Source organism: Streptomyces sp. NPDC059832 (assembly GCF_042731715.1).
Lineage (GTDB): Bacteria > Actinomycetota > Actinomycetes > Streptomycetales > Streptomycetaceae > Streptomyces.
The window spans coordinates 1-56687 of sequence record NZ_JBHWIY010000020.1 but is presented as its reverse complement, the minus strand read 5'-3'; the positions used below and the strand labels follow the sequence as shown (position 1 = coordinate 56687).

Below are 56687 nucleotides of genomic sequence, written 5' to 3'. Positions count from 1 at the left end.
GGTGGTCACCCTCAACGGCTTCCCGTACGAGGGATTCGGCGCCGACGAGGTCAAGTACCGCGTGTACAAGCCCGACTGGACGGATCCGGAGCGTCTCGCCCACACCACCGACCTCGCCCGGCTGCTGGCCGGCCTGCTCCCCGACGACGCCACCGAAGGAACCATCTCCACCCTCCCGATCGCCTGGCGCACCCCCTTCGACTCGGACCCGGAGGCGGCCCGAGCGGCACACACCGCGCTCACCACCCTCGGCGAACGCCTGGACGCACTCGCCGAACTCACCGGCAAGTCCATCCGTATCGGCCTCGAACCCGAGCCGGGCTGCACGGTCGAGACCACCGCCGACGCCATCTCACCCCTCACCGCCGTCGGACACCCACGCATCGGCATCTGCATCGACACCTGCCACCTGGCCACCTCCTTCGAGGACCCCGACACCGCCGTCGACGCGCTCGACGCGGCGGGCATCCCGATCGCCAAGGCACAGCTCTCCGCCGCCCTGCACGCCGAACACCCCCACCTCCCCGAGGTGCGCGCCGCACTCGCCGCCTTCGCCGAGCCCCGCTTCCTGCACCAGACCCGCACCGACACCGCCGCCGGGCTGCGCGGCACCGACGACCTCGGCGAGGCCGTCACCGGCCGGGCCCTGCCGGACGGAACCCCCTGGCGCTCCCACTTCCACGTCCCCCTGCACGCACCCCCCGCACCACCGCTCACCTCCACCCTTCCCGTGCTCAGTTCCGCACTGACCCGACTGGTGGGCGGCGCACGGCCCCTCACCAGGCACCTGGAGGTCGAGACGTACACCTGGCAGGCGCTCCCGGCCGCGCTGCGCCCCCGGACCCGCACCCAGCTCGCCGACGGCATCGCCGCCGAACTCACCCTCGCCCGCGACCTCCTGGTCGACCTCGGCCTCAAGGAGCTCCCGTGACCACAGCCGAGCAGCCCACCGGGCCCATGACTCCCCACCCCCTCCTCGTCATCGATGTCGTCGGCCTCACCCCACGGCTCCTCGACCACATGCCGCACCTGAAGGCCCTGGGGCAGTCCGGCACCCACGCGCCCCTCGGCACCGTCCTCCCCGCCGTCACGTGCGCGGCCCAGTCCACCTTCCTCACCGGCACCACCCCCGCCGAACACGGCATCGTCGCCAACGGCTGGTACTTCCGCGAACTCGGCGACGTCCTGCTCTGGCGCCAGCACAACGGACTGGTCGCGGGCGACAAACTCTGGGACGCCGCCCGCCGCGCCCACCCCGGCTTCACGGTCGCCAACATCTGCTGGTGGTACGCGATGGGCGCCGACACCGACATCACCGTCACCCCGCGCCCCGTCTACTACGCCGACGGACGCAAGGAACCCGACTGCTACACCCGGCCGCCCGCCCTGCACGACGAACTCACCGTGAAATTCGGCACATTCCCCCTCTTCCACTTCTGGGGCCCCGGCGCGGACCTCGTCTCCTCGCAGTGGATCATCGACGCGACCCGGCACATCCTCGACACCCGCCACCCCGACCTGGCCCTGTGCTACCTCCCGCATCTCGACTACGACCTCCAGCGCTACGGTCCCGACGACCCGCGCTCCTACCGGGCCGCGGCCGAACTCGACCGCGCCATGGCCCCCCTCCTGGACGACGCCCGCCGCGAGGGCCGCACCGTCGTCGCCCTCTCCGAATACGGCATCACCCGTGTCGACCGGCCCGTGGACATCAACCGGGCCCTGCGCCGCGCCGGCCTCCTGGAGGTCCACACCCAGGACGGCATGGAATACCTCGACCCGATGGCTTCCCGCGCCTTCGCCGTCGCCGACCACCAGCTCGCCCACATCTACGTACGCCGCCCCGAGGACCTCGAAGCGACCCGCGAAGCACTCCGGGACGTCCAGGGCATCGAGCAGCTCCTCGACGACGAGGGCAAGAAGGAACACGGCCTCGACCATCCGCGCTCCGGCGAGCTGGTCGCCGTCGCGGACCCGGATGCCTGGTTCACGTACTACTACTGGCTCGACGACGCCCGCGCACCCGACTTCGCGCAGCTCGTCGAGATCCATCGCAAACCCGGCTACGACCCCGTCGAACTCTTCCTGGACCCCCAGGACCCGTACGTCCGCGTCAAGGCGGCCACGGCCGTCGCCCGCAAGAAGCTCGGCATGCGCTACCGCATGGCGGTCGTACCCCTGGACCCGTCACCTATTCGCGGCAGCCACGGCCGCCTTCCGCAGAGCGACGAAGAAGGTCCGCTCATCCTGTGCTCCACCCCCCACGCGTTCACCGGCCCCGTCCGGGCCACCGAAGTGAAGTCCTTGCTCCTTGAGCTTGCCGGACTGCACTGACAACGTCCCGCCCCCAGAAGGAGTTCCCTCATGAGCCGCCGCACCCCCGTCGACGCCGAACTCGCCCGCAAGCTCAGCCGGCGCTCCATGCTCGGCGTGGCCGCCGGAGCCACCGCAGCAGCCCTCCTCGGCGCCGCGGCCCCCGCCGCCACCGCCCAGGGCAGGCCCCAGGGCGACCCGCTGCTGCCGCCCGGCCGTCTCGGAATCCAGCTCTACACCCTCCGCGACAAGGTCTCGACCCTCGGCTTCGACAAGGTCTTCGCCGAACTGGAGGCGTACGGCTACGACGAGGTCGAGTACGCCGGCTACACCCAGGGTTCGGCCGGTGCCATCACCCTCGCCCAGCTCAAGCGGCTCACCCGCGACCACGGGCTCAAGGGCATCGGCAGTCACGTCGGCTACTACGACGACAACAACCCGAACGCCTACACCTTCGCGCAGAACCTCACCAAGGTCCTCGACGACGCCCAGGCCCTCGGCCTCAAGCATGTCGGTACCGCCTCGGGACCGTTCCGCTACGGATCGACGGTCGACGCCTGGAAGCGCGCCGCCGCGGACTTCAACACCTATGGTGCCGCGGCCAGGGCACGCGGCATGAAGTTCTACCAGCACAACCACGCCGAGGAGTTCTCCTTCGCCACCGACCGGCCCGATGTCCGCCTCTACGACGTACTGCTCGCCGAGACCGACCCCGATCTGGTCTTCCTGGAGATGGACATCTACTGGGCCTATGTCGGCCAGTTCCGGTTCGGCAAGCGGGCCGACGGCACCCCCGACACCTTCGACCCGTTGCACTACGTACTGAAGCAGCCCGACCGCTACCCGCTCTTCCACGTCAAGGACGGCGAGCACGACATCGCGGCCCGCGACGGCTACCGCATGGTGGACGTCGGGGACGGCGACATCGACTACAAGAAGTTCCTCAGTGCCGTCACCAGGACCCACGGCGGCCGCCGTGACCACCACTGGCAGGTGGAGCACGACCAGCCGATCGTCGACTCCTTCACCACGGCCCGCCGCTCGGCCGCCTACCTGCACACACTGCGCCGCAAGGGCTGCTAGGGCCTCTCGTTCGGATCATGCCGGGCTCGCGTGGTCCGGCACGCACGATGACCCTCCTCGCAAAGGGCGGGGAGGGCCGTCGTCGTCGGTATCCGTGGAGAGGGCTCAGACGGCTTCCCGGCCGACCGGCACACCGGATCCGGGGCCGTGCCGCGCACCCGTGGATGTCCCGGCTGCTTCAGCAGCAGCGCGAAGCCGGCCGCCGCCATGGAGATCCCACCGGCGAGCGCGTAGGCACCGTCGTAGCCCCAGGCGTCGACCACCATCGAGCCGAGACCGCCGCCGAACAGACCACTGACCAGCTTCCCGCTGCATCGGGTGCGTACGCCCGCATGTTCTCGACGATCCGGCAGAACGCGGCCCGTACCTCCGAGGCGCCCTCCACGCCGATGACGACACCGCCGGCCTCCGTCTTGTGCAGCACCTCCGGGGAGACGACCTTCAGCACGACCGGCCGGCCGAGCCGGTCGGCGTACGACACGGCCTCGTCGACGTCCTGGGCCAGCTCCTCGCCCGGCACGGCGATTCCGTGGGCCTTGGTGATGATTTCCCCCCGGGGGCGGTGAGCGTGTCGCGCCCGGCGGCCCGGACGGAGTCGAACAGTTCCCGTACCCGTTCGCGATCCTGTGATCCGGTCATGGCTCAGATGACTCCGTCCGACTTCAGCAACCGCAGTTCCTCGTCGCCGAGGCCCGGTTCACCGACGTACACCTCTTCGTTGTGCTCACCCGGCAGGGGCGAAGTCACCACGTCCACGGGGGAGTCGGAGAGTTTCAGCGCGGGGATCCCACCGTGGTGAACGTGCCACGTTCCGGATGCTCGACCCGGACGGCCGTCTCGTTGGCGACGAGGGACTCGTCCTCGACGATCTCCTAGGCGGAGAGGATCGGGCCGCAGGGGATGTTGTGGGCGTTGAGCTGCTCCAGTACGTCCCGCTTGGGCAGTGCCGAGGACCACTCCTCGCTGAGCTGGAACATCTTGTCGAGCTTGGGTAAACGGGCCTCGGGCGCCGCCCACCCGGGGTCGTCCGCCGGTTCCGGGCGTCCGATGGGTGCGGAGAGCGGATGCCGGCCCACCGTGCACTAAGTGTGCGAGCGTGACTACGGGACGTGGTAGGGGTGGACGAAGCGGTACGGGATCGCGCCGGGCGTCTCCGCCGCACCGCACTGACCACGGGAAATGCGGGTGAGACCCACCCCGAACCCCTGGTATTGTTTTCCATGTCGCCGCGGGAAACCGGGGCCGACCACCTGGTCCGGGTGGCGGAATGGCAGACGCGCTAGCTTGAGGTGCTAGTGCCCTTTATCGGGCGTGGGGGTTCAAGTCCCCCCTCGGACACCAGCTGAGACCCCAGTTCACCTGGGGTCTTCTGCGTTTCCGGGCAGTGGTGCGATCGAGCGCGTGACCAACGGCCACGCGGAACGAGGCCGCCGCAGCCGGGGCGAGGCCACCGAACCCGAGGTCATTGGCTCAGGGGCGGCCTTCGGTGATTCGCTGCAGCACTCCCCCTCGGGACGGTGCGGTCGCTGCCGCCGCCGGGGTTGCCGCCCGGATGCCGAACATGACGCGGCGTCCCCGCTCGTGTGCCCGGAGTACTCCTCACCTCCGTTCCTTCTCACTCGTTACGATCCGGTCTCGGACAGCGGGTGGGGTCTTGTTTCCAGCCATGTAATCGTTTCCAATCATCCGTGTAATCGATTCCACGGCTGTGATCCGCTGGTTTCGAGGCGTACGGAAACCACAAGGAGGTGGTCCGGACATGACGAGCATCAAGGACGTCGCGGCCCAGGCGGGAGTCTCTGTCGCCACGGTCTCCCGTGTTCTCAACAGCCATCCGTCCGTCAGCCCGGACGCGCGGACCCGAGTGATCGCCGCCGTCGACGCCCTCGGCTACCGGCCCAACGCCGTCGCCCGCTCGCTGCGCACCGATCAGACGCGCACCCTCGGCCTGGTCATCAGCGATGTGCTGAACCCGTACTTCACCGAACTGGCCCGCTTCGTCGAGGAGGAGGCCCGCGCCCTCGGCTACAGCGTCATCATCGGCAACGCCGACGAGCGGCCGGAGCTGCAGGACCACCACGTCCGTACGCTCCTCGACCGAAGGATCGACGGGCTTCTCGTCTCTCCCGCGGACGGCGACTCCCCGCTGATGGCGGATGTGGCACACGACGGCACCCCGATGGTCTTCGTGGACCGCTGGATGCCCGGTGTCGACGTCCCCGTCGTGCGCGCCGACGGCCGCCGCGCGATCCGGGACCTGGTCGCCCATCTGCACGCGCTGGGCCGCCGCAGACTCGCCATCATCGCCGGCCCCGCGGCCACCACCACGGGCAACGAGCGCGTCGAGGCCTTCCGCGAGGCGCTGTGCGCCTACGAACTCACCCTGCCCGACGTCTACATCGGCCAGGGCGACTTCCAGGCGGACAGCGGCCGACGCGTCACCGAGCGCTTCCTGGCGCTCCCCGAACCGCCCGAGGTCGTGTTCGCCGCCGACAACCTGATGGCACTCGGCGCGCTGGACGCCATCCGCGCGGCCGGACTGCGCGTCCCGCAGGACATCGGACTCGCCGCCTTCGACGACATCCCGTGGTTCGTCCACACCGACCCGCCGATCACGGCGATCGCCCAGCCGACCGGCGACCTCGGCCGTGCCGCCGTTCGCGCCCTGGTCGACATCGTCGAAGGCCGGTCCCCGCAGTCCGTCACCCTTCCCGCCCGCCTCGTCATACGCCGTTCCTGCGGCGAGCCCGCTTCGGACCAGAGGAGCAACTTGTGAGCAATCCGGACGAGTTGCTGCGCATCGAAGGCGTACGCAAGACCTTCCCCGGTGTGGTCGCGCTGGACAGCGTGGACTTCGACCTGCGCAGCGGCGAAGTGCATGTCCTGCTCGGCGAGAACGGAGCCGGCAAGAGCACGCTCATCAAAATGCTCTCCGGTGCCTACCGCCCGGACAGCGGCCGGATCTTCGCCCAGGGGCGCGAGGTCCGTATCCACGGCGCACAGGACGCCGAACGGCTCGGAATCGCCACGATCTACCAGGAGTTCAACCTGGTACCCGATCTCACCGTCGCCGAGAACATCTTCCTCGGCCGCCAGCCGCGCCGCTTCGGGATGATCGACCGGCGTCGCATGGAGGCGGACGCCGAGGTGCTCCTGCGCCGTGTCGGCCTGCATGTCTCACCGAAAGCAAAGATCCGCGAACTGGGCATCGCCCGGCTGCAGATGGTGGAGATCGCCAAGGCGCTCAGCCTGGACGCCCGCGTCCTGATCATGGACGAGCCGACCGCGGTCCTCACCTCGGAGGAGGTCGACAAGCTCTTCCGGATCGTGCGGCAGCTGCGTGCGGACGGGGTGGGGGTCGTCTTCATCACCCACCACCTGGAGGAGATCGCGGCACTCGGTGACCGGGTCACGGTGCTGCGCGACGGCCGGAGCATCGACCAGGTGCCCGCGTCGACCCCCGAGGCGGAACTCGTCCAGCTGATGGTGGGACGCAGCATCGACCAGCAGTACCCCCGCGAACGCCCCGAAACCGGCAGCCCGTTGCTGTCCGTGCGCGGCCTGACCCGCAACGGCGTGTTCCACGACATCAGCTTCGAGGTGCGGGCCGGAGAGGTGGTCGGTCTCGCCGGCCTCGTCGGCGCCGGGCGCACCGAGGTCGCACGCGCCGTCTTCGGCGCCGACCCCTACGACGGCGGCACCGTCGACGTGCTCGGCGAGCGGCTGGCCAGGCACGACGTCACCGCGGCGATGGGTGCCGGAATCGGCCTCGTACCCGAGGACCGCAAGGGGCAGGGCCTGGTGCTCGATGCCTCGGTGCAGGAGAACCTCGGCCTGGTCACCCTGCGCTCGGCCAGCCGCTCCGGACTCGTGGACCTCAAGGGGCAGCGCGTGGCCGCAGCTCGGATCGCCGAACAACTCGGCGTACGGATGGCGGGTCTCGGCCAGCATGTCCGCACGCTCTCCGGTGGCAACCAGCAGAAGGTCGTCATCGGCAAGTGGCTGCTCGCCGACACCAGAGTGCTGATCCTCGACGAACCGACCCGCGGTATCGACGTCGGTGCCAAGGTCGAGATCTACCAGCTCATCAACGAACTCACGGCATCGGGCCACGCGGTTCTGATGATCTCCAGCGACCTGCCCGAAGTCCTCGGCATGAGCGACCGGGTGCTGGTCATGTCCCAGGGCCGGATCGCGGGGGAGCTCCCCGCGCACGAAGCGACCCAGGACGCCGTGATGGCCCTTGCCGTCAGCGCACCCCCCACGACACCCCCCACGACAACCGCGGCAGCAGATCCGACTGCGAACGAAGAGGAGAGCCCTCGTGGCCACTGACACGCTCAAGAGCAATACGGGCGCCAGCGGCGCCGCAGGGCACACGGTCCGCCGGCTCCTGCTCGACAACGGCGCGCTCAGCGCTCTGGTCGTCCTGCTGGTGGCGATGTCGCTGCTCTCCAGCGACTTCCTGACCACCCAGAACCTGCTGAACATCGGTGTGCAGGCCGCCGTCACCGCGATCCTCGCGTTCGGTGTCACCTTCGTGATCGTCTCGGCGGGCATCGACCTGTCCGTGGGCTCGGTCGCCGCGCTCTCGGCGACCGTCCTGGCCTGGACGGCGACCTCGGAGGGGGTGCCGGTCTGGCTGGCGCTCATCCTCGCCGCGGCCACCGGCATCGCGTGCGGCTTCGTCAACGGGGCGCTCGTCTCGTACGGCAAACTGCCGCCGTTCATCGCGACGCTGGCGATGCTGTCGATCGCGCGCGGTCTGTCCCTGGTCATCTCCCAGGGCAAGCCGATCGACTTCCCCGGCTCGGTCTCCGTGCTCGGTGACACGCTCGGTGGCTGGTTGCCCGTCCCGGTGCTCGTGATGATCGTGATGGGACTGATCGCGGCGCTGATCCTGGCCCGTACCTACATCGGCCGTTCGATGTACGCGATCGGCGGCAACGAGGAGGCGGCCCGGCTCTCCGGACTGCGCGTCAAGCGGCAGAAACTGGCCATCTACGCCCTGTCCGGCCTCTTCGCCGCGGTCGCGGGCATCGTCCTCGCCTCCCGGCTGACCTCCGCGCAGCCGCAGGCCGCGCAGGGTTACGAACTCGACGCGATCGCCGCAGTGGTCATCGGCGGTGCCAGCCTCGCCGGCGGTGTCGGCAAGGCGTCCGGAACCCTGATCGGCGCACTCATCCTCGCCGTCCTCCGCAACGGGCTGAACCTCCTCTCCGTCTCCGCGTTCTGGCAGCAGGTCGTCATCGGTGTCGTCATCGCGCTCGCGGTGCTGCTGGACACACTCCGCCGCAAGGCCGGTTCCGGAGCCGCCGCACCGGGCGGTTCGTCCGCCGCGCCGGGCTCGCCGGGATCCGGGCGCAGGGGAGCGGGTGCGGTCAAGTTCGCTGTTGCCGCCCTGTGCGTGGCCGTCGTCGTGGGCGGGGTGTCCTACTTCAACTCCGGCTCCTCCGGCGGCAACACCAAGGTGGGCATGTCGCTCTCCACGCTCAACAACCCTTTCTTCGTACAGATGAAGGCGGGCGCGCAGGCGGAGGCGAAGGCAGCCGGGGTCGACCTCACCGTCACCGATGCGCAGAACGACGCCTCGCAGCAGGCCAACCAGCTCCAGAACTTCACGAGTTCGGGCATGAAGTCGATCATCGTCAATCCGGTGGACTCGGATGCGGCGGGCCCCGCCGTCCAGGGCGCCAACAAGGCGGACATCCCCGTGATCGCCGCCGATCGAGGCGTCAACAAGGCACGGACCGCGACGCTCGTGGCGTCCGACAACGTCGCGGGCGGCAGGCTCGCCGCCAAGGCACTGGCCGAGAAGCTCGGGGGCAAGGGCAGCATCGCCATCCTGCAGGGGACGGCCGGCACCTCGGCCAGTCGCGAGCGCGGCGCCGGCTTCGCCGAAGGCCTCAAGGCGTATCCGGGCATCAAGGTCGTGGCCAAGCAGCCGGCGGACTTCGACCGCACGAAGGGCCTGGACGTCATGACCAACCTGCTCCAGTCCCACCCCGGTATCACCGGTGTTTTCGCCGAGAACGACGAGATGGCGCTCGGCGCGGTCAAGGCACTCGGCAGCAAGGCGGGAGCGTCGGTGCCCGTCGTCGGATTCGACGGAACTCCGGACGGCCTGAAGGCGGTTGCCGCAGGGACGCTGTACGCGTCCGTGGCACAGCAGCCGAAGGAGCTGGGCAGGATCGCCGTACAGAACGCCGTGGCGGCGGCAGAGGGCAAGAAGGTCGAGAGCACGGTGAAGGTGCCGGTCAAGGTCGTCACCAGGAGCAACGTCGCCGACTTCTCCTGAGCGCGACCGAACGGTACCCGGTGCGCCTGAACGGGACCGGGCCCGACCCGAGCAACGCCTGACCACGGAAAGCAGGAACCATGTACGAGAGCGACCACGACCACGACCGGTACGACCTGCTGGTCGTGGGCTCCGCCAACGCCGACCTGGTCGTCGGTGTCGAACGCCGCCCCGCACCCGGCGAGACCGTGCTCGGCTCCGATCTCGCCGTCCACCCGGGCGGCAAGGGCGGAAACCAGGCAGTCGCCGCCGCCCGCCTCGGAGCCCGTACGGCCCTGCTGGCCCGGGTCGGTGACGACGCGCATGGCCGCCTGCTGCTGGATTCACAACGGGCGGCGGGCGTCGACACCGCCGGCGTCCTCGTGGGCGGGGCGCCCACCGGCGTCGCGCTGATCACCGTGGACCCCTCGGGTGACAACAGCATCGTGGTGTCGCCGGGGGCCAATGCCCGCCTCACCCCGGAGGACATCCGGGCGGCCGGCCCCCTGTTCGGTGCGGCCCGGGTCGTCTCCGTACAGCTGGAGATCCCGTTGGAGACCGTCGCGGAGGTGGCCGGTGCGATGTCACCCGGTACCCGGCTGGTGCTGAACCCGTCACCGCCCGCGCCCCTGCCCGCCCACGTGCTGGCAGCCTGCGACCCGCTGGTGGTCAACGAGCACGAAGCGCGCTACATGCTGGGCGAGGCCGCAGGCACCACGCCCCGGGAGTGGGCACGGGCACTGCTCGCGCTCGGCCCGCTTTCGGTCGTGATCACGCTGGGGGCGGCGGGGGCGCTCGTCGCGGACCGCCGCACGGGCGATGCCGTACCCGTACCGAGCATCGAGGTCGAAGCCGTGGACACGACCGGGGCCGGCGACGCGTTCACGGCCGCCCTGGCCTGGCGGCTCGGCCTGGGCGAAGAACTCGCCGAAGCCGCTGCGTTCGCCGTGCGGGTGGGCGCGGCCGCAGTCACCAGGCAGGGCGCACAGGCTTCCTTCCCGACCGCGGAGGAACTCCCGACGACAGAGGAACTCCTGACCGCAGAGGTACTCCCGACCGCAGAGGAAGTCCCGGCCCCGTGAAGAAGGCAGGAATTCTCAACCGCCACCTCGCCGGAGCACTGGCCGAACTCGGCCACGGCGACGCAGTGCTGATCTGTGACGTGGGCATGCCCATCCCGGTCGGCCCCCGGGTCGTCGACCTGGCCTTCCGGGCCGGCGTCCCCTCGTTCGCCGAGGTGCTCGACGGGCTGCTGGACGAACTGGTGGTGGAGGGCGCGACAGCGGCGCACGAGGTGCGGGAGGCCAACCCGGAGGCCGCACGCCTCCTGGAGGAGCGCCTCCCGGAACTCGCCCACGTACCCCACGAGGAGCTGAAGGCACTCGCGGCGGGGGCCCGGCTGGTGGTGCGGACGGGGGAGGCGCGGCCGTACGCGAATGTGCTGCTGCGGTGCGGGGTCTTCTTCTGACAAGGACGGCAGGCACCGGGCGCGCGAATCACGGACGCCGGGTCTGCGCGGCCGTCCCGAGCCTCGGGTGGGGCAACGCACCATCAGTAACCCCCGGCTGCGGTTGCTTTGGGGCTGACGTGACGTAGCGTTGCCCTTTTGGTGGTGTTCGAAAGAGCACCGCGAGGCACCGTTCTGCCCTCATCAGGTATGGGGCACCGAGGGGTATTGGGATGAAGCTCTGCTTCCTCGTCGAAGAGCTGTACCGGCATGACGGCATGCCGCTTGACGTGGTCCGGCGGCTGTCGTCGTGGGGACACCAGGTGGACGTGGTGCGCCCCGGCGGCTCTCTCCTGCGGATCTCGGAGGAGGTGAGGGCGGGGACCCATGACGCCTGGGTACTCAAGACCGTGTCCGGCGGCCCCGGGCTCACCTTGTTGGAGGCCGCGGCGACGGTGGGCCTGACCACGGTGAACGACGCGCGGTCGATCCGCGCGGTGCGTGACAAGGTCTTCACATCGGTCATCGCTCGACAGCACGGGCTGCCGGTTCCGGTGACCTATTCGGCACCGAGGGCCACGCTGTTCGCGGATGTTCCCGACGAGCTCTTCCCTCTGGTGGTCAAGCCCGCCGACGGCAGCTCGGGACGCGGGGTGCGGCTGGTGGCGGACCCCGGGCGGCTGGCGGAGGCGGAGCAGGCGGGGGAGGGCCAACTCATCGCGCAGCCCTATGTGTCCAATCCGGGCTCCGATCTGAAGGTCTACTGTCTCGCGGGTGAGCTTCACGCGACCTTGCGCCGCTCCCCGCTCCACCCGGACGGGTCGGTCGACGAGGGAGCCGTCCCCCTGCCCGCCGAGGTGGCCGCGGTGGCGGCGAAGGTGGGAGAGGTCTTCGGCCTCGATCTGTACGGCATCGACGTGGTGCTCGGTCCCGACGGCCCCGTGATCGTCGACATCAACGACTTCCCGAGCTTCCGGCAGGTCCCCGACGCCGTATCCAGGTTGGCCGGTGCCGTCCTCGACCTGGCCAGGGCGGGCGGCGCCGGTCGGCGGGGCGTGCTCGCCCCCGCCCCGCGCATTCCCGCGCAGCCGCAGATCCCCCATGGACGGCTTCAACCGCACCCCGTCCCCGGCCGCGAGGCGGACGTGCTGGCGGCCGTGCCGGAGGCCGCGCAGATATGAGGGTGTGCCTGCTGACCGACAAGCCGGATCATCCACTGCTCGCCGCAGTCTCTGCCGCACTGACCGAGGCGAAGCACCGGGTGACGTTCCTGAACCCGGACACCGGAACCGGGTCCCCGTCGCAACTGGTGACCGCGGACGATCTCGCCGATGTCTACCTCCTCAAGGCCCATACCCGCCGGGCCCTGGTGCTGGCCCGTTTCCTCGAAGCACGCGGCGCCCGGGTGCTGAACTCCGCCGCCTCGACGGAGCTGTGCCAGGACAGGAGCCGGATCGCCGCCGTGGCGGAGGGCGCCGGACTGCCGATGCCCCGGACAAGGACCCTGGACGCGCTGTCCGAAGCCGTCCACGGAGCGGAGCCGGTTCAGAGCGGCTTCCCGCTCATGGTCAAGAGCCGCCACAGCCGACGCGCGGACCTGGTCGCCCGCGTGGACGGTCCGGCCGAGCTCCGGGACCTCGCGGCAAAGTGGCCCGACGAACCCGTAGTCCTGCAGGAGTTCGTCGCGAACAGCGGCTGGGACCACAAGCTGTGGGTGATCGCGGGCAAGGTGTTCGCGGGGGTGCGCCCCGCACCAGTGGGCATACCGCCGGACGGTACGCCGTCCGCGCCACTGGTCCGTGATCTGCCGCAGGCCTGGACCGAACTCGCCCTCCACACGGGGGAGGTCTTCGGCCTGGACGTCTACGGTGTCGACCTGCTGGACCGCGAGGGGGCGCCCGTCGCGGTCGACATCAACGCCTTCCCGGGCATCCGCGGACCGAAGGGCGCCCCTGCGGCACTGGCAGCCTTGGCACTTCGACGCTCCCTGCGTCGAGCCGATGCTCCGCCTTGCCGCAGCTCTTGTTGAGCCGTGCGCTGACATCCGTGGCCCGCCTTCCGAACCCGACGGATTCCCGCACGGAGAGCTGCACCTGATCTTTCGTGGAGCCGGCAGTCGGTGGGCTTGCGCGAGCCCGCTCCGGGTGCCATGGGGGCGCCATGTGCGGATGTGCAATCTTTGCCGGTACGGGTCCTCGGCGCCGCCGTCAGCTCCGGTGCGCGTACACGATGAGGTTGTCCACCGGGTGGCCCTGGGCGTCGAAGGCGCCGTCGCAGGTGATCAGACGCAGGGCGCGTGTCCTGGTGGCCCCGTAGACCTTCTCGGTCGGGAAGGTCTTCTTGCTGACCGTCTCGGTGCCGGTGACCCTGAAGTGGAGTTCCGCGCCGCGGTCGTTCTTGACGGCGATGTCCGCTCCCTTGCCGATCTTCTTGAGATCGTGGAAGACGGCCTTTCCGAAGCGGGTGTTGTTGTGCCCGATGATGACCGCGGCGCCGGGCTCACCGGGAGTGGCGCCACCGGTGTACCAGCCGGCGGTCATGCCCTTGTCGGCGGGCGGGACCTCGACGGTGCCGTCCCCGTTGAGGCCGAGGCGCATCAGCTCGCTGTCGATGCCGAGCGACGGGATGCTGACGCGGACGGGGGCCGCCGCCGAGGAGCGGGAACCCCCGGCCTTCCCCGCTCCCTTCGAACCGGTCTGCTCCGGAGCGTCGAGAGCGGCGCTCGCGCTGCTGCCGGGCCCCGCGGCGGACGAGTCGTCCGCGGCATCGGAGGAGCAACCGGCGAGGAAGAGGCAGGCGAGCAGCGGCAGCGCGGCGCGTCGGAGCGAAGACGATGTGCGGAACATGGGGGCTCCAGGTCTGGGCGGAGATCGGCAGTGGCGCCGCCCGGGAACGGACGGCGCCACGAAGGACGGGCGACTGCGGTGAGCGTCGCGACTGGCTCGGCAGCCGGTCGGCTCCCGGGGATCGGCCGTGAGGTCCGGCTGGTCAGCCGTTGCGCTGGGCGGCCGAGCGGCGGCGCAGCACGATGGTTCCCGCTCCGGCGAGCAGCAGTGCGGCAGTGGCCGATCCGGCGATGGCGGTGGTGCTGTCGCCCGAGGTTCCGGCCGTCCGCTCACCCGCGGCGACGCCACCGCGCGGAGCCGGGGTGGCCGAAGCCTTGCCGTCGGCCTTCCTGCCCTCGACCACGGCCGGAGCGGGGCTGTCGCCGGCGGCCACACCCCCACGAGGTGTCACGGCCGGCTGCGAGCCCCGTACGGGAGTGCTGGTGGGCTTCTTGGCGGGCGCTGCCGAGGCGGACGGCTCGACGGACGGAGCCGCAGGCGAGGGCGAGGAGTCGGCGAAGGCCGCGGCGGACGGTACGAGCACCGCGCCCGCCGCGACGGCGGCGAGGACGGCGGTGCGCAGGAGACGGTTGGGCATGGGGATGACTCCATTCCAGGTCGGCCCCGGTGGTGCCCGGTGTCTGGTTCGCACCGGGCGCGGGGCATGCCGACAGGCTGGCGTGAAGTTATGAAGAAGCTGTCAGAACGTTGTGGTCATCGCATCAGGCCTGGTCCGCGCCCTTCTGTGCCCTGTCGTCCGCCTCTTCCGGTCGGGATTCCGCCGGGCCGGAGGGACCTGCCGGGCCGACCGGGCCGACCGGACCCATCGGACCTGCCGGGCCTCCCGGATCATCCGCCGGCAGCCGGAGCGTGAATACCGAGCCCTGCCCCTCGACGCTGACCGCGCTCACCGAGCCCCCGTGCGCCTCCACGAGTTTCCGTACGATCGCCAGCCCCAGCCCACTGCCCCCGGTGCGGCGGCTGCGCGACTTCTCGGCGCGCCAGAAGCGGTCGAAGACATGCGGCAGGTTCTCCGCCGAGATGCCACTGCCCGTATCGGCGACCTCGATCACGACCTCTCCGGCTTCTTCGCCGGTTGTCGCCGTGTCCGTCGATGCCCCCGCGCCGTACGCGCGCACCGTCACGCGTCCACCGGACGGGGTGTGACGTACGGCGTTGGAGACCAGGTTGCCGATGGCCTGGCGCAGCCGGACCGGGTCGGCCCACAACACGGGGGAGGGGCTGTCGGCCACCGCCGGCAGCGCCGAGAGCGCGACGCCCGCGGTCTCGGCCCGTCCCTGGTGCGCCGCGGCGACCTGTGCGAGGACGTCCTCGATACGGACCGGCTCGGGGTGCAGACGCAACGCGCCCGCGTCCGCCGCGGCGAGATCCTGGAGGTCGTCGATGATGTGCTGCAACTGCACGGCCTCCGTGTGCAGCGAGGCGATGAACGCCGGGTCGGGCTCCGCCAGGCCGTCCTGCGCCGCCTCCAGCCAGCCCCGGATATTGCTCAGCGGGGTCCGCAGCTCGTGGGCGACGTCGCTGACCATGTCCTTGCGCTGCGCCTCCAGACGCGCGCGGTGGTCGGCCATGTCGTTGAAGGCCGCGGCGAGCCGGCCGATCTCGTTGTCGTCGGCGACCAGCACGGGCGCGGAGTCCTCCCCGTCCCGCATCCGTTGTGCCGCGCCCGTCAGGGCGTGCAGCGGCCGTACGAGCCGTGACCCGGCAAGCACCGTGGCTCCCACGGTGAGCGCCAGGACGAGCGCCGCCGCGCCCGCGATCTTCGCGGTGTTCGCGGGGGAGAGGTCGAAGCCGGGAACGGTCGTGCCGCCCTCGTCGCCGATGAACAGCAGCGCGGGCGAGGCGACGTAGGAGCTGAGCTGTTCCCGGCGCGCCGTGTCCACGCAGGAGGCGGCGGCCCGGTCGTCCTCGCCGGTCCGGACGCTCGGTACGGGGGTGGGAACCCGGACGGCGGGAACGGGGGCGTCCGTCGGCCCGGTGCCGTCGCCCCAGGACAGGTCCGGATTGAGTTGGATGCCCGAGCGGTCCTGTCGTTTCAGGCAGGCGTTGGCGAGCCCATTGAGCGCGTCCAGCGCCTTTCGTTCGGTCGCCGTCGGGGAGTCGAGGTCGTCGGACGTGCACCGCGTGTCCTGAGCCCGGTCCGGATCATTGCCCACGACCTGTACACGCGGCCGTCCACTCGGACCGCGGACCACGTCCGCCGCGACCCCGACGCGGCTGAGGCACGCCGCTCTCCGGTCGGCGGCGCGCTGCAAGGCCGTACGTTCGGCGGTGGGCAACCGGAACGGACCGACCGCGCGCGGGTCGACACGGTCGGCTGCGGCACCCGCCCGATCGACCGTCCGGGACAGGGCGGTGTCCACGGACAGCGGGTCGACGATCGCCGAAGCCTGGGGCGGCAGCGCGGGCGGTGACGAGAGGGAAGCGGAGTCGGCGAGGGGCCGGCGCTGCTCGGTGGTCAGCGTGATCCGCCGGCCGGACTGCTTCGCCAGGTCGCGCACGGTGCTGTCGACGCCCTCCCAGGTGGGGTGGCCCGCCGCGTATCCGAGCAGGGTGTTGTAGATCCGGGCGTCAGCGGTGAGATTCTGGCCCTGCTCCTGCTTGATGGCGCCGGAGGTGGTCTGCACGGCGAGCCAGGCGGTGGCGGCCACCGAACAGGCGGCGACCAGGGCGGACGCCGCCAGCAGACGGCCGAACAGACTCTTGCGGAGCGGGAGCCTGGTCCGCCGCTGCTCACGACGCACGCGAAGCATTCCTCGCCGGGTCCGTCAGCTTGTAGCCGACACCGAAGACGGTGAGCAGCCGGGCCGGCCGACGGGGTGCAGGCTCGATCTTCTTGCGCAGGTTCATGATGTGCACATCGACCGTGCGGAAGCTGATGTACCGGTCGAAACCGTGCAGCTCCTCGAGGAGCCGCTGCCGGGTGAAGACCCGGTCGGGCTCGGTCGCCATGGCGGCGAGAATCCGGAACTCACCGGGTGTGCAGTCCACGGACCGGCCCTCGACGGACACCTCGTGCCGGTCCGGATCGACGATGAGCGCACCGACCCGCAGTGCCTGATCCGCGGCAGGACCGGTGTCCTGACCGCCCCGCCGGCTGCGCCGCAGCAGCGTCCGTACCCGGGCCATCAACTCACGCGGGCTGTACGGCTTGGTCATGTAGTCGTCGGCGCCGAGATCCAGCCCCAGCAGCAGATCGTCCTCGGTGCTGCGGGCCGTCAGCATCAGCACCGGCAGCTCCCGGTGCTCGGCGCGCAGCACACGTACCACGTCCAGACCGTCGGCCCGCGGCATCATCACATCGAGCACCAGCAGATCGGGCTCCCGGTGCCGGACCTCGGCGAGAGCCGCGAGGCCGTCACCGACGACCGTGACCGCGTGACCCTCGTGCTCCAGATAGCGGCGTACGAGTTCGGCCTGCATTGCGTCGTCTTCGGCGACTATGACATTTGCGCACACCCGGTGATCGTAGATGACTGGACGGAGACCACTCATGACACCGGACGAGCGGCACGGGGGGCCCAGGCTGCGGCCGGGTTCCCGTTCGGCTGGGAGCGCTATCGCGCCGACGCGACCAACGGGTAGTGGTCGGAGAGGTTCGTGTAGGTGTAGCTCGTGCCCCAACTGGTCACGGTCCAGGGTGCGCTCTGTTCCTTGACCACCTCGTTCGTCCACCCGGCCGGCTTCGCGTGCCCGGTGCGGTGCAGCACGTGGTCGAGGTCTTCGCGGGGGTCGTCGGGGTAGCGGTCGGCGGCGATCGAATTGTCCTGGGTGTCGAACGAGTACGGGTGCCCGGTGCGGGCGTCGGCCGCGGTCAGTCCGGCGTCGGCGAGCATCGATGCGTACTCGGAGGAGTGCGAATCGACGTTGAAGTCCCCCGCCACGATGACCTGTTCGGAGGCAGGAATGTTCTTGGCGTCGAGGAAGGCATCGATCTCCTCCGGTGCGACGGCCGAGTACGCCCCACCGGTCGCGTCCCAGCCGCTCCTGCTCCGGCCCACCACGGGTGTCTGGTACGGGTACTGGGCGGAGGCGTTGCGCATCAGGGCGTCGGACGCGGAGTTGTCGAATGCTTCCTGGAGCACGACGACGTCATTGCCCTGGAAGAACGACGCCTCGGGGATCGCCGCGGCGCGGTGGTCCTGGGCCCAGTTCGGGTACAGGTTCTTGCTGAACCGGAGGCCGATCCATCTGCGCAGGTGGCAGATCAGCCAGGACAACGCCCTCCACGTGCGGCTGCGAATGACGGATCGTCATGATGACCGCATCAAGTCCACGGCGGAGGTGCGCGGATGACAGTAAGGGGCGCACAGTCAGGACCAGCGTTCCCGAGCGGCGACGGCATACCGGACGAGTCCAAACGGTGACCGGGCGCGCCGTATGCCGCGCGCTGAAGAGACAGTGGCGCCAGGCGACAGACAAAGGCAGCCCGGCACCCTGGCACGCGGTGGACGGCAGGGGCTGGTATCACCGCGGGTGATGTCGACAGCTGGCCTCCGCTCGCCCGTGAGCCCCCGTTCCTTCCTGGAGATGGACCCGGCAGGAACGGGGGCTTCTATGTCGTTGTGCCTGGTCAGGGTTCGCGCAGGTGGTTCCTTTGCGCCACCCTGCCGATTCCCGGCCGTTCCACCTCGTGTCGCTGCCCGGTGGCGCTCCGACCTGCAACGCTGTTCCCAGGTAGGCAGCGTGCCGGCCAGCAAGGAGACGACATGCCCGAGAACGCCCCCAACGCCAAGGGACCGGCCCCGATCAAGCTGCCTCCGGAGCAGAGCGAAGCCAAGTGGGTAACCGTGCACGCCGGTCTTAAGACAGCCGAGGTGACTGACCTCGAACTCGTTCCCGCCTCCGACGTGAAGCCCGAGGACGTCGGCACCCTCAGCCTGCGCCACGTGGACGGTGTGCCCCAACTTGTCATCAGCGGCGGGACGTACATTCCGGCTGAGCTCACGGTGGTTGATGGGGCGAGTAAGCCGGTCGCGAGGTACAGCATGGGCCCCTTTGCACTGTTCGAAATTCCGGCGGATGAGCCGAACAGGAGGCGCTGAAAGCACCTCGCTGCCTGGGCGGCGACACGGACGGCAGAAGGGTTGAACGTTCCCGTCCGTGTCTGCACACCCCCTTCACCAACACAGGAGACACCGCCATGTCTGAATCCACGCCCAACGCCAAGGGTCCGGCCCCGGTCCAGTACACACCCGAAGCAACCGAACCCACGCTCATCCCGGCCGACCAGGTCAAGCCCGAGGACATCGGCACACTGTCGATCGAGTACCGCGACGGTTGGGCGGTGGTCGTCGCCAGCGGAGGGACGTACATTCCGGCGGGCCTGACGGTTGTTGACAGGATTGGGAACGCTGTAGCGGTGTACACGGCTACGGTTGACGTCGGAGCGGTTCAGGCCGCGAGTGTGCTGGTGGGTAAGCAGGCACCGGACTTCGACATTCCTGCGGTCTTGGGCAATGGCGAGATCGTGGACTCATTCAAGCTGACAGAGGCGCTCAGCCTGCGCTACGTGGACAAACAGCCCCAGCTTGTCGTAAGCGGCGGGACGGGCATCCCGGCAGGGCTCAAGGTTGTCAACGGGTCCCGGAACGCTGTAGCCGTGTACACGGCTACTTCCGTGGCAGCAGCACAGGCGCGGGCGGGTGGCCACAAGGTCGGCCTGTGCCTCGAATTGGAGCCGTAACCAGGAATCCACTTCAGTGCATTCTTGGTAGCCGTATATGGTCGCTTCGGTGGCAGCGTCAGAGCGGCGAAGCCTGAACCCCAAGTCCTCGCGGATCTTGACCTTGCGACACGAACGGCAGAGCGGTCCAACGCTCCCGTCCGTCTCCATCACGCAGCGGCCCCGAATACCGTGGCGGTCTGAGCCTGTGGCATCCGTGGCACAGCACTTGCACGTTGCGGTCTATGTCCTCGCCACCGAGGGACAGCGGGCGCACACGGTCCACGTCCACCCCGGACGCGGGACGAGCGACCGAGGTCGACTCTTCCCGGTGGCGGTCGACAGCCAGTCACTGCCCGTTCGTGATCCCCTGTGTCTCCCCGGTTGGCCGACGGAGATACAGGGGCTCTTTGCTGCATTCGCTCGTACACTTGGCCAGCCTTGCTGAAGACGAACGTGTTGTACGTGAGCACACGCAGCGACGGAGCCTCCGCCGCCGAGGCCTGCGGAGCGTTGGCGGCCGGCGTCGCGGCGGCGAGCGCGGCGGCCAGTGTTGCGCCGGAGATACGACGGATCGCGGGATTCGGCACAGGTTCTCCTGGTACGGGAGGGGGGTGGAAAGTGGTGCCGCCATCAAAGCAGGGGGAGTTACCCGTGGGTAGACATCGGATGCCGCCAGTCCGGCCGCAGCTGAAACGAATGGGCGCCGGCTCTTGCCGCAGGCCCCGCCGACTGGTCTTGTGTACCGCGGGCGGCCTGTTCACATCAGGCAGGCGGGCAACAGCCGGGCAGGCAACAGGCCGGCAAGCAGCCGAGCAGGCTCGGCCGAGGCGGGGAGAAGCATGGAATCGGTGACCGGACGCGATGCACTCGACGCGCTGCCCGAAGGGCTCGGCGACGCCGTACGGACCACCGCCGAGGAGATCGCAGCGGTGTTGCGCGTGGTTGCCGACACAAGCGTTCCGGTACCCGGCTCGCAGTGGACGGTGGGGGAGGCCGCAGCGCATCTGGCGCAGGCCAACGAGCTGATGGCCGACCTCGCGGCCGGGCAGGAACGCGGCTACGGGGACGGCACGCCGCAGAGTCTGGCCGCTGCAAACGAGCGTGCGCTCGCCGGGTTCGAGGAGCGGGCCGCCGAGCCGCTCGCCGGGATGATCGTGGCGCACGCGGACGCCTGCCTCGCGGCCATGGACGGCACCGTGGCCGGGAGCGTGGTCACCCCGCTGGGGCCGATGAGCCGGGCGGTGCTGGTCTCGTACCTGCTGACGCACATGCTCGGGCACGGCTACGACCTCGCCCGTGCGCTGGGGCACCGCCACATGATCGACCGCGAACGCGTCGCACTCTCCCTGCCGTTCCTGATGACGGCCATGCCCAGGGTCACCGATGCCGCGGCCACCGCCCGGCTCAGCGCCGGGTACACGATCCGCCTGTGGGGCGGCGCCCGATTCGGTGTCACGTTCACCGACGGCGCCGCAACCGTCACTCCTCGACCGCCGGCCCGCCCGGACTGCACCATCCTCATCGAGCCGGTCACCTTCTTCCTGATGGCGCTCGGCCGCACCGACCCCTACGGCGCCATCGCCCGGGGCAAGGTGTTCGCCTGGGGCCGCAAGCCCTGGCTCGCCCTCCGATTCCCGGGGCTGTTCAAGGCACCCTGATCCCTACGCCGGGGTCCCGTGGGACTCCATGAGCTCCTGGTGGGCCGCCCTCACGTCCGGGGCGAGCACGGTGACGATCTCCTCCCTGGTGGGCGTCGTGCCGCCCGCGTGCTCGGCGTACAGCCGCAGATCCCGTTGCGCGGCGGCCTTCTGGCAGAGCTCCCGGGCGAAGCGGGCATTGCCCAGCGTGTCGGCCATGCCTTCGTTCACGGCCGCGGCGAAGAAGTCGCCGAGCGCGGCTGCGGCTTCCTCGTCGGGTTCGTCGCCCTGACCGGACAGGACGGACCGGGCGATCAGGAGCAGCTCCTGCGCGGAGTACGAGGGGAAGTCGACGCGGGTGTTGAACCGGGACACCAGACCCGGGTTGGCGGCGAGCAGACCGGTCATCTCCTCGCGATATCCGGCGAGGACGACCACGAGCCGGTCCCGGTCGTCCTCGGCCCGCTTCAGGAGCACCTGGAGCGCCTCGTCGCCGAACGCGTCGCCACCGCTGTACCCGCTGTTGGACAGGGCGTACGCCTCGTCGATGAACAGCACGCCGTTCAGGGCGGAGTCGATGACCTTGCTGGTCTTGATGGCGGTGGATCCGAGGTGCTGCCCGACGAGGTCGACGCGCTGGGCCTCGATGACATGGCCGGAACGCAGCAGCCCCAGACCGGCGAAGACCTTGCCGATGATGCGGGCGACGGTGGTCTTCCCGGTGCCGGGCGGTCCCGCGAAGACGAAGTGCCGGGGCCGGGCGCCGCTGGGCAGCCCCTGTTCCTCCCGGAGCGCCGCCATGCGCAGCTGAGCGATGAGGGTGAGGACCTGCCGCTTCACCGGCTCCAGACCGATCATGCCGTCCAGCGCTTCCTGGGCCTCCGCGAGCCGGCGCGCCATCTCCTCCCGCGACAGCCCGTCCCCGTCGCCCTCCTGGGGACCGGAAGCGGCCTCGGGGGCCGTGGGTGCGGAGGCGGGCGCGGCCGTGCGGACCTCCGGGGTCCCCGCAGGGGACGGGGCGGAAGGGGTGGGGGAGGACGTGGATGGTGCCCCGGCCACGGACGAAGCCGTCGGAGCCGTGGAACGCGCCTGAGCCCGTACATCCACGTCGAAGAGGCCCGGCGCACACCGGAACGCGTACTGGTACCGCTTCAGCGCCTCCTCCGGCCGGCCCAGCGACTCCAGTGAGCGGCCCATGAAGTACTTGACCTCCGCGTCGAAACGGCTCCCGGACTCCAGCTTCCTCGGCAGCTCCGCCAGCACGTTCAGGGCCTCGTGACAGACACCCTGCGCGAACAGCGCCGCACCCACGTACAGCTGAGCCTCGTCGTGCAGGAACGCGTCACGGATCCCCGGGGCGAAACGCAGGACCAGGGACCAGTCCTCCTTGAGGAAGGCATACCGCGTACAGACGAACCGGGTCTCGTCGCAGTCCAGTTGTGCCGTCGAGAGCCCGGCCCAGGCCTCGTCGAGCTTCCCGGCGTCCAGCAGTGAGGTCATGGCCGCCACCCAGAGGTCACGGGTGCTTTCGAGCCGGAAGGTGACGTAGTGGCCCAGCTGGAACCGGGAGCGGAGCGGCATCCCGAACTTCGAACGCAAGGCGCCGAACGATCCGGCCGAGCGGACCATGCCGTCCAGCGCCTCCTTCTGACGCTGCCCGGTCGCGTGCAGCCCCAGCCAGGCGTCGGCGGCCAGCGGATCGTGCGCGGTGGCGAGCGAGAACCGTTCGGCGGCAGCCGCTTCGTCGCCCTGCTGCAACAGGGCCATCGCCTGCTGCCAAGCCTGCTCGGCCTTCTTGGCCGAACCCCGGCGTGCGGCTGCTCCCTGCACAGTCTCTCCCCTCGACGGGCCCAGGCCCTGTCGTCGAACTGCCTTCTGCCGCGCGGCGGGCGACGACGGCAGTGTGACGGCAGGGCCTGGGCCCGCGCGCCGACGGCCGACGGGGCTCGCCGTGATGACCTGGAACAACCGCCAGGATATCCAACACCACGTGGCGGCCGGTGAACACTCTCGACGCCCGGTCGACGGCCTCGGCGACATGACGGCGGCGCCGACGCGCCGAATCCGCCCGGACATCGATGAATGGTCATTTCAGGACAGGTGAACGGCCGGTCCGCACCGGCCCGGTTGATCACCATCGCGATGTCCGGAGGACATCCACCCGTCTGACGCTAACGTTGATCCGCACGGTGGCAGCGACGGTGCCGGGGAGGGCGCACCGCGCGGAACACCGGGAACGAGGAGTGCGCGACATGCTGGATCCCACTTCGGTGGCGGCGATTTCGGCGGTACTCGGTGCGGTCGGCTCGGGGATGGCCAACGAGGCCGGCAAATGGGCCTGGGAGTCCACCGGCGGTGTCGTACGGAGAATCGTCGGCCGTGAGGTCCCCGCCCCCGTGGCTCCGGACGAACGGGACGACGTGGCCCGCATGCTCCACGACCGGATCCGCGCCGATCCGCAACTCGCCGCACACTGGGCCGTGTTCGCGGCGCGGGTGCGCCGCACCCCTGCCCCGGCCACAGCCGCGCGGTCCGACCTCCCCGCCTCCATAAGGTTCTTCACGGATCGCAAGGAGGCGATGAGGCGACTCCAGCGAGAGGCGTCCCGCCGCCCGGACGGACGGCCCCGGCTCGCACTGGTGCACGGTCCTGACGGAATGGGTTCCAGCACGCTCGCCGTGCACTTCGGAGCCCAGCCGACCCGACTCTTCCCGGACGGGCAGATCTACGCCGACCTCGGCGGCGGAGGCGCCGGTGGCGCGCGCGACGCCGGATCCGTACTGCGTGCGCTGCTGCGCCAACTGCGGGTGCCGGACGAGGAGATGCCGACCGGTACCGATGAGCTCGGCGAGTTCTTCCGGGACCGGGTGGCGGACCGCAGACTCCTGGTCGTGCTCGACCACGCGTACTGCGCCCCGCAGGTGCGGCCGTTGCTCACCCCGGCGCCCGGGGTGTTCACCATCCTGGTCGCCCGTGCCCCCTTCCCCGGCATCGACGCGGTGCGTGTGCCCGTGGGTCCGCTCTCGGACCGGGACGCGGTGCGGCTGCTCACCGACATCACCGACAAGTCCACGGTCGCCGCCGCCCGTGCCGCGCTGCCCTCGCTGCTCCAGCGCTGCGGCGGGTCACCGTACGCTTTGCGCGCCGCGGCGTACCAGCTCTCCGCACCCACGCTTCCGCCACGCCGTGCCGAGGCGGACGGCGACCCGGTACGCGGGGCCGCCGAGGACAACTACCGGCTCCTGGCGCCGGAATCGGCCAGGCTGTACCGGCTGATGGCGCTGCGTGCCTGGCCCGCCTTCGACGCCGCCGCTGCCGCCCGGACCACCGGCCAGGACCCTGAGGCCGTGGCGGAGTCCCTGGAGGACCTCGCCGACCGGATGCTCCTGGAGCGCGGCGGCGGGAGCGGCAACGGACGCTACCGCTACCGCCACGGGGTCCGCGCACACGCCGAGGCGGCCGCGATCCGGGAGGACGGAATCGCGGCGTGCTCGGCGGCTCTCGCCCGCACCCTGAGCGCCTACGCCGATCTGGCGGCATCGGCCGCCCACCAGGCGCTCCCGGAGAGCTGGCGTGTCCCCGCGCCCGCCGAGGAACGCGTCGGGCGGAGGTACGAGGACCGGGGCGCCGCCCTCGACGCGCTGCTCGCGGAGTCGGGCAACCTGGTCGAGGCGGTGCGCTGTGCCGAGGAGTCCGGCGATCCGGACACCGTCGTACGCCTGTGCCGCGCCCTGTGGCCGCTGCAGCTCAAGGCAGGGCACCACGAGATGCTGCTGCCGGCGCTGCGCATCGGTGTGCGTCTCGTCGACACCCATCGTCCCACGAGCCCCGACGCCGGAGCGCTGCACGCGCAACTCGCCCATACCCTCACCGAGCTGAAGCGCTGGGACGAGGCGGAGACGGCGGCGAGGGCAGCGGCACGGGCCGAGGAGGCGGCCGGCCACAAGCGGGGCCACGCCTCGGCCGTCGAGTTCCTGGGGCTGCTGAGACTGCGCCAGTGGCGGTACCCGGAGGCGTACGACTGCTTCGACGAGGCGGGCGGCATCCTGGACACCATGGGCGATCAGGACGAGGGGACCGCCGACCTGCCACGTGCACGGGCCCTGCTGGAGCGCCATCGCGGACGGGCGCTGCGCGGTTCCGGGCCGCGGGAGGAGGCCCGGGAGAAGCTGGAGACCGCCCTGCGGTATTTCCGGTCGAGCGGCGATACGTACAACACGGCGCGGACGCTCACGGACCTCGCCGAGAGCCGGCTGGACGAGGAGGACGCCGAAGCTGCGCTGCCGCTGATCGAGGCGGCGATCACGACACTCGACGGGCAGAGCGCGGAGTACCAACTGCGGTACCTCCGGCGTATGCGGGAGGCCTGCGTCACCGGGTGAACCCCCGTTCCCGGCCCACTCACCCCTTTGTTTCCGGAGGTGCCAGAGGGACGACCCGTACGCGGTGGAGCCGGGCACCCGTCCGCACGGTGAGTCCGCCGACCATCGTCCGGGCGAGCCGCCGGCCGGCCGCGGCCGGATCGTGACCGCCGGTGGTAAGCCAGGCGTGCAGGGCAGAGGCGTACGCGGCGGGGTCCGCGGCGGACACGTCCTCCGCGGCCGACACGTCCTCCGTAGCGGACGGGGCTTCCGCACCGGTGACGGGCACCGCCACCAGGCGGAGCGGTGCCTCGCCACGCACCCGGACCACGCACGCGGACGGGCCGGTCGCATAGGCCGCCAGGGAACACCCGCGGTGGCGGCGGAGCACCTCGGCGGTCCAGAGCGAAGGGGAGCCGAAGCGCGGATCGTCGGGTGCGCCCTCCCGGAAGATGACATCGGCCAGATCCAACTGGTCCACGTCCCGGGTGTCCTCGTGCACGGCGATGTGCAGTTCGCCGTCGGGATCCGCTCCGGCCTCCGGCCGCGACCCCGCCCAGCGGCTGATCGCGACCTCTCCCGGCCCGAGCACCCGCGACAGGACCCGCAACGGAACAGTGGCCGTCGCGGCCTCGTGACCGGGCAGCGGGAGCGGCTCCAGCGATGCGGGCCGGCCGGGCTCCGGCACACCCATCATCGAGTAGAAGAGCTTCCGGAGCCGGACCGCGGACTCGCCCGGCACGGAGGTGGTGAACTCGGCGGGCCCCGGCAACGGGCGGTGACGGCCGATGAGTTCCTCGATCTGTGCCGCCAGGGACGCGTCGGGGTCGAGCCGCGGTGCCTCCCGCATGAACGCGGAGATCGGCGCGTCGGGGTCGAGGGCGTCGAGCGGCACGGCTCCCAGGAGCACGGGGGTGCCGAGGGCGGCGGCGTAGTAGGTGACGGATCCGTGGTCCCCGATCACGGCATCGGCGGCCAGCAGGGCCTGCCGCCACCCCCTCAGCGGATCGATCAGCGCCATCCCGCCGCGCCGTGCGCGATCGAGCCAGGCACGGATCTGACCGGGGCCGTGCCCGTGCCAGATGTTGGGGTGCAGTACGGCCGCGAACCGGTATTCGTCCACGGGGAACTCGTCGGCGACCCGGTCCAGCAGGGCCGCGACGACATCGCCGCCGTCCGGGGCCTTCCCGCCGTCACCGAAGAGCGACTCGGGGCTCCAGGTCGAGTTGAGCAGGACGAGCCGCTGTCCCGGCCGGACCCCCAGCGCACGGCGGAAGCGTTCGCGGTAGGGCCGTGCCGCGAGGATCCGGTCGTAGCAGGGGTCCCCGGCGAGCACCGCGGTCGGCGCCGCCTCGGGGCAGGCGAGGCGCAACCGTTCGTACTGCTCGGGATGGGACAGCACGAGCGCGTCCGCGACGGGAGTGCCCTGGGGCGAGAGCAGCCACGCAGGCGCGAGCCCGAACACGGGCGCAGGCACCACATCCGCCCCGCCCCCGATCCGGTGTCCGGTGTCCGGTGTCCGGTGTCCGGTGTCCGGTGTCCGGTGTCCGGTGTCCGGTGTCGCCAGCCTCTTAGTGTATCCAACACCATGCGAGAGGATGGCCAACTGTCCGGTGAATACGTCCAGTTGACCGCCGAAGCTGGCGGAGATCACCAGATCCACCCGCGTATCGGCCGCCTGCTCCCACGGCAGCACCGGGATCCCCGTGTCGGCCAGCAATTCGGTGGTGCCGGCCGCGAACGCCGAGGAGCCCGTACAGGTCACCAGCAACTGGACCCGCAGATCGTCGTCGAACAGTGGCAGCACATCGAGCAGCCGGGTCGCGGCGGTCACGTTGTGCACGACGACCAGCACGCGCAGGCACGTGCCCCGGGTCGCCCACCGTGCCGCGTCGTCCCCCACCGGCACCCGCACCCACCCGGCCCGCCCGTACCTCATCCGCACGCCCCTCGTCCGCCCCGGCCCGCCCGCGGGCTCCGTGCCGCCCCACGCGACCGGTCACGACAGTCAACCAGCACGCCTGCCGCACGGCCATCGAGGGGCGTCACACCGCCATCGCCACCGTGGACTTGGTCAGCGTGCCCTCGTGCGCGGCGACCCGGGTCCGGTCGCCGAAGACGACGACCCGCAGCAACACGAACCGTCCGGCCCCCGCGAGGGCGGACGCCGACAGATAGACCGTCTGCGCGACCAGGGGCGAGGGATCGGACCGCACGGCGAACAGGCAGAGCAGCGCCCCCGTGGTGAACGCGTAGCTCACGGCGACCGTGACCCCGGACTGCAGATGCACCCCCCACCCCCTGCGCTCGCTCCGGAAGGAGATCCGCCGGTGCAACTCGGTGGCGAGGACCGTGGAGACGATGGTGACCAGTGCGTTCGCGATGGCCATCGGTATCCGCTCGCCGAGCAGCACGACCGCCGCGCTCGACGCCAGCCCGACTCCGCCACCGCACACGACGAACCGCACGAAGGCCGTGAGGACAGGGCGAAAGGCGCGCGTCCGTCGACGCGTTGGGGCGGTCACCGGCGAGCCTCCGGAAGGTGGGTTGGGGAACGATGTTTCGATTCCACCTCAGAACCTACGGAGTCGGCGTCGTCCGAGCGACCCGATAAACCCCGACTCAAGTGGGGGACAACCCGGAAACAACCCTGGGCCGACCGGGCAAGACATGCTCCGTGACGTATGCGGCCATAACTCTCGCGACGCCCAGGTAGGTTAAGGCCATAGCTTGATCACTTTCGCGTTCGGAGGTCTCCATGAGCGAGCAGCAGTCGTCCGCCACCCCGTCCGCCGAGCGGGTATCGGACCGCATCGACACCACGAGGCCTCATTCCGCTCGCTTCTGGAACTACTTCGTGGGCGGCAAGGACAACTACGAGGTCGACCGTGAGATCGGTGACCAGATCAAGACGTTCTTCCCGGGGCTCGTCGACGTGGCGGTGGCGGGGCGGCAGTTCCTGCGGCGTTCGGTGGGCCACCTGGTGGAGGACCACGGTGTCCGGCAGTTCCTGGACATCGGGACCGGCCTGCCCACCGCGGACAACACCCATCAGGTGGCCCAGGACCTCGCGCCCGAGTCGCGCATCGTGTACGTGGACAACGATCCGCTCGTGCTGACGCATGCGCGTGCGCTGCTGACCAGTTCCCCCGAGGGCGTCACCGACTACATCGACGCCGACCTCTACGAGCCGGACGCCATCCTTGCCGAGGCGGCGAAGACGCTCGACTTCGAACGGCCCGTGGCCCTGATGCTGCTCGGCATACTCGGTCACGCGGGCGACTTCTCGAAGGCGCGTGAGGTGGTGGGCCGACTGATGGCGGGGCTGCCCTGCGGCAGTTACCTCGTGGTGTACGACGGTACGCGTACCAGCGAGGGCATGATCGCCGCGGAGAAGGCATACATCGAGAGTGGCGCGGTGCCGTACTACGTGCGCGAGCCCGACGAGATCGTCACGCTCTTCGACGGGCTGCGGATCCTGGACCCCGGCTTCGTCCGGCTCAGCGAGTGGCGGCCCGACGCCGACAGCGCGACCGTGTCCGCGGACGTCGACGCCTTCGGCGGCATCGGCGTCAAGGAGTGACGCGGCCCGGAGCCTGATGCCCGGACCCTGATGTCCGTCGCCGGCTGCCGGTCTGCGGGTATCGGTCTGCGGATGTCGGTCTGCGCATGTCCGCGCGGCCGGACGGGCGATTGCTGCAAGATGCTGAGGCAGGAAGCTGATCAGTACCAGGGGGAGTGCCATATGAAAGGGTACGGATCCGGCGCGGACCGCATCGACACCACGAGGCCGCATCCCGCGCGGGTGTACGACTGGTTCCTCGGCGGGAAGGACAACTATCCCGTCGACGAGGAGCTCGGCAAACAGATCGCCGGGCTCTCTCCGGACACGAAGCGCATCGCGCGCCACAACCGGTGGTTCATGCACCGTGCGATGCGCTGGCTCGCCGGCGAGGCGGGGATACGCCAGTTCCTCGACATCGGCTCCGGTATTCCCACCGAGCCCAACCTGCACCAGATCGTCCAGAGCGCGGCTCCCGACGCACGGGTCGTGTACGTGGACAACGACCCCATCGTCCTGGCCCACGCCGAAGCGCTGTTGAGCGGGAGCGCCGAAGGGGTGACGGCGTATCTGGACGCCGATGTGCGGGAGCCGGAGAGGATCCTCGAACTCGCCGCGGACGTGATCGACTTCGACCGGCCCGTCGCGCTCTCCCTCATCGCCCTGCTGCACTTCGTCGGCGACAGCGACGGCGAGGGGGCGGGGAGGAGCGAGGGGGCGTACGCCCTGGTGGAACGGCTGGTGGAGCGGCTTCCCGCCGGGAGCTTCCTCGTGCTGTCGCAGCTCACCGGCGACTTCGACCCCGAGAGTGTGGAGAAGGGCGTGGCCTCGTACGCGGCGGGCGGTGTGACGCTCGTACCGAGATCGCGTCGCGGCGTCAGCCGGTTCTTCGACGGGCTGGAAGTGGTGGAGCCGGGCCTCGTCCAGGTCGTCGACTGGCATCCGGAACTCAGCCTCGGCGATCTTCCGGTGGAGACGCAGCCGGTGCCGATCTACGGTGCGGTCGCCCGCAAGCCGTAGCGTGCCGGGCGCACGGACCGGGGGCCGTCCGTGGACGGCCCCCGGCCATGTGCCGTTGCGCACGCGTGGGCTGCGCCCGCTGCCTACTTCCGCAGCTCGACGGTGAAGCCGCGCCCGGTGGAGACGGACGGCGTCTTGATCTCCGTGACCCCGGTCGCCGGGTCGGTGAACCAGCCGGAGCCGGCCGCGGCGAGCTCCGCCGCCGAGTTCAGCCGGTGCAGACGGCTGTGGTCCATGACGACCTGCGACGGGGCGCTCCCGCCGTGCACGGTGAGGTCGTACGAGCGGGCGGACACCTTGCCCTCGTAACGTCCCACGCTCGCACCGATCGTGACGGTGGTGCCGCCCTTCTTGCCGTGGGCGGGTGCCTGGACCTTTACGTGCTGGGTGGCCGAGGCTCCCTCCGCGAACTTCCTCGTCACGCCGTCGTCCTCGTAGAGCGTGTAGTCCGTGGTGCCCTGCGGGTGGATGTCGTAGCCGAGCCGGGTCCTGTCCCGGGACTCCCAGGACAGGGTGCCCTTGGGCCACATCGGCACGATCGACCCGCCCTTGACGAAGAGCGGCAGGGTGTCGAGCGGCGCCTTGTACCCGTTGACCGTGGTCGGGCCCTGGTAGGTCCTGCCCGTCCAGTAGTCGGTCCAGGTGCCCTTCGGCAGATAGATGCCGTTGCGGACGTCCGTGTCGCTGTACACGGGCGCGACCAGGAAGTCGGGTCCGGCCAGGAACTCGTACTTGGCGTCCGGGCCGAGTGTCGCCGGGTCGTCGGGGTACTCCAGCGAGAGCGGCCGGACCGCGCCGACGCCGGTCCTCGTGGCCTCCTTCGACAGGGTGTACATGTACGGCAGCAGCCGCTCCTTCAGCTGCAGGTACTTGCGGTTGATGGAGGTGTACGGCTCGCCGTCCAGCCACGGCTGCTGGTCGTGCGGCTGCTTGGTGGTGATGTCACTGGCCCAGCCGTCCATGGTCATGATGGCCGGGAGGAACGCCTTCCACTGCAGGTCACGGGTGTACATCTTGGGGTCGTGACGGTAGATGCTGCCGACGTCACCCGTGTTGTACGCGATGCCGGACATCGTCGCGCCGGCATACGTCGGGATCTGCCAGCGGATGAAGTCCCAGGACAGGCTCTGGTCACCGCTCCACAGCACACCGCAGCGCTGCGCACCGGCCCAGGAGACGGGCAGCCAGACGAAGCCGCGGGCGTCGCTGTTGTTCTCGATGCCGGCCTTGGCCTGGTCGCAGGCGTCCAGCGCGAAGCCGTAGCCGCCGCCGACCCAGGCGACGTCCAGCTTGCGCACGCGTACACCGGCCTTGGCCTCCTCGGCCTCGTGGGGCAGGCCGTCCTGTGTCCAGAGGCCGAGCTGGGCATGGTTCTTGTCGAGACCCGTACCCGTCTGGGGAAGGTTCTCGTATCCGCAGCCGTAGCCGTCGTTGACGAGCATCCAGCCGAGCGGCATCCCGTTGTCGACGTAGCTGTCGGAGACCTTCAGCGCGTCGAGGGTGTGGCGCTCGCCCCGGTTGGCGTTGTGGAGGTAGCAGTCGGCGGAGCCGGGCTCCAGCCCGTACACCGGTGGCATGAACGGCTTGCCCACCAGCGAGGTGTACTTGCCGATGACCGACTTGGTGTCACCGGTGAAGTAGTACGCGTCCAGGCGTCGTTCCTGCTGACCGGTCCGTACCGGCGAGTCGAAGTCGTAGATGCCGGGCGTCATGGTGTTGCGGAAGACGCCGTAACCCGCCGTGGAGATGTAGAACGGCTGGGAGTTGTTGTAACCGCCCTCGTTCCAGTTGGTGTTGTTGCCGACATTCATCACCTGGTCGCGGTGCGAGAAGCTGCCGTTCTGCTCACCCCCGCCGAAGAACTGTTCGTCGGTGCCGCGCTTCAGGCTCTGCCGCATGCCGCCGCCGGTCCAGCGCAGCGGATCGGCCTCCTGCCAGACGACCGTGCGGTTGTCGGCCTTGTAGAGGCCGAAGCGCAGCGGCTTCTTGTAGACGCGCATCACCACGCCCTTGGAACGGATGCCGTAATAGGTGCCCGCGTCGAAGGACTTGGTGTGCGGCTGGGCGGTGGGCTGCCGCCGGATCATGTGGCTGTCCTTCGGGTCGGCGAGTACGCCGTCCGGGGATGCCTGCAGCCGCAGGGTGTCGTCGGTGAAGAACTCGGCGCGGGCCTTGAGCGCACCGGCCTCGATCTCGTACCTGCCGCGCGAGCCGCTGAAACCGGTGAGGTCCCCGGCATCGGTGGCCTCGGGAAGGTAGGCCTTCCCGCTGAAGGAGTTGTTGTGCACGTCGTAGGGGACGACGACCACGTGGTAGGTCCCGGAGGCCTTCGGGATGACCGTGGACTCGGGGTCGGCGGTGCCCGCGCTGGAAGCCACCTGCTTATTGGCCGAGTCGTAGATGTACATGTCGAAGTCGTCCGTGGGCGTCTCCCATTGGACGGAGACGGGGACGCCGCCCTCGGGGTTGTCGTCCCACTGACCCGCGGGCGGGCGGACGGTCAGGTCGAACCGGGCGCAGACCGCGTTGTCGGGGTCCTCGGCGGCCGTGCCGCACTTGGCGGGAGAGTCGACGGTCCCCTTGGCGTAGACCGGGCTCTGCCATGTCACGTTCTTCGTGGTGCTGTCCAGGGTGCCCGAGGGCGTGGCCGCGGCGTGCGCCTGGGGCGCGGGGGCGGTGAGGGCGGTGAGTGCGAGGACGATCACCGACAGTGTGCCGACCGCCATCCGGCTGGGACGGTTCTGAAGGATCCGCAAGGAGTGTTCTCCGTTCGTACCGAACAGTGAAATAGGTGATGCCTGCGCAGACATGCTTGGAACGCTGGAGATTCGCGCATCAGAATTCACCGTGCGACCGGTGCATGTCAACGCTCCGGTGACTGCTCCACGCCTGCCCGTGCCGATGCGTCGCATGGCCGCGCCATGGCGGGCGTTCGCGGCCGGAGTATGGCGCATCCCCGTCCTTTTGATCAGTCATGCTCAGAAAACGGGCTCTTCAGATCGGAAAAGTGGCGAGATTGGTTGTGAATAGTGCCGAAAGGCTCACTGAATTTCCTTATAGTGAAGCCGCGTTGATCAGCCGACCACCGCAACGAGCGAAGCCTTCGTCGCAGGAGATTCCGTACGATGACGACGCCCGCATCCGCGGTGCCCGAGCGCCAGCCCATGTCCCCGCCGCCCGCCGCCGGAGGCTGCCCGGCAGGTGGCGGTGCGTCCGCCGTGCCGCTCAGCGGGCCCGGGTTCCACACCGAACCCCACGTCGTCTACCGCGCCATGCGGAGCGAACACGGACCTGTCGTACCCGTCGAACTGCCCGGCGGGGTTCCGGCCTGGCTGGTCATCGGCTACCGCGAACTCCACCAGGTCACCACGGACGGCGAGTTGTTCCCCAGGGACGTCGGGCTGTGGAACCAGTGGGGGAACATCCCCGAGGACTGGCCGCTGCTACCGATGGTCGGCCGCCCGATGCCCTCCATCTACTTCACCGCCGGGGCCGAGCACCGGCGTCACGCCGCGATGGTCGGGCACGCCCTGGAGGAGGTCGAGCACTTCGAACTCCGCATGGCCTGTGAGGAGTTGGCCGACCGGCTGGTCGACGGGTTCTGCGACCGCGGTACGGCGGACCTGATCGCCGATTTCGCCGTGCCGCTGCCGGTGCTCGTCCTCGCCCGTCTGGTCGGATTCCCCGATGCGGACGGGCCGCGGATCGCCGAGGTACTCAGGGATCTGGCCGACGGCGGACCGGGCGCGCAGGAGGCCCATCTGCGGTTCGGCGAACACATGCAGCGGCTGCTGGCGGCACGGCGGGCCGCGCCCGGGAACGACGTGACCTCGCGCATGCTGGCGTACGCCGGTGAGTTCACCGACGAGGAGTACGTACTCGACCTGATGGCCATCACGGCCGCCGGGCACCTCACCACGGCCGACTGGATCGGCAACTCGCTCCGGCTGATGCTCACCGACGACCAGTTCGCCGTCGCGCTCTCCGGCGGCCGGCACAGTGTCGCCGAAGCCATGAACGAGGTGCTCTGGGAGGAGGGCCCGACGCAGATCCTCGCCGGTCGCTGGGCGGCCCGCGACACCCGGCTGGGAGGCCGGAGCATCCGTGCCGGGGACATGGTGCTGCTGGGCCTGGGCGCCGCCAACGCCGATCCGCACATCCGGCAGCATCTCTCCGCCTCGGGAGGGCCGTCGGGCCAGCGCGGCAACAGCGCGCACCTGGCGTTCAGCCACGGCGAATACCGCTGCCCCTTCCCCGCGCAGGAGATCGCCGAAATCATCGCCCGCACCGGGATCGAGGTGCTGCTCGACCGGCTTCCCGATCTGGAACTTTCCGTGCCCGCACCGGAGTTGGTCCGGCGCCAGTCCGCCTTCCTGCGGGGGATGACCGCGTTGCCCGTCCGGTTCGCCCCCGTACGCCCGACAGGAGACTTGTCTTGAACTGCCCGCACGCCGCCGCCCGGGAGGCCGCTTCGAGCGGCGGGCCCGTCGTCATCGACCCGCTGGTCCAGGACCTGGACGGTGAGACGACACGACTGCGTGACGCCGGTCCGCTTGCCAGGATCGAGCTCCTCGGTGTCCCGGCCCTGACCGTCACCCGGCATGCCCTGGCCCGTCAACTGCTCGTCGATCCACGCCTGGTGAAGGACCTCGACGCCTGGGGGCTCTGGCAGCGCGGCGAGGTCACGCACGAGTGGCCGCTGATCGGCATGATCGACGCCGGACGTTCCATGTTCACGGTGGACGGTGCCGAGCACCGGCGACTGCGCACCAAGACCTCCCAGGCACTCACGCCGCGCAGGCTGGAGGAGATACGCCCGGACATCGAGAAGTTCACCGAGGAACTGCTCGATGCCCTCGCCGAGCAGGGCGAGAGGAGCGAGAACGGTGTGGTCGACCTCAAGTCCGTGTTCGCCCAGCCGCTGCCGATGCGGGTCGTCGGCATGCTGATGGGCGTGGACGAGGCAGAGCACCCCATGCTGATGCGGCGGTACAAGGCGTTCTTCTCCATGCTCACCCCGCAGGAGGAACGCCTGGCGCTGCTGGCCGAGTTGGACGTCTTCTACGCCAATCTCGTACGGGAGAGGACCGCGCGTCCGGCCGACGACCTCACCAGCGCGCTCATCCTCGCCGAGGAGGGCGGCGAACCGCTCACCGAGGAAGAGGTGGTGGGCAATCTCAAGGCGATGGTGGCAGCCGGTCACGAGACCACCATCGGGCTGATCCTGAACGCCGTACGCGCCCTGCTCACCCACCCCGACCAACTGCGCAGGGTGCTCGACGGCGAGATCCCCTGGGAGACGGTGATCGAGGAGACCCTGCGCTGGGACACCCCCACCACCCATCTGCTGATGCGGTTCGCCACGGAGGACATCCGGATCGGCGACGACGTGATAGCGAAGGGCGAAGGAGTGGTGATCTCATACCGCGCCATCGGCCGCGACATCGAGCACCACGGGGCGGACGCCGACGACTTCGACATCACCCGGCCGACTCCGATCCGCCACATGACCTTCGGTCACGGCCCCCACATCTGTCCCGGGGCGGCGCTCTCCCGGGTCGAGGCCGGGATCGCCCTGCCCGCACTGTTCGCGCGCTTCCCCGGACTGCGGGCGGCCGTTGCGGACGAACAGGTGCGCAAGCTGCCGGTGATGACGCAGAACGACATGGAGGCCTTCCCGGTCCTGCTGCACGGCTGAGAACTGACCACCCGTCGGGCACCGTCGCCCGTGGGATACAGTTCTCGCAGGTCATGAGTTCCAGTGCACAGCCCCGGCTAACTGGACGGCACCCCGCTCCGCTGCGGGTGCTCCGGGTGACGACCGGCCCCGTGCGCGGCGTACGGGGAACAGCGGACCATCGGGGCAGAGCACCTGGGGTCCATGATCTCGGGAAGGCGGAGAACCATGCTCCCCCACCTCATCCGGAACGACGGCTGCGCCAGCCACGGCCCCGGCCACCATGTCCACTGGATCCATGCCAAGAAGTGCCACCAGGAGCCCGGCCAGGCCGTGGAACTCCTGCTCACCTCCGGTGACGTCGGCGCCGACGGCTGGGTCGGGCTGCGCCCCGCCTTCGATCACGCCGAGGACTTGCCGAAGGTGTGGACGCACTCTCCGGCAGCCCTCACGGAACTGCTCACGGAGCACCGCGGACGGGTGTTCTGGCTGCCGCGATGGCATGCCCTGAAGCTGGTGGACTCCGCCGGCCGTGCCACCGCCCTGGTCAACGCCGGTTTCGACGGCGGCCCGCTGTGCGCGACGACGGCCCCCGACCCGCGGCGGACCGTCGGCGGCACGTCCTGCGGCCTGTAGATCCGCCCGGTCCGCAGGGCCCCTCGTCAGCCCAGCGCGTCCGCCAGCGCGCTGTCCGCCGCGGCGCGCGATTCCTGCCACAGGGTGGTCACCGGCACCCACACGTGGACTCCCTCGGGCATGCCCACGGTGGCCGCGCGGAAGGCGACGCCCAGATGGGAGGGGTCCGCCGCCACGGACAGGCTGCCGACGACGTGGCCTTCGGTGGCCGCCGGGTCCGCGGTGCGCACGGCGGCGTACGCCCGCTCGCCGCCGGCCAGTGCGTAGGGTCCGCTCCCGGCGGGCGGGACGGCCTCGGCGGAGCCGTCGAGGCCCCTGAAGGTGATCGTGGGAATCCGGTCCACCACGCAGGCCCGGTGGCCGTTGTTGGTGACGCTGATACGGGCGACGTTCCGCTGTCCGCCGGGTGCGGCGTGCACTTCGAGGTCCTTCTCCTGGCAGGTTCCGAGGCGGCTCGCGGTGTCGGCGGACGCGGTGCCGGTCGTTGCCGACGCCGCGGTGCCGGTCAGCGCCAGGGCGGCCGTGACGGAGAGCGCGGAGGCGAGAGCGGAGCGGAGGCGCATGGTGTTTCTCCCGTTGGATCGACAGCCTGCGGAAACGGCCGGACGGCCCGTCGGCCGGTGGGGCCGACATGGACAGTGTGAACCGCCCGACCCGATCTTCGCGACAGATCGGACATGCCGGTTCGGCATATCTGGTGTCGGGACGGGCCGTGTGTCCGGTGCCGGGACGGGTTGCGCGTCCGGACCCGGGAGGGTCACCCGGTTCCTGTCGCGCCGTCCCACCTCGCGCGAGCGGGGGTCCGCAGGGCCAAGGCGGTGACAGCGGTGCTCCCGTGACGAGCGCCGCCAGGAGCGCCACGCTCCGGATCCACGCGCCGTGCTCATGGGCCCGGCCACCCGTCCGGGTCATGGTGCCTGACCGGCGCCCCCACCGCGCGCCACCCCGCCCCGTGTGCCTCAGCGTGTCCGGATCGTCGCCATCACTTCCCGGTCCGGCTGCAGCGTCAGCGACGGCACCGGACCGATGACGCCCGGGTCCACGTCCAGCTCGAAACGGCGCGCCAGCACGGCCAGGATCAGCACCGCCTCCACCATCGCGAACCGGGTGCCCAGGCAGACCCGGGGGCCGCCACCGAACGGGAACCAGGCGTACTCCGCGATGTCGTCGCCCGTCTCCGGATCCCAGCGCTCGGGGCGGAACTCCTCCGGCTCGGGAAACCACCGCGCGTCGCGTTGTGTCACCCACTGGCTGGTCCACACCCGGGTGCCCACCGGCATCGGCACGCCGCCGATCCGCGCACCCTCCTTCGCGACACCGGTGACCAGCCAGATCGTCGGGTAGAGGCGCAGGGTCTCCTTGACCACGGACTGGGTGTACGTCAGCCGCGCGTAGTCGTCGAACTCCGGCTCCCGGTCACCGAGCACCCGGTCCAGCTCCTCGGTGAGCGCGGCACGCACCCGCGGATGGCGGGACAGCAGATACCAGGCCCACACCAGCGTGGAACTGGTCGTCTCGTGCCCGCCGATGTACAGCGTGACCGTCTCGTCGCGTATCTCCTGGTCGGTGAGGTGCGCGCCCGTCTCGTCGACCGCGGTCAACAGCCGGCTCAGCAGATCGGGGCGCTCGTCCCCGCCGTCGCGATGACGGGCGACGACCCGGCCCACCTCGGCGTCGATGACCGCCGCGGCCTTCTTGATCCTGGCCCGGCCGGGAGTCGGCACCCAGTCCGGCAACAGCGCGCCGATACCGGCGAACTCCTTGCCGATCTCCTGCTGCGCCACATCCATCGCCCGGCCCATCGCCTCCGCGTCGGCCGCCGTGTCGACGCCGAAGATGGTGCGCACGGCGATCCGCTGCGTCAGCGCCGCCATCTCCCTTTTGACGTCGATGCGTTCACCGCCCGACCAGGTGTCCGCCAGCTCCACCGTGCTGCTCGCCATCGTCGCCGCGTACGACCGCACCTGCTTGGGCCGCACGGAGGGCTGCACCAGTGACCGCTTCCGTCGCCAGTCCGTGCCGCGGGCGACGACCACGCCGTTGCCCATCACGGTCCGGAAGGCGATACCCAGGGCCGGCTGGTCGAAGGAGCGTTCCGTCTCGGTGAGCAGCTCGCCTATGCAGTCCGGATCGGCGATGTACACACAGGAGTTGGGGCCGAATCGCCAGCCCACCATGTCCCCGTGGGAGCGCAGCCGCTCGAAGAAGGCGAGAGGGTTCTTCCCGAACTGCGGCAGGCTCCCGAGGAACGGCAGCCCCTTCGGTCCCGGCACGATCCTGTGGCTCCGCGGCTCGGCATCGACGGCCTGGCCGGTCTCCGTGGACATGAAAGTCTCCGCTCCCTTGTGGCGCACCCGATTCGGTGCGCGGCGACCTGACTTCAGCGGTACCGCCCGCCGTGGAACATGTCATCGGCCTTCTGCGGTACGTGAGTTGTCGAGGGTAGTCGCGCGTTGCCGTCCCGGGAGCCGGGGCGGGCGGCAGGGTGGCGGAGAAGGCACTGTCCGCCGCCTCCGGACGGGCCCGGGACGCGGGCCCGTCCGGAGGTGCGGTCCTGCGGTGTGCCGGGCCCCTGGTCGGAGCCCGTCCCGCGAGGTGCGTGGTCAGACGCCCGGCGGGACCCGGGACGGGCGGCCGCCGCCGCGGGTGAGGGAGTAGCCGAAGAGCGCTGCGAGCGACCCCAGCACCCCGCCGCCGACCGTCCACAGCCAGCGGTCGGTCCACCAGCCCGAGGCCCAGCCGTCCTCGGGCTCACTGCCGAGCGACACCTTCGGCGTCGCGTCGTCGCCCGCGTCCGTCGAGCCGTCCGAGGCCTGCTCGACGGAGGACACACCGGGGACCAACGGCTTGGCGAGCGTGCCGTCCACATCGCCGGCACCGCCCCGGTCGGCCGCCGTGATCTCGACCTCGGTCTGCACCGGGAGACCGAGGTCCGCCGACGGCAGATCGACGACCGTGAGGCGTACGTAGTAGCTGCCCGACAGCGGGTCGTCGGCCCACGGCTCGGACCAGGCGCGGACGGTCCGCAGCACACAGGTCAGCTCGACCGTCGACGCGTCGGACCCGGCCTTGCCGGTCTGGCGGCCGTACATGCAGGCCTGCCGGCGCCGCAGCCCGTCGTACACATCGACCTGCCAGGTCGACGCGCCGTGCCGGGTGGCGCTCTCCGGCAGGGTGATCTTCGCCTTGACGGTGGCCCGCTGGCCCGCGTCGGCGGGGAACACCCAGTACAGGTAGTCACCCGTGGACGCCCCGGCGGTGGCGCGCTGGTTCTGCTGCACGGCCGTCGCCGTACGGAAGGTGGTGCCGGCCTCGGTGGGGCCGGACCCGTCCCCGGAGGCGCTCGGGCTCGGGCTCGCCGACGGGTCGTCGGCCGCCGCGGCGCCCGCCGACGTCAGCAGGGCGAGCCCGGCGAGCAGCGCGCCGGCGAGTACACGTGTCGTGCGCATCATCAGTTGGTCCTCCAGACGGCGACGCGCCAGCGCGAGATCCAGCCGAAGAGCAGTCCCGCGACCAGTCCGGTGAGGACCAGCACGCCCAGCAGCCACCAGCCGCGGCCGAGACCGAACGCGGCCGCATCGGCGGCGTCGTCCGGGCTGTCCACCAGGTCCACGGTCAGCTCGACCGGCATGCCGGGCGAGGTCTTCACCGAGGCGGGGGCCGAGAAGGAGTTGGCGACCTGGAGGCATACGGTCTCGGCGGCCGGCTTGTCGTCGCTGTCCGAGCCGTCCACCTCGGCCTTCGGGTAGCGCAGGCCGGAGGAGATCGCGTCCGTACGGCCGGTGCCCGACTCCGAGCCCCGCACGATCTCCCGGCCGTGCACGGTCAGCGCCCGCAGCAGCACGCCGTAGTCGTTGTTCACGGCACGGTCGGCGAAGACGCTGACCGAGGCGCGCAGTTCCTGACCGGGCAGCACATCGACGCGGTACCAGCGGTGCTCGCCGAACTTCTCGCGGTCGGTGTACAGGCCGGCCTTGAGCTGCGGTGCGGCGGAGCAGCTGTCCGCGCCCTCGGTCGCCACGGGGGTGACGACGGGCTCGGCGGCCCGGTCGACCAACTGCTTGACGCGGCCGGAGAGTTCATCGGTGTGCTGGACCGCGGTGTAGGTGCCGCCGGTGGCCTCGGCGATGCAGGTCAGCTGTTCACGGATCTTCGCGTTGGGCACCAGGCCCAGGGTGTCGATGACGAGGTGGATGCCGCGGGCCGCGATGTCACGTGCCACCTCGCACGGGTCGAGCGGGCCGCAGGTGTCCTCGCCGTCACTGATCAGTACGATCCGGCGGGTGGAGTCGCCGCCCTTGAGGTCGTCGGCGGCGCCCAGCAGGGCCGGGCCGATCGGGGTCCAGCCGGTGGGGGCCAGGGTGGCGACCGCGGTCTTCGCCTCGGTGCGGTCCAGCGGGCCGACCGGGTAGAGCTGCTTGGTGTCCTTGCAGCCGACCTTGCGGTCGTTGCCCGGGTAGTCGGCGCCGAGCGTCCGGATGCCGAGCTCCACCTGCTCGGGCACCGCGTCCAGGACCTCGTTGAACGCCTGCTTGGCGGCTGTCATCCGGGACTGGCCGTCGATGTCACGGGTCCGCATGGAGCCGCTGACGTCGAGCACCAGCTCGACCTTGGGGGAGGCTTTGGCGGGGGCTTCGTCGGCGGCGGCGGGGAGCGCCGAACCGAGCCCGGCGGTCAGGGTGGCGAGCAGGATGCCCACCCCGACCGTCAGCCTTTTTCTTATGATCATCGCCGGATAGTAGTGAAGATCGCTTCGCTTCCCCAAACCGGTCCGGGGATGGCCGTGGAACCGTCAGAGACCGCCGAGCAGTGGGCCGGAGGCTCGCTCCAGCACCGAACCGACCCGTTCCCAGGTGGCCGAGTCCCGCTGGACGGGCGGTAGTTGGGCGCCCTCGCCGGTGCCCCAGTCCGCGGAGATGGCGACCGGGTCGGCGCCGGTGGCCGCAGCCGCGGCCAGTGCGGCGGCGCCCAGAGCCACCGGCTCGCCGCTGCCGGGCACGATCACGGGGCGGCCGGAGAGCCGTCGTACCGTCTCCACCCAGGTTCGCCCCTGGGCACCGCCGCCGATCAGGCGCAGCGGCCGGGCAGCCACCTCGGGGGCGGCCGGGTCGAGGCCGCAGGCCCGCAGCAGTTCGTCGAGGGCGCGCAGTACGGTGACGACGGCGCCCTCGTAGGCGGCGCCGAGGAGTTGCCGGGGCGTGGTGTCGTGCCGGAGACCGGTGAGGAGTCCGGAGGCGGTGGGCAGATCGGGGGTGCGTTCGCCGTCGAGGTAGGGGAGGAGCACCGTCTCGCCGCCGGGGGACGTGTCGTCGCGGTCCAGGCCGAGCAGTGCGGCGACCTTGTCCACGGCGAGCGTGCAGTTGAGGGTGCACGCCAGCGGGAGATACGTACCGTCCGCCGCGGCGAAACCGGAGAGCGCCGGTGACGCGGGCCGGGTCCGGGAGGCGGCGAAGACCGTGCCCGAGGTGCCGAGGCTGAGGACGGGGTGGTCGAGGAGTCCGGCGCCCCCCAGTCCGAGGCCGACGGCGGCGCTCATGTTGTCCCCGGTGCCCGCGGCCACGGCGATCGTGGCGGGCAGGCCGAGCGCGTCGGCCGCTTCGTCGGTCAGCGAGCCGACACGGGTCGCGCCGGTATCGGCCACCTCGGGCAGCAACGCGGCGTCCAGGCCGAGGAGTTCGAGGAGCGCGGGGTCGTAGGCGCCGGTCGCGGTGGAGTACCAGCCGGTGCCCGAAGCGTCGCCGGGGTCGGTGGCGGCGGTGCCCGCGAGCCGTTCGGTCAGGAAGTCGTGGGGGAGGCGCACGGCCGCGGTCGAGCTGGCGGTCTCGGGCTCGTTCTCCCGCAGCCAGCGCCATTTCGACGCGGTGACGGCGGCCACCGGCACCGATCCGGTCCGCGCGGTCCAGGCGTCCGGGCCGCCGAGCGCCTCGGTGAGCGCGGCGGCCTGCGGCGCGGAGCGGGTGTCGTTCCACAGCATCGCGGGGCGCAGCGGGCGGCCCGACCGGTCGAGGGCGACCAGTCCGTGCTGCTGCCCGGCGATGGCGATGCCGGTCACGGCCGAGGCGGCGGCTCCGGACTCCTTCAGCCCGGCGGTGACGGCGGCGCGCAGCGCCTGCCACCACACCTCCGGGTCGCTCTCGCGGGCCCCCGCCGTACCGCTGACGACATGCGGTGCGCGGCCGACGGCGAGCAGCCGGCCGCTCACGGCGTCGACGAAGGCCGCCTTGGTGGACTGGGTGGAACTGTCCACGCCGATGACGACGGTACGCGGCTGCATGGCGCCCTCATTCCTGTGCTGCGTGCGGTGCGGGATTTGATCGTGCGCAGAACAAATTACGTCAACGGGTGCCACCCCGACAGTGGCCTGTGGTGAGGGGTTACGTGTCGGACGCGGTCCGTGCATCATTAGTCATGTCACTGAACAAATAAGGCCCGGGTGCCTCGATCGGTCCTGGGCCCGACGGCACCGAAGGCGGCCAGACGATGACGGAACGCTTCACGCCCACCCCCGACGACCGGTTCACCTTCGGACTCTGGACGGTGGGCTGGCAGGGGCGCGACCCGTTCGGCGACGCGACCCGCGCGCCGATCGACCCGGCCGACTCCGTGCGGCGGCTCGCGGAGCTGGGCGCGTACGGTGTGACCTTCCACGACGACGACCTGATTCCGTTCGGCTCGACGGACACCGAGCGCGAAGGGATCGTGAAGCGGTTCCGGCAGGCGCTGGACGCGGCCGGGCTGGTCGTCCCCATGGCGACGACGAACCTGTTCACCCACCCGGTGTTCAAGGACGGCGCGTTCACCGCCAACGACCGTGACGTACGCCGCTACGCGCTGCGCAAGACCCTCCGCAACATCGACCTCGCCGTCGAGCTGGGCGCCACCACCTACGTCGCCTGGGGTGGCCGCGAGGGCTCCGAGTCCGGCGCCGCCAAGGACATCCGGCTCGCCCTCGACCGCATGAAGGAGGCCTTCGACCTGCTGGGCGACTACGTCACCGAGCAGGGCTACGACCTGAGGTTCGCCATCGAGCCCAAGCCGAACGAGCCGCGCGGCGACATCCTGCTGCCGACCATCGGCCACGCCCTCGCCTTCATCGAGCGCCTGGAACGGCCGGAACTGGTCGGCGTCAACCCGGAGACCGGGCACGAGCAGATGGCCGGGCTGAACTTCCCGCACGGCATCGCGCAGGCGCTGTGGGCGGGCAAGCTCTTCCACATCGATCTGAACGGTCAGTCGGGCATCAAGTACGACCAGGACCTGCGCTTCGGCGCGGGCGATCTGCGCCAGGCGTTCTGGCTCGTCGACCTGTTGGAGACGGCCGGTTACGCGGGCCCGCGGCACTTCGACTTCAAGCCGCCGCGAACCGAGGATCACGACGGTGTCTGGGCGTCGGCCGCGGGCTGCATGCGCAACTATCTGATCCTCAAGGAGCGCGCCGCCGCGTTCCGCGCCGACCCCGCCGTGCGGGAGGCGCTGCGCGCGTCCCGGCTCGACGAGCTGGCCCGCCCCACCGCCGAGGACGGAGCGGCGGGGCTGCTGGCCGACCGGTCGGCGTTCGAGGAGTTCGACGTGGACGCGGCGGCGGAACGGGGGATGGCGTTCGAAGCCCTGGACCAGCTGGCGATGGACCACCTGCTCGGGGTCCGCTGAGCCCGGGGCACGGGCCCGCGGGGCCGCGGCGCCACAGGGGTGTGCGACGGGGCGGCCGGATGTCCGGCCGCCCCGTACCCGTTCACCCGGCCGAACCGGTCGGCCGGCCCGCGTACGCCACCGGGTCGGCCAGCACCCGGGTCAACACCAGCGCCGCGGCGCCCCGTGCCGCGTCACCCGCGACGGACGAGGCGCGCAGCCGCCCGCTCCCCGGGGACCAGAGCCCCGACACCACACGGCCGGTCAGCTCCTCGTCGGCGGACGGCGAGAGCCACGGCATCAGGTTCCGGTAGATCCCGCCGAGCACCACGGCGTCCGGGTCGAGCAGATTCACCGCCCCGGACAGCACCCGTCCCAGCATCCGGCCCGCCTCCGCGACGGCGGCCACCGCCCGTTCGTCCCCCGCACGGGCGCGCCGTTCCAGCTCGGCCACGCCGGCTCCGCCGCCCGACTCCTCGATCCCGGCGGCCCGCAGGAGCGCCGCCTGTCCCGCGTACCGCTCCAGACAACCGCGCGAGCCGCACCGGCACTCCGGCCCCTCGGCGTCCACCACCACGTGCCCGATCTCGCCGGCGAAGCCATGTGCCCCGCGCAGCAGTTCACCGTCGATGACCAGGGCCCCGCCGACACCGATCTCGCCCGTGAGGTACAGGAAGCTGCGGACCGCGTCGAGCCCGCCGAACCACAGCTCGGCCAGCGCCGCCAGATTGGCCTCGTTCTCCGCACGCACCGGCAGCGCCGCCCCGCCGGGACGCTCGGCGGCGAGCGCGGCGGCGAAGAGCTCATCGGCCGGAACCCGGTTCCAGCCCAGGTTGGGCGCCTGGCGCACCGCACCGCCGGAAACCAGGCCGGGCAGCGCGAGTGTCACCCCGACCGGGAACAGCTCCTGCTCGTGCGCCGATTCCAGGGTGCGCGCGGCGATTCCGGCCGCCCGCGCCAGGACCTTTGCGGGCGGTGCGCCGCGGTTGTCGAGGTGCTCGGTGAGCCGCACCCGTCCGGTGCCCGCCAGGTCGACGACGCACACCGACACGTAGTCGATGTTGATCTCCACGCCGAGCCCGGCGGGCCCGGTGCGGGCCACCTTGAGCGCGGTCCCGGGGCGGCCCGCCTGTCCGCTGAAGGTCTTGCCGGACTCGGTGAGGAATCCGGTGCCGAGCAACTGCTCGACGAGCGAGGACACCGCGGCCCGGGTCAGTCCCACCCGAGCGGCGACCGTGGCCCTGGTCGCCCCGCCCTCTGCCTCGTCGCGGACGGCCCGCAGCACCAGGCTGAGGTTGCTCCGGCGCACGGTGTCCTTGTCGGCCTTGGGCCCCAGCGGTGTGACGTTGCTCTTCATGTCGGAGCCGAGCCTATGCGATCCCTTGTGCGGCTCCCGGTGCGATCCCTTCCCGGTGTCCCCGGCCCGCTCGGAGCGCGCAGCGGAATCCGCCATGGCCCGTCGTGCAGTCCGGGGTGTTGGAGGTGCGGGCCGCGCCCCGGTAGCGGGTGCAGTAGGAGCTGTGGCAGAGGTAGGAACCGCCGCGCAGCACCCGGTTCTCGCCGGCCGGCGGTCCGACGGGATCGACGCGGGTCGGCGTGCGGTCGGCGACGTGCCAGTCGGCGCTGAACCGGTCGGCGCACCACTCCCACACATTGCCCGAGGTGTTGTACAGGCCGAAGCCGTTGGGCGGGTAGGAGTTGACGGGGGCCGTGGCGGGGAAGCCGTCCTCGCCGGTGTTGCGCACGGGGAAGTCGCCCTGCCAGATGTTGCAGCGGTGCCTGCCGCGGGGCGTGAGTTCGTCGCCCCACGGGAAGCGGGCCCGGAGCAGTCCGCCACGGGCCGCCTTCTCTCACTCGGCCTCGGTGGGCAGCCGCTTGCCGGCCCATCGCGCGTAGGCCGTCGCGTCGTGCCACGACATGTGGACCACGGGGTGATTCCGGCGGTCACCGATCGAAGTCCCCGGCCCCTCGGGCGCCTGCCGGTACGCACCGCTCACCGCCCGCCACCAGGGGGCGCCGGGGACGGTGCCGGGCAGCACCGCGTGCCGGGCCTGCGGGGGTACGAAGGTGCCGAACACATAGGACCAGCCGATGAGTTCGGCCTCGGTTCGGTAGCCGGTGGCCTTCACGAACATGGCGAACCGGGCATTGGTCACACATGCCGCGTCGATGTGGAACGGGCTGACGACGACCTCCCGTACGGGCCCCTCACCGTCCGCCGCGAACCCGTCCTCGTCCTCGCCGCCCATCAGGAACGGGCCACCCGCGATGGCCACCATGCCTCGAAGGGCATCGGCCGACCGGCGTACGGGGACGGCGGAATCCGCCGGCGGAGGGCAGGGCGGGACTTCCGCCGGAGGAGGGCAGCTCGCGCCGTCCGGCGGCGGGGCGGCGAGCGAGGAGTCCGTCGGGGCAGCGGCCGGAACCGCCGCGTCCGCTCGGGCCGGTCCGCAGCACGCGCTCATCCCGACACTCCGGTGATGAGGGGCGGGCCGTCCTCGGTGGCGTCGCCGGGGACAGATCTGTCGTCGAGCAGCCCGGCCAGCTCTTGGCCGGTGGTACACAGCAGCAGGGCCACCCCACCGAGCGCGGCCGCATCGCCGCCGAGTGCGGAACCGCGCACCTCGACCGTGCGGGCCGCGGAAAGCGGCGGGCCGCTGTTCCCGGATCGGGGCGAGGACGAGTTCGTCCAGGGAGGCCGGTTCGCCACAGATCACGATGCACTCGGGGTCGACATGCGCCGCAAGGGCCGCGAGGACCCGCCCGGCGGTGACGGCCGCGCCGCGGAACACATCGGCGACCTCCGGCTCGCCCGCCGAGGCGAGCGCGACCATCTCCTCGGCGTCCCCGACCACCATGCCCCGGTCGGCGCAGGCCGCGAGCAGGGCGGGGACGCTGATGAGGCCCTCCAGGCAGCCGCGGCCACCGCAGTGGCAGGGCTTTCCTTCCGGATCGCAAGTGGTGTGGCCGATCTCGCCGGCCGACATGCGCATCGGTCTGGCACCGGCGAACAGCGCCGAACTGGACGCGGCCCGTCGGGAGTACCGGGCGCTCGTGCACCGCAACCGGTTCAACGGCATCTGCCTGCCCAACATGCAGGCCCGGTGGCGCTGGAACGGTCCGGCGGGCCAGTCGCCGTACGGCGACGCCAGGATCCGTCAGGACGTCGTCGACAGTTACGCGAGCCCCGCCGCCGGATTCGGCGACCCGGGATTCCTCGCGCTGGTACGGGACGGTGACACCGCGGCGCTCGATGTCGAGGCACAGGACGTCGACTTCACCGGTCACACCGTCCACTGGACGGCGACCGCGCCCGACGGCGTGGTGCTGGAACCGGCCGGCGGCACGCTGAAGGTGCGCGGCACCCGGGGCGCGGCCGCCAGGGTGACGGTGCGCGCCACCGGCCGGGCGGCGACCGGTGCGCAGCGGATCACGCTGGACTTCCGGCTGCCGGACGGGACCGCTCTGGTCCCCGCGGAGGTGGAGGTCACCGTGTCCTGACCGGGGCCGGCCCGTTCGAGGCGGAGGAATCCGCCTCGAACGGGCCGGCCCCGCGTGCGCACCGGCCTGCGCGGGGTGCCGGCAGGTCCGGCGCTCAGCCCGTCGCGCCGCGCTCCTTCAGCATGTCCGCCATGAGCGCGATCTCCGACTGCTGGCCCCGCACCATGCCCGCCGCCAGGTTCCTGATCGCGTCCGTGTCCGCGGAGTCGGCCGCGGCCTGAGCCATCTCCGCGCCGGCCCGGTGGTGCGAGGTCATCAGCTTCAGGAACAGCACCTCGGCGTCCTTGCCCTTTGCCGCCCGCAGTGCGTCGAGCTCGGTGTCGGTGGCCAGGCCGGGCATCAGCGAACCGTCGCCCCTGGGGGTGAAGGTGTGGCCCATCCACTCCATCGGAGGGGCACTGGACGACTTCGCCCGACCCCACATCTCCAGCCAGCCGAGCATCATGCCGCGCTGATTGGCCTGCGTGTTGATGATGTCGTACGCGAGCCGGCGCACCGCCTCGTCGGACGTGCGGTCCCGGACGATGAATGACATCTCGACCGCCTGCTGATGGTGGATCGACATGTCGCGGGCGAACCCGACATCCACCGAGGTATCCGAGGGCGCCGCCGAGGCGGCGGCGGAACCCTTGGTGGACGCGGAGCCCGCGGACGAGGACGGCCGTACGAGCATGAGCACGACCAGGCCCAGCGCCAGCAGTAGCACCGCACCGCCGGCCAGCATCATCGGACGCGAGGAGCGGACCGCGGAGGTCACTGGGCGACCCCGCCCGTGCAGGCCGCACCCGGCTCCGGGGTCTGCGGGCCCTGCACGTACTTGGTGAAGAACTGCCCGACGCGCGGGTCGGCGGCGCCGGTCACCGTCACCTGCTTGCCCCAGGCGCTGAGCATGAGCGGGGCGGCCTGGTCCTCGACCGGGCTCATCAGCGAGTAGGGCGTCGACTCGACCCGTTCACGGAGCTTCTCCAGGTCGGCCGGCTTCGCCTTGCTCGTGTACGTGACCCAGACCGCGCCGTGCTCCAGGGAGTGGACGGCGTTCTCCTTCGGTATCGCCTTGGTGTAGACATCGGTGTTGCAGTTCATCCAGATCGGGTTGTGATCGCCGCCGACCGGCGGGTTCATCGGGTAGTCGACCTTCTTGTCGACGTGGTTCTGGGTGAGCTTGTCCCAGGTCCGCTCGCCCTTCACCGGCGAGGACTTGGCCTCGACCTCGGCCTTTTCCTTGTCGTCGGCGGCGGACATCAGATAGCCGCCGCCCGCGACGAGCGCGGCGACCACGGCGACGGACGCGGTGATGGTGATGATGCGGCTGCGCCGCTCACGGGCCCGCTCCTTGCGGCGGGCCTCCTCCAGCTTGGCGCGACGTGCGGAGGCAGAGGTGTTCTGCTGCTTGGCGGATGCCATGGAGAGTCCTTCGGTTCAACAAGACTGATGGAGCTGAGGGCATGCGGAGTCCGTTCCTCGGGTGTCCCGGGGAACGGGGCGTGCCTCTAGATCCGTTGAACCTGCAGCCGGAGATGGTCGACTTCCCGCACGGCGTCGTTGGACGGGCCGCGGATCGCGGCCGCGCCGGTGAGCGGGGCGACCGGAGCGGTGGTGGTCGTACCGGGAAGGGCCGCGGGTGCGCTCTGTGCCGGCAGCACGACCGGGGTCGCGTGCTCGGAGGTGCCGTGGCAGGAACTGCCCATGCCCCGGTCCTCGGGGGCGTCGGCCACCACGATCCGCGCGAGCGCCTGGTGCGTGGGTGTCATGGTCCGGACAGCGACCGCCGGGTGGGTGCCGGAGCCGTGCGCGGCCGGGGCCGTGATCGAACAGCACGAGACCATGGCGAGCAGCACGAACAGCCAGCCGAGCACGGCCGGCGCGCAGGCGCCCTGCGTCCGTCGGCGCGTCCGTTCGCTCAGCCCGTTCATCCCGTCATCGTACGCGGTGTGTGAAGTTTCAATGAGGGGTGGAGGGGGTGGATGTCATGCAGGTGCCCCCTTGCACGGCCCTCCGTGCAAGGGGGCACCCGGGCGTGCGAGCAGTAGGTGGCTACGGGGCGGACCCGGCTCCGGCCTGCTCCGTCTCCACCCTCTCCTCCTTCGGGCCGAGCCGCCGAACACGGCGGCGAGGACCACCGCGGCCAGCGCCCCGGCCGCGACGCCGCTGCCGAAGACGGTGCGGGCCCACACCGGCAGGCCCGCGTACATCTCCGGCGCGAACACCGGCAGCAGGCCGACGCGGAGCGCGAGCGCGACCACGATGCCGTTGGTGCCGTGGCCGAGGTTCTCCCGGCTGAGCATGCCGAACCCCAGCGTCGCGATCACCGCGTAGATGATCAGCCCCGCGGCACCGACCACCGGTTCCGGAATGGCGGCGAGCAGCCGGGTGAGCGGCGCGATCAGACCGCACACGATCAGCAGCACCCCCGCGCCCGCCGTGACGAACCGGCTGCGCACCCGGGTGGGCTGGGCGATGCCGGGGCGGACACCTCGCTGGTCGGCCCGGGTATTCGCCGACGGCGCCGCGCCCTGGAGATGACGCTTGCGGAGGTGGCGCGGCAGGCCGGACTCTCCGTCCCCTTCCTCAGCCGGATCGAGAACGGCCGCTCCCGGCCGAGCATGGGTTCCCTCCGGCGGATCGCCGAAGCGCTCGACACGAGCGCGGTCCAGCTGCTGTCCACGGCCGAGGTGCCCCGGCCCGTCGACGTGGTGCGCCGTACCTCCGCAGCCGTACGGGAGACCGGGGCGGAGGGCGAGGGCGAGGGCCGGATGCGCCCGCTGGCCCGGGGCCATCAACGGCTGCACGCCCAGGAGTTCACCGGTGCGCACGACTGGGGTCGGGAGTTCCGGCACCGCAACGACGAGATCCTGTACGTGGCCGACGGCTCCGCGGAGGTCGAGGCGGACGGCAACTTCTACCGTCTCGAAAAGGGCGACACGCTCTACTGCGCGGGCGGCCTCGTCCACCGGTGGCGGCCCATCGAGCCGGACACCAGGGTCCTCGTGGTCGGCATCGCCGACCACGTCCGGGCGACCGACGAGCAGGTGGGCCGACGGACCGGTCGGCCGACCGGACGGCGCGTGCGACCGGTGCGAAATGCGGCCCCGGGGGATTCCGCCCCCGTGCGATGATGCGCCCATGCCGTACTTGGTGCCGCCCCACCTTCCTCCGGGTTGCCTCGCGGACTCCGCCCAACCGGCTCTCGCCGTCGCCGACGACCTGCTGCTGCGGCCGTGGCGGCAGGAGGACGCGCCGACCGTCGTCGCCGCCTTCTCCGATCCGGCGATCCAGCACTGGCATCTGCGCCGGGCCGACACCGAGGACGAGGCGCGCGACTGGATCGAGCAGTGGCGGGACGCCTGGTACAGCGAGACCGCGGCCCATTGGGCCGTCGTACGCCCCGAGGGGGCCGGCGACGGGATCGGGGAAGTGCTCGGCCGGGTCTCGCTCCGCTCCCTGGTGCCGGAGATCGGGCTGGCGGAATGCGCCTACTGGGTGCTGCCGGCCGCCCGCGGACGGGGCGTGGCGCCCCGGGCCGTCTCGGGGCTCGCACACTGGGCCTTCGACGAGATCGGATTCGAGCGGCTCGAACTCGCGCACTCCGTACTGAACGAGGCGTCCTGCCGAGTGGCGGCCAAGACGGGCTTCGCCCTGGAGGGCACCCGGCGCCACTCCCATCTGCACGCCGACGGCTGGCACGACATGCATCTCCACGCCAGGCTCCGCGGGGACGACGCGAACGGCTGACCGCCACGGTGGCGCCGTCGGCCGTCCGGCAGGCGCCGCCGCTCAGTCCCGTTCGACGTCCACCTCGGTGAGCCGCGCATACCGCCCGGGGTCGGAGCGACGGATGCGCAGCGCCACCACGACCCCGGCCACGAGCACCACCGGCAGCGGCACCAGCAGCGCCACATTGACCGCCCCTGTGCGCCCGGTGAGCAGATCGAAGTGGAGTGTCGCGAGCACCGACAGGACGGCGAGACCCACGAAGGCGACCAGCGGTGCGACCGCGACCCGCCAGACCGACATGCCGCACCGGTCACGGCGGAAGAAGAAGCAGACGGCGAGCGCGGCCAGGGCCTGCATGATCATGATGCCGAGCACGCCGGTGCTGTTGGTCCACAGGAAGATCTCGGAATACGGATCGGCGCCGATCAGCGCACCGCCCCCCACGATCACCAGACCGAAGGCGGTCTGCACCACGACCGCCGTCACCGGTGAGCCCTGCCGGGGCGAGACCCGGCCCAGACGGCGCGGCAGCAGACCCTCGCGGCCCAGGGCGTAGAGGTAGCGGGCCGCGGCATTGTGGAAGGCGAGGGTGGCGGCGAACGCGCTGACCACGATCAGCACATGCATGGAGTCGGCGAGCCACGGGCCGACGAACCGGTCGGCCGCGTGGAACGTCAGCTGCGGGCCGTCCGACGACCGGGCCATCGCGACCGACTCGTCCGTGCCGAAGCTCCCCATCAGGATCCACACCCCGACGGCGTAGAACAGCGCCAGGAATCCGATCGCGACAAAGGTGGCGCGGGGCACCGTCCGGTCCGGGTCGCGTGCCTCCTCGGCGTAGATCGCGGTTGCCTCGAAGCCCGTGAACGCGCCGATGACCAGGACGAACATCCCCGCCATACCGCCGGAGGAGGCCAGCACGGACGGGTCGAAGGACGTGATGTCCAGGGCGTCGGTACCCCGGTCCGCCAGCACCCCGATGTCCATCACCAGCAGCACCAGGACCTCCAGGACCAGCGCCACCCCCAGCACCTTCGCGCTCAGTGTGACCCGCAGCCAGCCCAGGACGCCGGTGCCCAGCACGCAGAGGGTGGACAGCGGCCACCAGGGCAGCTCCGCACCGGTCAGATCGCTCACGGTCGTCGAGGCGAAGTAGCCGAACCCGGCGGCGACACCAGGGGCGACGAGGTTGTACGAGAGCGTCGCCAGATAGGCCGTGGCGACGCCGAGCGTGCGGCCGAGGCCCCGGGCGACGTACGCGTAGAAGGCTCCGGCATTGCGTACGTAGCGGCTCATCGCGGTGAACCCGGCGGCGAACAGCACCAGCAGCGCACCGGAGACCAGATAGCCGAGCGGGGTGCCCGGACCGCCGATGCCGATGGCGAACGGCGCGACACCGGCCAGCACGGTCAGCGGCGCGGCCGCCGCCACGACGAAGAAGACCAGATCGAAGGTGCCGATCTGCCCCTTGGCGAGGCTCCCCGCCGGACCGCCGGACGGCGGGGCGGCATCCGGCAGGCCGGGGGAGGAGGGGGAGGGAGAGGCGGGCGGCGGGACGGCCGTCGAGGGTTGTGTCATCGGTGGTTCCTCAGGTGCGAACGGGCGGCTGGACGCCGAAGCCGATGCCTGCTCCAGGCATGGGTCAGCGGAAAAGACCAGTTCAGGGCCCATCGATTGGGCGCGGCGCTCAAGCTATCTGGTATACCGAATACCAAGCAAGGGTCTGTGGAAGCTTTCCGGAATCTGCGATGATCGCGGCACGGGAGCCGGAGGAGACCGGCTCCGACGGGCAGGAAGCGAGTCCATGAGCAGCAGCCGAACCGCCGGCCTCACCGCCACCGGCACGATCGGTGCGGCACATCAGTCGCTGCGCGACCAGGTCTATGCGGAACTGCGCGAGAGGATCATCGACGGCCGCTACCCCTCCGGGCACCGCGTTGTCGAACGGGAACTCGCGGACGAGCTGGGGGTGTCCCGCATTCCCGTACGGGAGGCCATCCAGCGACTGGAGACCGAGGGATTCATCGCGGCTCAGGCACGAAAGGGCGCGTTCGTCGCCCCGCTCGGCCCGGCCGAGGCCGCGGACTTCTTCGACATCCGGGAACACCTGGAGGCACTGGCGGCCTCGCTGGCCGCCCGGCGCGCGGACCGGGACGGCCTGCGCACCCTGGAGCGGCTCCTGGACCGTGCCCGCCGCGCCGCGGACTCCTCCCGCCGGACCCGCGAACTGGGCTCGGTCCATGCCGACTTCCATCAGCAGATCGTCGTCATGTCCGGCAATCCGCTGCTCCAGGGCCTGATGGCGCCGCTGGACGGCCGGCTGCGCCGGCTCTTCAGCCTCACCTCCGAGCCGGGCGACGGTCCCGTGATGTGCGGCGAGCACGAACTGCTCTACGAGGCGATCAGGAGCGGCGACGCGGAGGCGGCGGAACGGATCGCCCGCCGTCATGTGGCCGGAACGCGCGAGACCGCGATGCAGATGCTCGCCGCGGCCACCACCGCTGACACCGCCACCGCCGAACCGGCGGATCCCGGTCCCCGGCTCCGGCCCTGATCAGCACGCCCCACCCCGCGCACGACGTCGCGCACCACCGAAGGAGACCCCGCCCCATGGCGACGCCCGCCCCCGCCCGCCCCCATGTCCTGTTCACCGCCGTCCTTTCCTCGGATGGACGCACCCGTGACCTGCTGGTCTCCGACGGCCGGATCGCCGCGTACGACCCGGCGGAGCTGCCCGACGGCTGCGTGACCGTGGACGCCGCGGGAGCCCTCGCCCTGCCCTCACCCGTCGACGCGCACATCCACCCCGACAAGTCGACCTGGGGCGGGCCCTGGCTGAGCCGCGAACCCGCCGGGACGCTCCGTGACCTGATCGAGGGCGATGTACGGGCCAGGACCGCCTTCACGACCCCGGTGGAGGAGCGGGTCGGGGCGCTCATGGACCGGGCCGTCGCCCGGGGCACCCGCGCCATGCGGGCCCATGTGGATGTCGCCCCCGTCCACGGCCTCGCCGGGGTGCACGGGGTGCGGGCGGCGGCCGATGCCCGCAAGGACCTCCTCGACGTCCAGATCGTCGCCTTCCCCCAGCTCGGCCTGTTGAGCGAGCCCGGCACCGCGGAACTCATGGAGCGGGCCCTGTCCGAGGGTGCCGACGTCGTCGGCGGTCTGGATCCGATCGGCATCGACGACGACATGGAGGGCCAGCTGGACTTCGTGTTCGGGCTGGCCGCCCGCAAGGGTGTCCCGGTCGACATCCATCTGCACGACGGCGGGCCCGTCGGGCTGCGCCAGGTCACCGAGATCGCCCGGCGTACCGTCGCCGCCGGGATGCAGGGACGCGTCGCCATCGGCCACGCCTTCGCCGTGGCCGAGCTCGGGGGCGACGAACGCGACGCCGTCGCGGCGCGGTTGGCCGACGCCGGTGTCTCCCTGGTCACCTGCGCTCTGGGCGGCGACCCGGTCCTGGACCCCGCACGGCTCACCCCGCACGGCGTGCGGGTCGCCGTCGGCTCGGACGGCGTGCGCGATGCCTGGACGCCGTTCGGTGACGGCGACATGCTCGGCCGGGCCCATCTGCTGGCCTACCGCACGGATGCCCGCACCGATGCCGAACTCGCCGCCTGCTACGAGGCGGTGGCCCGGGGCGGCGCCTCCTTGCTCGGACTGCCCGCCTCCCGGCTGGAGACCGGGGACCCGGCCGACTTCGTCCTGGTGGCCGCCGGTTCGCTGCCCGAGGCCGTCGTGGACCACCCGATCCCGTCCCTGGTCGTACGTGCCGGCCGGGTCATTGCCCGCGAGGGCCGGCTGGTCTGAGGCGCACGGGGCGGTCAGCCGCGGTCGAGCGCGCGATCGGTGAGGGAGCCCGCGCATCCGGTGTACCGGGCGGGGTCGGTCAGTTCGCCCAGGTCGAGACCGGCGAGTTCGGGTTCCTCGTCGAGCACGTCGGCGAGGACGTCGGCCAGGTCCGTGGTCTCCGCACGGGCCCGGTGGGCGGCGCTCACCAGCACCTCCCTGGCGCGCTTGCGGCCGATTCGTTCGGCGAACACGGCGGCCAGCCGCTCCGAGACGATCAGCCCGTCGGTGAGCTGGAGGTTCTCCCGCATCGCGTACGGAACGACGCGCAGTGTGCCGGTGAGCTCGGCGGCGCGGTGCGCGGCCCCGCCGACGAGCCGCAGCAGTTCGCGCAGCGGCTCCCACTCGGCGTGCCAGGCCCCGGCGGGCCGTTCGTCCTCGGCGGCGAGCGAGCCGTACAGTGTCGCCGCCAGACCGGGGGCGCGACGGGCGGCCGCCGCGATCAGTGTGGCGTGCACCGGATCGGCCCCGTGCGTCATGGCGGACGATTCATCGCCCCGTCCCTCGGTGACCTCGCCGATCTCGGTGCGGGACAGATTGAGCACATCGGCCGCCATCTTGCCGAGCGCCCCGGCCGTGAAGGCGAGCGCGCCCGCCAGGTCGGCGATCGGGGTACGCAGGGTGTGCCACGGCAACAGCGGCTCGGCGAGACCGAGTTCGCTCGCGAACGCCTGGATCAGGGGCAGCCCCGGATCGATCCCGTCGACGTCCTCGGTGGGCGCGTACGCCTCGAAGGCGGCCAACGTGCCTGCGGCGCCGCCGAGTTGTGCGGGCAGCGACTCCCGTACGGCCGAGAGCCGGTCCCGGGCGTCCAGGATCAGCGCCCGCCACCCTGCCGCCTTGAGCCCGAAGGTGGTCGGTACGGCGTGCTGGGTGAGCGTCCGGCCGGCCATCGGGGTGTTGCGATGCGCGGTGGCGAGCCGTGCCACCGCTTCCGCGGTCCGCGCCAGATCGTCGAGCAGCGGAGCCAGGGTCCGCGCGGCGACGAGCATGGCGGCGGTGTCGAGGATGTCCTGGCTGGTCGCACCCCGGTGCACATACGGCCGGACGTCCTGCTCCACCGCGGCAAGGAGGTCCATGGTCAGCGGGACGACCGGATCGCCGTCCGCGCGTGCGCGCAGCGCCAGGTCCCGTACGTCGAACCGGCCCGCGTCGGCCGCCGCCGAGGTCACCGCCCGCCCGGCCTCCGCGGGGGCGAGCCCGCAGCCGGCCTGGGCACGGGTGAGCGCCGCCTCGGCGTCGAGCATCGCCTGCAGAAAGGCGCTGTCGCCCGTGGTCGTCTCGGCGGGGGAGCCGGCCCACCCGGGGGCGAGCAGTCCGGCGTCGCTCTCGTACATAGGCTGAACTCCAGGGGACCGTGGGGTCGTTCGTCCGTTTGTGCTGGGTGTTTTGTTCTGCGTACCAGCCCCCCCCCTTTCCCCTCTCCCCTTGCCTCACCGCCCCCCCCCCCACGCGACCCCCCAC

General features: G+C 71.2%; 47 protein-coding genes, 1 tRNA gene, 5 pseudogenes and 1 riboswitch (1 of these 54 running past the window's edge). Of the genes and pseudogenes, 27 read left to right on the top strand and 26 right to left on the bottom strand.

What is annotated here, in order from left to right; all coding sequences use genetic code 11:
• The 3 genes in view from eboE to ACFV8T_RS29245 are tightly spaced (at most 30 nt apart) and all read left to right on the top strand, a layout consistent with a single transcriptional unit that may run on beyond the window.
• Nucleotides 1–931, top strand: partial view of a metabolite traffic protein EboE gene (eboE, locus tag ACFV8T_RS29255; protein WP_385333244.1) — the 3' portion only. The gene continues 245 nt to the left of window position 1, outside the view; 931 of the gene's 1176 nt are visible here — the last part of the coding sequence; the start codon falls outside the window, past its left edge; its stop codon occupies nt 929–931.
• A gap of 26 nt (nt 932–957) precedes the next feature.
• Entirely contained in the window at nt 958–2334 is a 1377-nt protein-coding gene (locus ACFV8T_RS29250) for an alkaline phosphatase family protein (RefSeq protein ID WP_385333455.1), read from the top strand.
• Nucleotides 2335–2364: 30 nt separating this feature from the next.
• On the top strand, nt 2365–3396 hold the full coding sequence (locus ACFV8T_RS29245) for a sugar phosphate isomerase/epimerase family protein (RefSeq protein WP_385333242.1): 1032 nt from the start codon (nt 2365–2367) through the stop codon (nt 3394–3396).
• A 310-nt stretch (nt 3397–3706) separates the two neighbouring features.
• Here ACFV8T_RS29245 and ACFV8T_RS29240 read toward each other — a convergent pair.
• Together ACFV8T_RS29240 and ACFV8T_RS29235 are read right to left on the bottom strand one after the other, a co-directional pair.
• Nucleotides 3707–4035: pseudogene (locus ACFV8T_RS29240) on the bottom strand (acetate--CoA ligase family protein); the annotation flags it as partial.
• Nucleotides 4036–4038: 3 nt separating this feature from the next.
• Nucleotides 4039–4472: pseudogene (locus ACFV8T_RS29235) on the bottom strand (CoA transferase); the annotation flags it as partial.
• A gap of 177 nt (nt 4473–4649) precedes the next feature.
• Between ACFV8T_RS29235 and ACFV8T_RS29230 the strand changes: the two are divergent.
• From ACFV8T_RS29230 to ACFV8T_RS29195, 8 genes are all read left to right on the top strand, one after another.
• A tRNA-Leu gene (locus ACFV8T_RS29230) sits at nt 4650–4737 on the top strand.
• A gap of 418 nt (nt 4738–5155) precedes the next feature.
• A complete protein-coding gene (locus ACFV8T_RS29225) occupies nt 5156–6172 on the top strand; it encodes a LacI family DNA-binding transcriptional regulator (RefSeq protein ID WP_385333240.1) in 1017 nt (338 codons plus the stop codon).
• Nucleotides 6169–7731: a sugar ABC transporter ATP-binding protein gene (locus tag ACFV8T_RS29220; RefSeq protein ID WP_385333237.1), complete on the top strand. Its 1563-nt coding sequence runs from the start codon at nt 6169–6171 to the stop codon at nt 7729–7731. The genes ACFV8T_RS29225 and ACFV8T_RS29220 overlap by 4 nt, the downstream gene beginning before the upstream one ends.
• Nucleotides 7721–9694, top strand: a complete 1974-nt coding sequence (locus ACFV8T_RS29215; protein WP_385333235.1) for a substrate-binding domain-containing protein — start codon at nt 7721–7723, stop codon at nt 9692–9694. Before ACFV8T_RS29220 ends, ACFV8T_RS29215 begins: the two co-directional genes overlap by 11 nt.
• Nucleotides 9695–9774: 80 nt before the next feature.
• Complete coding sequence (locus tag ACFV8T_RS29210) at nt 9775–10755, top strand: ribokinase (protein ID WP_385333233.1); 981 nt, start codon at nt 9775–9777, stop codon at nt 10753–10755.
• Nucleotides 10752–11141: a D-ribose pyranase gene (gene rbsD / locus ACFV8T_RS29205; protein ID WP_385333230.1), complete on the top strand. Its 390-nt coding sequence runs from the start codon at nt 10752–10754 to the stop codon at nt 11139–11141. The genes ACFV8T_RS29210 and rbsD overlap by 4 nt, the downstream gene beginning before the upstream one ends.
• A 212-nt stretch (nt 11142–11353) precedes the next feature.
• Complete coding sequence (locus ACFV8T_RS29200; RefSeq protein WP_385333227.1) at nt 11354–12301, top strand: RimK family alpha-L-glutamate ligase; 948 nt, start codon at nt 11354–11356, stop codon at nt 12299–12301.
• On the top strand, nt 12298–13149 hold the full coding sequence (locus tag ACFV8T_RS29195) for a RimK family alpha-L-glutamate ligase (RefSeq protein ID WP_385333224.1): 852 nt from the start codon (nt 12298–12300) through the stop codon (nt 13147–13149). Before ACFV8T_RS29200 ends, ACFV8T_RS29195 begins: the two co-directional genes overlap by 4 nt.
• Nucleotides 13150–13327: 178 nt before the next feature.
• On the opposite strand, the gene ACFV8T_RS29190 is transcribed toward ACFV8T_RS29195, so the two are convergent.
• From ACFV8T_RS29190 to ACFV8T_RS29170, 5 genes and pseudogenes are all read right to left on the bottom strand, one after another.
• A complete protein-coding gene (locus tag ACFV8T_RS29190; protein ID WP_385333222.1) occupies nt 13328–13966 on the bottom strand; it encodes a class F sortase in 639 nt (212 codons plus the stop codon).
• A gap of 142 nt (nt 13967–14108) precedes the next feature.
• Nucleotides 14109–14543, bottom strand: a complete 435-nt coding sequence (locus tag ACFV8T_RS29185; RefSeq protein WP_385333220.1) for a hypothetical protein — start codon at nt 14541–14543, stop codon at nt 14109–14111.
• A 124-nt stretch (nt 14544–14667) separates the two neighbouring features.
• Nucleotides 14668–16719: a sensor histidine kinase gene (locus ACFV8T_RS29180; protein ID WP_385333218.1), complete on the bottom strand. Its 2052-nt coding sequence runs from the start codon at nt 16717–16719 to the stop codon at nt 14668–14670.
• Complete coding sequence (locus ACFV8T_RS29175; protein ID WP_385333215.1) at nt 16700–17461, bottom strand: response regulator transcription factor; 762 nt, start codon at nt 17459–17461, stop codon at nt 16700–16702. The genes ACFV8T_RS29180 and ACFV8T_RS29175 overlap by 20 nt, the downstream gene beginning before the upstream one ends.
• 62 nt (nt 17462–17523) lie before the next feature.
• Nucleotides 17524–18141 (bottom strand): annotated as a pseudogene (locus tag ACFV8T_RS29170) (endonuclease/exonuclease/phosphatase family protein); the annotation flags it as partial.
• A 534-nt stretch (nt 18142–18675) separates the two neighbouring features.
• Between ACFV8T_RS29170 and ACFV8T_RS29165 the strand changes: the two are divergent.
• From ACFV8T_RS29165 to ACFV8T_RS29155, 3 genes are all read left to right on the top strand, one after another.
• Entirely contained in the window at nt 18676–19011 is a 336-nt protein-coding gene (locus ACFV8T_RS29165) for a hypothetical protein (RefSeq protein ID WP_385333213.1), read from the top strand.
• A 98-nt stretch (nt 19012–19109) separates the two neighbouring features.
• Complete coding sequence (locus ACFV8T_RS29160; protein WP_266768325.1) at nt 19110–19652, top strand: hypothetical protein; 543 nt, start codon at nt 19110–19112, stop codon at nt 19650–19652.
• Nucleotides 19653–20473: 821 nt separating this feature from the next.
• Nucleotides 20474–21292 (top strand): maleylpyruvate isomerase family mycothiol-dependent enzyme, encoded by an 819-nt coding sequence (locus ACFV8T_RS29155; protein ID WP_385333210.1) that lies wholly within the window; start codon nt 20474–20476, stop codon nt 21290–21292.
• A 3-nt stretch (nt 21293–21295) separates the two neighbouring features.
• On the opposite strand, the gene ACFV8T_RS29150 is transcribed toward ACFV8T_RS29155, so the two are convergent.
• Nucleotides 21296–23101 (bottom strand): AAA family ATPase, encoded by a 1806-nt coding sequence (locus tag ACFV8T_RS29150; RefSeq protein WP_385333207.1) that lies wholly within the window; start codon nt 23099–23101, stop codon nt 21296–21298.
• A 124-nt stretch (nt 23102–23225) separates the two neighbouring features.
• On the opposite strand from ACFV8T_RS29150, the gene ACFV8T_RS29145 reads away from it, so the two are divergent.
• Both ACFV8T_RS29145 and ACFV8T_RS29140 read left to right on the top strand, forming a co-directional pair.
• The gene (locus tag ACFV8T_RS29145; protein WP_385333204.1) at nt 23226–23375 is read left to right on the top strand and encodes a hypothetical protein; all 150 of its coding nucleotides are present in this window, start codon (nt 23226–23228) and stop codon (nt 23373–23375) included.
• Nucleotides 23376–23523: 148 nt separating this feature from the next.
• Nucleotides 23524–25653 carry a tetratricopeptide repeat protein gene (locus ACFV8T_RS29140; RefSeq protein WP_385333202.1) on the top strand — a complete coding sequence of 710 codons (2130 nt, stop codon included), beginning with the start codon at nt 23524–23526 and terminating at the stop codon, nt 25651–25653.
• Between the two features lie 19 nt (nt 25654–25672).
• Here the strand turns inward: ACFV8T_RS29140 and ACFV8T_RS29135 are convergent, their stop codons facing one another.
• The gene (locus tag ACFV8T_RS29135) at nt 25673–27571 is read right to left on the bottom strand and encodes a hypothetical protein (RefSeq protein WP_385333199.1); all 1899 of its coding nucleotides are present in this window, start codon (nt 27569–27571) and stop codon (nt 25673–25675) included.
• Between the two features lie 106 nt (nt 27572–27677).
• The gene (locus tag ACFV8T_RS29130; protein WP_385333196.1) at nt 27678–28100 is read right to left on the bottom strand and encodes a GtrA family protein; all 423 of its coding nucleotides are present in this window, start codon (nt 28098–28100) and stop codon (nt 27678–27680) included.
• Between the two features lie 290 nt (nt 28101–28390).
• Here ACFV8T_RS29130 and ACFV8T_RS29125 point away from each other — a divergent pair, with 290 nt between their 5' ends.
• Entirely contained in the window at nt 28391–29215 is an 825-nt protein-coding gene (locus ACFV8T_RS29125) for an SAM-dependent methyltransferase (protein WP_385333193.1), read from the top strand.
• Nucleotides 29216–29377: 162 nt separating this feature from the next.
• Nucleotides 29378–30214, top strand: a complete 837-nt coding sequence (locus ACFV8T_RS29120) for an SAM-dependent methyltransferase (protein ID WP_385333191.1) — start codon at nt 29378–29380, stop codon at nt 30212–30214.
• 83 nt (nt 30215–30297) lie between these two features.
• Here ACFV8T_RS29120 and ACFV8T_RS29115 read toward each other — a convergent pair whose 3' ends face one another.
• Nucleotides 30298–32970, bottom strand: coding sequence for a TIM-barrel domain-containing protein (locus tag ACFV8T_RS29115; RefSeq protein ID WP_385333189.1), 2673 nt, complete (start codon nt 32968–32970; stop codon nt 30298–30300).
• A gap of 369 nt (nt 32971–33339) precedes the next feature.
• On the opposite strand from ACFV8T_RS29115, the gene ACFV8T_RS29110 reads away from it, so the two are divergent.
• From ACFV8T_RS29110 to ACFV8T_RS29100, 3 genes are all read left to right on the top strand, one after another.
• Complete coding sequence (locus tag ACFV8T_RS29110; protein WP_385333187.1) at nt 33340–34653, top strand: cytochrome P450; 1314 nt, start codon at nt 33340–33342, stop codon at nt 34651–34653.
• A complete protein-coding gene (locus ACFV8T_RS29105) occupies nt 34650–35912 on the top strand; it encodes a cytochrome P450 (RefSeq protein WP_385333184.1) in 1263 nt (420 codons plus the stop codon). The genes ACFV8T_RS29110 and ACFV8T_RS29105 overlap by 4 nt, the downstream gene beginning before the upstream one ends.
• Before the next feature lie 49 nt (nt 35913–35961).
• Nucleotides 35962–36071: riboswitch (SAM riboswitch) on the top strand.
• 48 nt (nt 36072–36119) lie between these two features.
• On the top strand, nt 36120–36527 hold the full coding sequence (locus ACFV8T_RS29100) for a hypothetical protein (protein WP_385333182.1): 408 nt from the start codon (nt 36120–36122) through the stop codon (nt 36525–36527).
• 26 nt (nt 36528–36553) lie between these two features.
• On the opposite strand, the gene ACFV8T_RS29095 is transcribed toward ACFV8T_RS29100, so the two are convergent.
• From ACFV8T_RS29095 to xylB, 5 genes are all read right to left on the bottom strand, one after another.
• Nucleotides 36554–37090 (bottom strand): DUF4232 domain-containing protein, encoded by a 537-nt coding sequence (locus ACFV8T_RS29095; RefSeq protein WP_385333180.1) that lies wholly within the window; start codon nt 37088–37090, stop codon nt 36554–36556.
• A 396-nt stretch (nt 37091–37486) separates the two neighbouring features.
• Nucleotides 37487–38854, bottom strand: coding sequence for a cytochrome P450 (locus ACFV8T_RS29090; RefSeq protein ID WP_385333177.1), 1368 nt, complete (start codon nt 38852–38854; stop codon nt 37487–37489).
• 276 nt (nt 38855–39130) lie between these two features.
• Nucleotides 39131–39976 (bottom strand): hypothetical protein, encoded by an 846-nt coding sequence (locus ACFV8T_RS29085; RefSeq protein WP_385333452.1) that lies wholly within the window; start codon nt 39974–39976, stop codon nt 39131–39133.
• Between the two features lie 2 nt (nt 39977–39978).
• Nucleotides 39979–41256, bottom strand: a complete 1278-nt coding sequence (locus ACFV8T_RS29080) for a VWA domain-containing protein (RefSeq protein WP_385333174.1) — start codon at nt 41254–41256, stop codon at nt 39979–39981.
• A gap of 63 nt (nt 41257–41319) precedes the next feature.
• Complete coding sequence (gene xylB / locus ACFV8T_RS29075) at nt 41320–42801, bottom strand: xylulokinase (protein ID WP_385333173.1); 1482 nt, start codon at nt 42799–42801, stop codon at nt 41320–41322.
• Nucleotides 42802–43007: 206 nt separating this feature from the next.
• Between xylB and xylA the strand changes: the two genes are divergently transcribed.
• A complete protein-coding gene (gene xylA, locus ACFV8T_RS29070; RefSeq protein ID WP_385333171.1) occupies nt 43008–44177 on the top strand; it encodes a xylose isomerase in 1170 nt (389 codons plus the stop codon).
• 82 nt (nt 44178–44259) lie between these two features.
• Here the strand turns inward: xylA and ACFV8T_RS29065 are convergent, their stop codons facing one another.
• From ACFV8T_RS29065 to ACFV8T_RS29050, 4 genes and pseudogenes are all read right to left on the bottom strand, one after another.
• The gene (locus tag ACFV8T_RS29065; protein WP_385333168.1) at nt 44260–45513 is read right to left on the bottom strand and encodes an ROK family protein; all 1254 of its coding nucleotides are present in this window, start codon (nt 45511–45513) and stop codon (nt 44260–44262) included.
• A 13-nt stretch (nt 45514–45526) separates the two neighbouring features.
• A pseudogene (locus ACFV8T_RS29060) lies at nt 45527–46621 on the bottom strand (formylglycine-generating enzyme family protein).
• Nucleotides 46618–46779: a hypothetical protein gene (locus tag ACFV8T_RS29055; protein WP_385333466.1), complete on the bottom strand. Its 162-nt coding sequence runs from the start codon at nt 46777–46779 to the stop codon at nt 46618–46620. The pseudogene ACFV8T_RS29060 and the gene ACFV8T_RS29055 overlap by 4 nt, the downstream one beginning before the upstream one ends.
• 91 nt (nt 46780–46870) lie before the next feature.
• Nucleotides 46871–47143: pseudogene (locus ACFV8T_RS29050) on the bottom strand (ROK family protein); the annotation flags it as partial.
• Between ACFV8T_RS29050 and ACFV8T_RS29045 the strand changes: the two are divergent.
• The gene (locus tag ACFV8T_RS29045; RefSeq protein ID WP_385333166.1) at nt 47142–47657 is read left to right on the top strand and encodes a hypothetical protein; all 516 of its coding nucleotides are present in this window, start codon (nt 47142–47144) and stop codon (nt 47655–47657) included. The pseudogene ACFV8T_RS29050 and the gene ACFV8T_RS29045 overlap by 2 nt on opposite strands.
• Nucleotides 47658–47751: 94 nt before the next feature.
• Here ACFV8T_RS29045 and ACFV8T_RS29040 read toward each other — a convergent pair whose 3' ends face one another.
• The 4 genes from ACFV8T_RS29040 to ACFV8T_RS29025 all read right to left on the bottom strand — a co-directional run bounded on the left by ACFV8T_RS29040 (nt 47752) and on the right by ACFV8T_RS29025 (nt 50098).
• Nucleotides 47752–48414 carry a DUF305 domain-containing protein gene (locus tag ACFV8T_RS29040; RefSeq protein WP_385333164.1) on the bottom strand — a complete coding sequence of 221 codons (663 nt, stop codon included), beginning with the start codon at nt 48412–48414 and terminating at the stop codon, nt 47752–47754.
• Nucleotides 48411–49061, bottom strand: coding sequence for a DUF3105 domain-containing protein (locus tag ACFV8T_RS29035; RefSeq protein WP_385333162.1), 651 nt, complete (start codon nt 49059–49061; stop codon nt 48411–48413). Before ACFV8T_RS29035 ends, ACFV8T_RS29040 begins: the two co-directional genes overlap by 4 nt.
• Before the next feature lie 86 nt (nt 49062–49147).
• Nucleotides 49148–49570 (bottom strand): hypothetical protein, encoded by a 423-nt coding sequence (locus ACFV8T_RS29030; protein WP_385333160.1) that lies wholly within the window; start codon nt 49568–49570, stop codon nt 49148–49150.
• Nucleotides 49571–49624: 54 nt separating this feature from the next.
• Entirely contained in the window at nt 49625–50098 is a 474-nt protein-coding gene (locus tag ACFV8T_RS29025) for a solute carrier family 23 protein (RefSeq protein ID WP_385333158.1), read from the bottom strand.
• A 9-nt stretch (nt 50099–50107) separates the two neighbouring features.
• Between ACFV8T_RS29025 and ACFV8T_RS29020 the strand changes: the two genes are divergently transcribed.
• Both ACFV8T_RS29020 and ACFV8T_RS29015 read left to right on the top strand, forming a co-directional pair.
• Nucleotides 50108–50773, top strand: coding sequence for a helix-turn-helix domain-containing protein (locus tag ACFV8T_RS29020; protein WP_385333450.1), 666 nt, complete (start codon nt 50108–50110; stop codon nt 50771–50773).
• Nucleotides 50774–50780: 7 nt separating this feature from the next.
• Nucleotides 50781–51389 (top strand): GNAT family N-acetyltransferase, encoded by a 609-nt coding sequence (locus ACFV8T_RS29015; RefSeq protein WP_385333155.1) that lies wholly within the window; start codon nt 50781–50783, stop codon nt 51387–51389.
• A gap of 42 nt (nt 51390–51431) precedes the next feature.
• On the opposite strand, the gene ACFV8T_RS29010 is transcribed toward ACFV8T_RS29015, so the two are convergent.
• A complete protein-coding gene (locus ACFV8T_RS29010) occupies nt 51432–52949 on the bottom strand; it encodes an APC family permease (protein ID WP_385333152.1) in 1518 nt (505 codons plus the stop codon).
• 226 nt (nt 52950–53175) lie between these two features.
• Between ACFV8T_RS29010 and ACFV8T_RS29005 the strand changes: the two genes are divergently transcribed.
• Entirely contained in the window at nt 53176–53925 is a 750-nt protein-coding gene (locus ACFV8T_RS29005) for a GntR family transcriptional regulator (protein WP_385333150.1), read from the top strand.
• Nucleotides 53926–53981: 56 nt separating this feature from the next.
• The gene (locus ACFV8T_RS29000) at nt 53982–55184 is read left to right on the top strand and encodes an amidohydrolase (RefSeq protein WP_385333148.1); all 1203 of its coding nucleotides are present in this window, start codon (nt 53982–53984) and stop codon (nt 55182–55184) included.
• Nucleotides 55185–55198: 14 nt separating this feature from the next.
• On the opposite strand, the gene pcaB is transcribed toward ACFV8T_RS29000, so the two are convergent.
• Nucleotides 55199–56560, bottom strand: a complete 1362-nt coding sequence (gene pcaB / locus ACFV8T_RS28995; RefSeq protein WP_385333145.1) for a 3-carboxy-cis,cis-muconate cycloisomerase — start codon at nt 56558–56560, stop codon at nt 55199–55201.
• Between the last annotated feature and the right edge of the window lie 127 nt (nt 56561–56687).

Coding starts and splice junctions, on each gene's coding strand:
- ACFV8T_RS29140 (WP_385333202.1), top strand. CDS start 23,524: ATGCTGGATCCCACTTCGGTGGCGGCGATTTCGGCGGTACTCGGTGCG.
- ACFV8T_RS29185 (WP_385333220.1), bottom strand. CDS start 14,543: ATGCCCAACCGTCTCCTGCGCACCGCCGTCCTCGCCGCCGTCGCGGCG.
- ACFV8T_RS29250 (WP_385333455.1), top strand. CDS start 958: ATGACTCCCCACCCCCTCCTCGTCATCGATGTCGTCGGCCTCACCCCA.
- ACFV8T_RS29200 (WP_385333227.1), top strand. CDS start 11,354: ATGAAGCTCTGCTTCCTCGTCGAAGAGCTGTACCGGCATGACGGCATG.
- ACFV8T_RS29195 (WP_385333224.1), top strand. CDS start 12,298: ATGAGGGTGTGCCTGCTGACCGACAAGCCGGATCATCCACTGCTCGCC.
- ACFV8T_RS29165 (WP_385333213.1), top strand. CDS start 18,676: ATGCCCGAGAACGCCCCCAACGCCAAGGGACCGGCCCCGATCAAGCTG.
- ACFV8T_RS29135 (WP_385333199.1), bottom strand. CDS start 27,571: ATGAGGTACGGGCGGGCCGGGTGGGTGCGGGTGCCGGTGGGGGACGAC.
- ACFV8T_RS29080 (WP_385333174.1), bottom strand. CDS start 41,256: ATGATCATAAGAAAAAGGCTGACGGTCGGGGTGGGCATCCTGCTCGCC.
- ACFV8T_RS29110 (WP_385333187.1), top strand. CDS start 33,340: ATGACGACGCCCGCATCCGCGGTGCCCGAGCGCCAGCCCATGTCCCCG.
- ACFV8T_RS29015 (WP_385333155.1), top strand. CDS start 50,781: ATGCCGTACTTGGTGCCGCCCCACCTTCCTCCGGGTTGCCTCGCGGAC.
- ACFV8T_RS29225 (WP_385333240.1), top strand. CDS start 5,156: ATGACGAGCATCAAGGACGTCGCGGCCCAGGCGGGAGTCTCTGTCGCC.
- ACFV8T_RS29125 (WP_385333193.1), top strand. CDS start 28,391: ATGAGCGAGCAGCAGTCGTCCGCCACCCCGTCCGCCGAGCGGGTATCG.
- ACFV8T_RS29090 (WP_385333177.1), bottom strand. CDS start 38,854: ATGTCCACGGAGACCGGCCAGGCCGTCGATGCCGAGCCGCGGAGCCAC.
- ACFV8T_RS29155 (WP_385333210.1), top strand. CDS start 20,474: ATGGAATCGGTGACCGGACGCGATGCACTCGACGCGCTGCCCGAAGGG.
- ACFV8T_RS29160 (WP_266768325.1), top strand. CDS start 19,110: ATGTCTGAATCCACGCCCAACGCCAAGGGTCCGGCCCCGGTCCAGTAC.
- ACFV8T_RS29180 (WP_385333218.1), bottom strand. CDS start 16,719: ATGCTTCGCGTGCGTCGTGAGCAGCGGCGGACCAGGCTCCCGCTCCGC.
- ACFV8T_RS29065 (WP_385333168.1), bottom strand. CDS start 45,513: ATGAAGAGCAACGTCACACCGCTGGGGCCCAAGGCCGACAAGGACACC.
- ACFV8T_RS29010 (WP_385333152.1), bottom strand. CDS start 52,949: ATGACACAACCCTCGACGGCCGTCCCGCCGCCCGCCTCTCCCTCCCCC.
- ACFV8T_RS29190 (WP_385333222.1), bottom strand. CDS start 13,966: ATGTTCCGCACATCGTCTTCGCTCCGACGCGCCGCGCTGCCGCTGCTC.
- ACFV8T_RS29085 (WP_385333452.1), bottom strand. CDS start 39,976: ATGCGCACGACACGTGTACTCGCCGGCGCGCTGCTCGCCGGGCTCGCC.
- ACFV8T_RS29030 (WP_385333160.1), bottom strand. CDS start 49,570: ATGAACGGGCTGAGCGAACGGACGCGCCGACGGACGCAGGGCGCCTGC.
- ACFV8T_RS29245 (WP_385333242.1), top strand. CDS start 2,365: ATGAGCCGCCGCACCCCCGTCGACGCCGAACTCGCCCGCAAGCTCAGC.
- ACFV8T_RS29005 (WP_385333150.1), top strand. CDS start 53,176: ATGAGCAGCAGCCGAACCGCCGGCCTCACCGCCACCGGCACGATCGGT.
- pcaB (WP_385333145.1), bottom strand. CDS start 56,560: ATGTACGAGAGCGACGCCGGACTGCTCGCCCCCGGGTGGGCCGGCTCC.
- ACFV8T_RS29095 (WP_385333180.1), bottom strand. CDS start 37,090: ATGCGCCTCCGCTCCGCTCTCGCCTCCGCGCTCTCCGTCACGGCCGCC.
- xylB (WP_385333173.1), bottom strand. CDS start 42,801: ATGCAGCCGCGTACCGTCGTCATCGGCGTGGACAGTTCCACCCAGTCC.
- ACFV8T_RS29045 (WP_385333166.1), top strand. CDS start 47,142: ATGCGCATCGGTCTGGCACCGGCGAACAGCGCCGAACTGGACGCGGCC.
- ACFV8T_RS29210 (WP_385333233.1), top strand. CDS start 9,775: ATGTACGAGAGCGACCACGACCACGACCGGTACGACCTGCTGGTCGTG.
- ACFV8T_RS29175 (WP_385333215.1), bottom strand. CDS start 17,461: ATGAGTGGTCTCCGTCCAGTCATCTACGATCACCGGGTGTGCGCAAAT.
- ACFV8T_RS29100 (WP_385333182.1), top strand. CDS start 36,120: ATGCTCCCCCACCTCATCCGGAACGACGGCTGCGCCAGCCACGGCCCC.
- ACFV8T_RS29120 (WP_385333191.1), top strand. CDS start 29,378: ATGAAAGGGTACGGATCCGGCGCGGACCGCATCGACACCACGAGGCCG.
- xylA (WP_385333171.1), top strand. CDS start 43,008: ATGACGGAACGCTTCACGCCCACCCCCGACGACCGGTTCACCTTCGGA.
- ACFV8T_RS29035 (WP_385333162.1), bottom strand. CDS start 49,061: ATGGCATCCGCCAAGCAGCAGAACACCTCTGCCTCCGCACGTCGCGCC.
- ACFV8T_RS29145 (WP_385333204.1), top strand. CDS start 23,226: ATGACCTGGAACAACCGCCAGGATATCCAACACCACGTGGCGGCCGGT.
- ACFV8T_RS29000 (WP_385333148.1), top strand. CDS start 53,982: ATGGCGACGCCCGCCCCCGCCCGCCCCCATGTCCTGTTCACCGCCGTC.